47 protein-coding genes, 2 tRNA genes, 2 rRNA genes and 7 pseudogenes (1 of these 58 only partly in view) are annotated in these 54,899 nt (G+C 52.1%); 13 read left to right on the forward strand and 45 right to left on the reverse strand.

The features are described from left to right. Positions 1–78: pseudogene (locus J4614_RS12445) on the forward strand (ATP-binding protein); it begins 480 nt to the left of the window's first position. 39 nt (positions 79–117) lie between these two features. Here the strand turns inward: J4614_RS12445 and J4614_RS12450 are convergent. The 10 genes and pseudogenes from J4614_RS12450 to J4614_RS12495 all read right to left on the reverse strand — a co-directional run. Next, positions 118–304 (reverse strand): annotated as a pseudogene (locus J4614_RS12450) (transposase); the annotation flags it as partial. A gap of 80 nt (positions 305–384) precedes the next feature. Beyond that, a pseudogene (locus tag J4614_RS12455) lies at positions 385–504 on the reverse strand (hypothetical protein); the annotation flags it as partial. A 119-nt stretch (positions 505–623) separates the two neighbouring features. Continuing rightward, positions 624–1,571: a LysR family transcriptional regulator gene (locus tag J4614_RS12460; protein ID WP_000970302.1), complete on the reverse strand. Its 948-nt coding sequence runs from the start codon at positions 1,569–1,571 to the stop codon at positions 624–626. 493 nt (positions 1,572–2,064) lie between these two features. Beyond that, positions 2,065–2,305: pseudogene (locus tag J4614_RS12465) on the reverse strand (PerC family transcriptional regulator). 82 nt (positions 2,306–2,387) lie between these two features. Beyond that, the gene (locus tag J4614_RS12470; RefSeq protein WP_000119391.1) at positions 2,388–3,209 is read right to left on the reverse strand and encodes a polysaccharide deacetylase family protein; all 822 of its coding nucleotides are present in this window, start codon (positions 3,207–3,209) and stop codon (positions 2,388–2,390) included. Positions 3,210–3,618: 409 nt separating this feature from the next. Beyond that, positions 3,619–4,089 (reverse strand): AfaD family invasin, encoded by a 471-nt coding sequence (gene afaD, locus J4614_RS12475; protein WP_000266936.1) that lies wholly within the window; start codon positions 4,087–4,089, stop codon positions 3,619–3,621. Positions 4,090–4,110: 21 nt separating this feature from the next. Then, positions 4,111–6,621 (reverse strand): fimbrial biogenesis outer membrane usher protein, encoded by a 2,511-nt coding sequence (locus J4614_RS12480; protein WP_000669620.1) that lies wholly within the window; start codon positions 6,619–6,621, stop codon positions 4,111–4,113. A 23-nt stretch (positions 6,622–6,644) separates the two neighbouring features. Continuing rightward, positions 6,645–7,382: a pili assembly chaperone SafB gene (safB, locus tag J4614_RS12485; protein ID WP_001530955.1), complete on the reverse strand. Its 738-nt coding sequence runs from the start codon at positions 7,380–7,382 to the stop codon at positions 6,645–6,647. Positions 7,383–7,465: 83 nt separating this feature from the next. Then, on the reverse strand, positions 7,466–7,960 hold the full coding sequence (locus J4614_RS12490) for a Saf-pilin pilus formation protein SafA (RefSeq protein ID WP_000835846.1): 495 nt from the start codon (positions 7,958–7,960) through the stop codon (positions 7,466–7,468). A gap of 763 nt (positions 7,961–8,723) precedes the next feature. Further along, positions 8,724–9,425: pseudogene (locus tag J4614_RS12495) on the reverse strand (integrase core domain-containing protein). 52 nt (positions 9,426–9,477) lie between these two features. On the opposite strand from J4614_RS12495, the gene J4614_RS12500 reads away from it, so the two are divergent. After that, positions 9,478–9,792 carry a SymE family type I addiction module toxin gene (locus tag J4614_RS12500; protein WP_072103250.1) on the forward strand — a complete coding sequence of 105 codons (315 nt, stop codon included), beginning with the start codon at positions 9,478–9,480 and terminating at the stop codon, positions 9,790–9,792. Positions 9,793–9,858: 66 nt separating this feature from the next. Here J4614_RS12500 and J4614_RS12505 read toward each other — a convergent pair whose 3' ends face one another. After that, complete coding sequence (locus J4614_RS12505) at positions 9,859–10,137, reverse strand: hypothetical protein (protein WP_012664366.1); 279 nt, start codon at positions 10,135–10,137, stop codon at positions 9,859–9,861. A gap of 82 nt (positions 10,138–10,219) precedes the next feature. Further along, positions 10,220–10,393: an RHS repeat-associated core domain-containing protein gene (locus J4614_RS22145; RefSeq protein ID WP_077908336.1), complete on the reverse strand. Its 174-nt coding sequence runs from the start codon at positions 10,391–10,393 to the stop codon at positions 10,220–10,222. Positions 10,394–10,577: 184 nt separating this feature from the next. On the opposite strand from J4614_RS22145, the gene J4614_RS12515 reads away from it, so the two are divergent. Then, positions 10,578–10,814 carry a hypothetical protein gene (locus J4614_RS12515; RefSeq protein WP_058215052.1) on the forward strand — a complete coding sequence of 79 codons (237 nt, stop codon included), beginning with the start codon at positions 10,578–10,580 and terminating at the stop codon, positions 10,812–10,814. Between the two features lie 89 nt (positions 10,815–10,903). Here J4614_RS12515 and J4614_RS12520 read toward each other — a convergent pair whose 3' ends face one another. The 23 genes and pseudogenes from J4614_RS12520 to tssH form a co-directional block, all read right to left on the reverse strand. Beyond that, entirely contained in the window at positions 10,904–11,281 is a 378-nt protein-coding gene (locus J4614_RS12520) for an Imm8 family immunity protein (RefSeq protein ID WP_058215053.1), read from the reverse strand. A 732-nt stretch (positions 11,282–12,013) separates the two neighbouring features. Then, positions 12,014–12,379 carry a hypothetical protein gene (locus J4614_RS12525; protein WP_001231281.1) on the reverse strand — a complete coding sequence of 122 codons (366 nt, stop codon included), beginning with the start codon at positions 12,377–12,379 and terminating at the stop codon, positions 12,014–12,016. Then, positions 12,345–16,403, reverse strand: coding sequence for an RHS repeat-associated core domain-containing protein (locus tag J4614_RS12530; RefSeq protein WP_080177807.1), 4,059 nt, complete (start codon positions 16,401–16,403; stop codon positions 12,345–12,347). The genes J4614_RS12525 and J4614_RS12530 overlap by 35 nt, the downstream gene beginning before the upstream one ends. 18 nt (positions 16,404–16,421) lie before the next feature. Beyond that, positions 16,422–16,868 carry a DcrB-related protein gene (locus J4614_RS12535; protein WP_000375832.1) on the reverse strand — a complete coding sequence of 149 codons (447 nt, stop codon included), beginning with the start codon at positions 16,866–16,868 and terminating at the stop codon, positions 16,422–16,424. 23 nt (positions 16,869–16,891) lie between these two features. Continuing rightward, positions 16,892–19,084: a type VI secretion system Vgr family protein gene (locus J4614_RS12540; RefSeq protein ID WP_031564747.1), complete on the reverse strand. Its 2,193-nt coding sequence runs from the start codon at positions 19,082–19,084 to the stop codon at positions 16,892–16,894. A gap of 374 nt (positions 19,085–19,458) precedes the next feature. Next, positions 19,459–20,298: a hypothetical protein gene (locus J4614_RS12545; RefSeq protein WP_000654209.1), complete on the reverse strand. Its 840-nt coding sequence runs from the start codon at positions 20,296–20,298 to the stop codon at positions 19,459–19,461. Further along, a complete protein-coding gene (locus tag J4614_RS12550; RefSeq protein WP_061377247.1) occupies positions 20,295–21,077 on the reverse strand; it encodes a TagF domain-containing protein in 783 nt (260 codons plus the stop codon). The genes J4614_RS12545 and J4614_RS12550 overlap by 4 nt, the downstream gene beginning before the upstream one ends. Beyond that, positions 21,077–24,946, reverse strand: coding sequence for a type VI secretion system membrane subunit TssM (gene tssM / locus J4614_RS12555; RefSeq protein WP_080177806.1), 3,870 nt, complete (start codon positions 24,944–24,946; stop codon positions 21,077–21,079). The genes J4614_RS12550 and tssM overlap by 1 nt, the downstream gene beginning before the upstream one ends. Before the next feature lie 33 nt (positions 24,947–24,979). Beyond that, positions 24,980–25,388 (reverse strand): annotated as a pseudogene (locus tag J4614_RS12560) (Shiga toxin A subunit). 188 nt (positions 25,389–25,576) lie between these two features. After that, complete coding sequence (locus tag J4614_RS12565) at positions 25,577–26,350, reverse strand: Rap1a/Tai family immunity protein (protein ID WP_069721355.1); 774 nt, start codon at positions 26,348–26,350, stop codon at positions 25,577–25,579. 4 nt (positions 26,351–26,354) lie between these two features. Then, positions 26,355–27,659 (reverse strand): type VI secretion system protein TssL, long form, encoded by a 1,305-nt coding sequence (tssL, locus tag J4614_RS12570; RefSeq protein WP_000132483.1) that lies wholly within the window; start codon positions 27,657–27,659, stop codon positions 26,355–26,357. Further along, complete coding sequence (gene tssK, locus J4614_RS12575; RefSeq protein ID WP_000118735.1) at positions 27,656–28,999, reverse strand: type VI secretion system baseplate subunit TssK; 1,344 nt, start codon at positions 28,997–28,999, stop codon at positions 27,656–27,658. The genes tssL and tssK overlap by 4 nt, the downstream gene beginning before the upstream one ends. A 3-nt stretch (positions 29,000–29,002) precedes the next feature. Beyond that, a complete protein-coding gene (gene tssJ, locus J4614_RS12580) occupies positions 29,003–29,539 on the reverse strand; it encodes a type VI secretion system lipoprotein TssJ (protein ID WP_080177809.1) in 537 nt (178 codons plus the stop codon). A 66-nt stretch (positions 29,540–29,605) separates the two neighbouring features. Beyond that, positions 29,606–30,091 carry an Hcp family type VI secretion system effector gene (locus tag J4614_RS12585; protein ID WP_000119439.1) on the reverse strand — a complete coding sequence of 162 codons (486 nt, stop codon included), beginning with the start codon at positions 30,089–30,091 and terminating at the stop codon, positions 29,606–29,608. A gap of 142 nt (positions 30,092–30,233) precedes the next feature. Continuing rightward, positions 30,234–30,617, reverse strand: coding sequence for a type VI secretion system amidase immunity protein Tai4 (locus J4614_RS12590; RefSeq protein WP_000379083.1), 384 nt, complete (start codon positions 30,615–30,617; stop codon positions 30,234–30,236). Further along, positions 30,602–31,087 (reverse strand): type VI secretion system amidase effector protein Tae4, encoded by a 486-nt coding sequence (locus J4614_RS12595; protein ID WP_001081548.1) that lies wholly within the window; start codon positions 31,085–31,087, stop codon positions 30,602–30,604. Before J4614_RS12595 ends, J4614_RS12590 begins: the two co-directional genes overlap by 16 nt. A gap of 42 nt (positions 31,088–31,129) precedes the next feature. After that, positions 31,130–31,313 (reverse strand): annotated as a pseudogene (locus tag J4614_RS22150) (type VI secretion system lipoprotein TssJ); the annotation flags it as partial. Positions 31,314–31,380: 67 nt separating this feature from the next. After that, on the reverse strand, positions 31,381–31,866 hold the full coding sequence (locus J4614_RS12605) for an Hcp family type VI secretion system effector (protein ID WP_000312803.1): 486 nt from the start codon (positions 31,864–31,866) through the stop codon (positions 31,381–31,383). 253 nt (positions 31,867–32,119) lie between these two features. Then, complete coding sequence (locus tag J4614_RS22320; protein WP_001602342.1) at positions 32,120–32,566, reverse strand: STY0301 family protein; 447 nt, start codon at positions 32,564–32,566, stop codon at positions 32,120–32,122. A gap of 186 nt (positions 32,567–32,752) precedes the next feature. Then, complete coding sequence (gene tssC, locus J4614_RS12615; protein ID WP_000013884.1) at positions 32,753–34,261, reverse strand: type VI secretion system contractile sheath large subunit; 1,509 nt, start codon at positions 34,259–34,261, stop codon at positions 32,753–32,755. Positions 34,262–34,284: 23 nt separating this feature from the next. Continuing rightward, complete coding sequence (gene tssB, locus J4614_RS12620; RefSeq protein ID WP_000996815.1) at positions 34,285–34,827, reverse strand: type VI secretion system contractile sheath small subunit; 543 nt, start codon at positions 34,825–34,827, stop codon at positions 34,285–34,287. A gap of 61 nt (positions 34,828–34,888) precedes the next feature. Then, positions 34,889–35,179, reverse strand: coding sequence for a hypothetical protein (locus J4614_RS12625; RefSeq protein WP_079822013.1), 291 nt, complete (start codon positions 35,177–35,179; stop codon positions 34,889–34,891). 85 nt (positions 35,180–35,264) lie between these two features. Next, positions 35,265–37,928, reverse strand: a complete 2,664-nt coding sequence (gene tssH, locus J4614_RS12630) for a type VI secretion system ATPase TssH (RefSeq protein WP_079822014.1) — start codon at positions 37,926–37,928, stop codon at positions 35,265–35,267. A 367-nt stretch (positions 37,929–38,295) separates the two neighbouring features. Between tssH and tagK the strand changes: the two genes are divergently transcribed. Genes tagK through J4614_RS12660 form a run of 6 tightly spaced genes read left to right on the forward strand, consistent with a single transcriptional unit; the run spans position 38,296 to position 44,451 of the window. Next, positions 38,296–39,198 (forward strand): type VI secretion system-associated protein TagK, encoded by a 903-nt coding sequence (tagK, locus tag J4614_RS12635; RefSeq protein ID WP_000806675.1) that lies wholly within the window; start codon positions 38,296–38,298, stop codon positions 39,196–39,198. Continuing rightward, a complete protein-coding gene (locus J4614_RS12640; RefSeq protein WP_079822015.1) occupies positions 39,185–40,009 on the forward strand; it encodes a type VI secretion system accessory protein TagJ in 825 nt (274 codons plus the stop codon). Before tagK ends, J4614_RS12640 begins: the two co-directional genes overlap by 14 nt. Then, on the forward strand, positions 40,006–40,500 hold the full coding sequence (gene tssE / locus J4614_RS12645) for a type VI secretion system baseplate subunit TssE (protein WP_000108008.1): 495 nt from the start codon (positions 40,006–40,008) through the stop codon (positions 40,498–40,500). The genes J4614_RS12640 and tssE overlap by 4 nt, the downstream gene beginning before the upstream one ends. A 15-nt stretch (positions 40,501–40,515) precedes the next feature. Continuing rightward, on the forward strand, positions 40,516–42,399 hold the full coding sequence (gene tssF / locus J4614_RS12650; RefSeq protein WP_060633396.1) for a type VI secretion system baseplate subunit TssF: 1,884 nt from the start codon (positions 40,516–40,518) through the stop codon (positions 42,397–42,399). Next, entirely contained in the window at positions 42,396–43,391 is a 996-nt protein-coding gene (gene tssG, locus J4614_RS12655) for a type VI secretion system baseplate subunit TssG (protein ID WP_000145234.1), read from the forward strand. Before tssF ends, tssG begins: the two co-directional genes overlap by 4 nt. Positions 43,392–43,401: 10 nt before the next feature. Further along, positions 43,402–44,451 (forward strand): ImpA family type VI secretion system protein, encoded by a 1,050-nt coding sequence (locus tag J4614_RS12660; RefSeq protein ID WP_000367618.1) that lies wholly within the window; start codon positions 43,402–43,404, stop codon positions 44,449–44,451. Positions 44,452–44,770: 319 nt separating this feature from the next. Here the strand turns inward: J4614_RS12660 and J4614_RS12665 are convergent. Beyond that, positions 44,771–44,847 (reverse strand) — tRNA-Asp (locus J4614_RS12665). Between the two features lie 133 nt (positions 44,848–44,980). Next, positions 44,981–45,712: a DNA polymerase III subunit epsilon gene (gene dnaQ / locus J4614_RS12670; RefSeq protein ID WP_001562201.1), complete on the reverse strand. Its 732-nt coding sequence runs from the start codon at positions 45,710–45,712 to the stop codon at positions 44,981–44,983. A 63-nt stretch (positions 45,713–45,775) separates the two neighbouring features. Here dnaQ and rnhA point away from each other — a divergent pair, with 63 nt between their 5' ends. Then, on the forward strand, positions 45,776–46,243 hold the full coding sequence (gene rnhA / locus J4614_RS12675) for a ribonuclease HI (RefSeq protein WP_000917872.1): 468 nt from the start codon (positions 45,776–45,778) through the stop codon (positions 46,241–46,243). Here the strand turns inward: rnhA and J4614_RS12680 are convergent. Continuing rightward, positions 46,240–46,962: a class I SAM-dependent methyltransferase gene (locus tag J4614_RS12680; protein WP_000801238.1), complete on the reverse strand. Its 723-nt coding sequence runs from the start codon at positions 46,960–46,962 to the stop codon at positions 46,240–46,242. The genes rnhA and J4614_RS12680 overlap by 4 nt on opposite strands. A gap of 34 nt (positions 46,963–46,996) precedes the next feature. Between J4614_RS12680 and gloB the strand changes: the two genes are divergently transcribed. After that, on the forward strand, positions 46,997–47,752 hold the full coding sequence (gene gloB / locus J4614_RS12685) for a hydroxyacylglutathione hydrolase (protein WP_001052773.1): 756 nt from the start codon (positions 46,997–46,999) through the stop codon (positions 47,750–47,752). Between the two features lie 71 nt (positions 47,753–47,823). Beyond that, positions 47,824–49,191 carry a murein transglycosylase D gene (mltD, locus tag J4614_RS12690; RefSeq protein ID WP_000644706.1) on the forward strand — a complete coding sequence of 456 codons (1,368 nt, stop codon included), beginning with the start codon at positions 47,824–47,826 and terminating at the stop codon, positions 49,189–49,191. Positions 49,192–49,246: 55 nt separating this feature from the next. Here the strand turns inward: mltD and J4614_RS12695 are convergent, their stop codons facing one another. The 3 genes from J4614_RS12695 to J4614_RS12705 form a co-directional block, all read right to left on the reverse strand. Beyond that, on the reverse strand, positions 49,247–50,017 hold the full coding sequence (locus J4614_RS12695) for a class I SAM-dependent methyltransferase (protein ID WP_000207236.1): 771 nt from the start codon (positions 50,015–50,017) through the stop codon (positions 49,247–49,249). A 77-nt stretch (positions 50,018–50,094) separates the two neighbouring features. After that, positions 50,095–50,895, reverse strand: a complete 801-nt coding sequence (locus tag J4614_RS12700) for an endonuclease/exonuclease/phosphatase family protein (protein ID WP_001230970.1) — start codon at positions 50,893–50,895, stop codon at positions 50,095–50,097. Between the two features lie 131 nt (positions 50,896–51,026). Next, the gene (locus J4614_RS12705; RefSeq protein WP_208293190.1) at positions 51,027–52,202 is read right to left on the reverse strand and encodes an MFS transporter; all 1,176 of its coding nucleotides are present in this window, start codon (positions 52,200–52,202) and stop codon (positions 51,027–51,029) included. A 104-nt stretch (positions 52,203–52,306) separates the two neighbouring features. Here J4614_RS12705 and yafC point away from each other — a divergent pair, with 104 nt between their 5' ends. Then, positions 52,307–53,278 (forward strand): DNA-binding transcriptional regulator YafC, encoded by a 972-nt coding sequence (gene yafC / locus J4614_RS12710; protein ID WP_000648532.1) that lies wholly within the window; start codon positions 52,307–52,309, stop codon positions 53,276–53,278. On the opposite strand, the gene dkgB is transcribed toward yafC, so the two are convergent. The 4 genes from dkgB to J4614_RS12730 all read right to left on the reverse strand — a co-directional run. Further along, positions 53,244–54,047 (reverse strand): 2,5-didehydrogluconate reductase DkgB, encoded by an 804-nt coding sequence (gene dkgB, locus J4614_RS12715; protein WP_000154887.1) that lies wholly within the window; start codon positions 54,045–54,047, stop codon positions 53,244–53,246. The genes yafC and dkgB overlap by 35 nt on opposite strands. Before the next feature lie 164 nt (positions 54,048–54,211). Next, positions 54,212–54,288 (reverse strand) — tRNA-Asp (locus J4614_RS12720). 190 nt (positions 54,289–54,478) lie between these two features. Next, positions 54,479–54,594 (reverse strand): 5S ribosomal RNA (rrf, locus tag J4614_RS12725). Positions 54,595–54,796: 202 nt separating this feature from the next. After that, positions 54,797–54,899, reverse strand: a 23S ribosomal RNA gene (locus J4614_RS12730); the annotation flags it as partial.

Below are 54,899 nucleotides of genomic sequence, written 5' to 3' on the forward strand. Positions count from 1 at the left end.
CGCAAAGTCGGGGCGCTGACCAAAAGCGCAACGCCAATCAGTGAAGATGAAATGGCGGAAAGCGGACAGCAGAAGTGATCAAACAGCGGATATTAAAAATAGCGAAAAACGACCATAAATCCTGGCGTTGACATCCTCAAGATTTAATATCAGAAGCTTCCATGCCGCCGTATCCAGACTTCCAGTTGTCCCTGGTGGCTTCAGAAATACCGGCCTCCCGGTAGACATCTTTAACAGTCCGTCCGGATTCAACTGATCTAATCACAGCGATGATCTGGTGCGCAGTAATACGGGCATTACGCACAGCGATCTCCTGCGTTGGCAGATTGATTATGCCGGATGATCTCTAAATGTGAATGGCTCGATTATGCGGGATACTTACAGTGCAACCTGGCGCCATTTTTCAGTACACTGCAACGTTTCTGGTATGGGCTTAACTTCCGGCTGCCCAAAAACAGCCCCGTCCTGTTTCCGGGTATTATCATTTCCGTCAGTCGGCATCATGTTTTGTATTGGGCATCGTCAAAAGACGACTGGCTGACCAGTCGCATATCTCGATGCCTCAATTCAGTCATCATCATGTGGGTTTAAGCCAGGAACGTGTCAAAACCATTCCAAACGGGTTAATCATCATTCAGAAAATCAATTTGTGGGCGATTATTCCATTTATCTTCAATAAAAGACAGAAAGCGTTGAAATAAAGGAGAATAATACTGACGATGACGCCATACAAGATAAATGGGGAGATCTGGAACCCTCCATTCAGGAAGTATAATTTCAAGTTCATTATTTTTTAAGTATTTGGTGGCAAGCCAGGCCGGAGTCATGAGGTTGATACCCTTTCCTTCTAAAACCAAATTAAGAACACTCAAAAGATTATTGGAAGATAAATGAACATTAACAGCGCCACTAATAGTGTATGATTCATCTTGACGGAAAAGAGTAAGAGGTCCGGAAAGACCATGGTTGTGAAGACCCACAATAATGTGATTTTCCAAATCGCCAGGATGTGAGATCCTGCCATATTTTCTAATATATTTCGGACTCGCACAAAGAACCAACTTTAAAGGGCTTATCTTTCGATACACGAGATCCTCACTTTCGATTATGCCACTTTTAAAAACCAGCTCATCAAACTCCAGGGATTTACTAAAAAAATCGCTACGCTCTCGTGAATCCAGGTAGATTTTTGTATCCGGATAGCTAGCTGTAAATTCCCATATCCACTTATTGGCAAGAAACTCACAGACAATAGCCGGAGCCGAAAATTTTATACTCCCTCTGATAATTTTATCCGGATTTCGCAATTCATCCAGCAAGGACTGAAAGGAAGATGTTATCCTTTTCATGCTTGCATAGGCTGTCTGACCAGCTCCAGTCAGTTCTAAGTGATGTGAATCGCGCCGAAGTAAAGTAACCTCAATAGAATTCTCAAGGCGGCTAAGCGATTTACTGACAGCAGAAATGCTAATATCTAATTCCCGCGCAGCCCGGGAAAGATTCCCTACTTCCGCCACTTTAATAAATATCATCCAGTCTCGCATACCACGATTATTGATCAGTTCCATCATTATCTTCCGTTGATAAAAGAAATTCTTATATTAAAGGAGCTATCAACGACTTACTGATGCGTCATTGTGTGCCTCAATGTCCTTGATATCATCTTAATAAAAAATCTATTGGCTGCAAAATAGCATCTGAATCGATCATGATTTTGCATCCATCTCCGGTTACTAATTGAACCTGTTTACCACTCAGTGTAAATACCCTATCTCGGAAGTGATCGTCAAGGTTGTCGCCGAACCAGATACCAATAATAAAGTGGTTCATTGTCATGCGCCCGTTCTGCAAAGGCATTGTCCTTTTCTGTGACGCAGTCTGGAACGCATTAATTGTATCGTTCACCTAACAAAGTATCCCGTGGAAACAAGCAAAACATCGCCAGATTATTCTTACTTGAGTCCCCCCCACCCGGTTCGACATTATTTGTGAAAGTGGAGGAAACAGAACAGACGGTTTAAATAAGACGCTTACTCAAAACATAAACCTATGTGCAGGCTCCTCTCATTTCGTCACGTCGCTGATATCCAGCTTTACTGGTGCCAGGGGAAGATATCTGCGCAAGGCAATAATTCCGGCGCAACAACAACCACTCCCGCTGGGCCTCTGTACATTCAAAATCTCCCATGACCAAAAGCCAGCGGGTAGAAGCCCTGCGCCAGTGACCTGCTGCCTCCAGATTCTGCGCAACCGGGTCTATCACGGCCTCCGGTGTTATCTTATTTCTGCTCAAAATCAGCACCATCATTTGGGATATAGCCTACAACCCCTGCCCGCCGATGATGGGGGAGGATTCGGTATGCAGCACTTTCATCCAGGTCTCCGGCTCAGTCAGCTATCCGACGTGCCCCCTTATGCCGGGCCAGCAGCGAAGAAAATCCGGGCGTGGTGTGATAAAACAGACGACGTTTCAGCCAGCCCACATTCTTTCGCTCCTTTGTGTTGATACGACCAATACGCTGTGAACCGATGACTGGATTGTTCATACGCCTTTCTGTGGTATACAGGTATGTGAACCCCAGCTCTTCAGCCACATGAATATAGTCAGAACAATACCAGCCCTCAGGCCAGCACAGATGCTGACTGCAGTAACCCAGCATCTCCCTCATCCGCTTACGACTAAGAAGAATATCGACACGAAGCAAATCCGACGGATTACGGGACACAGGCTTCTGGTCCCAGCGTCGGTGGGTGTGCGTGTGCGAGTGAAACTCAACAAGGCCACTAAGGTGCATCTCCCGGACCTCTGACCAGCGCAGCATGACCTCATCAGCCCGGCCTTGTTTAACCAGCATCTGACACTCATCATGAGAGTACACCGGTTCGCCTGCAGGAATACGGACCGGTCCGTCACTGATCAAACTGGTCACAAGAAAGAGATGCGCATGCAGATTAAACTCCTGCAGCACCGGAAAAACCTGCAACCAGTTATCCAGCCAGCCGCCATCAAAGGTCAGCATGACGCTTTTACGAGGCAATCTTGCACCATGATAAAAAGCTTCCACCTCTGCAGCGGTAACGGTTTTCCAGCCAGATTCAGCCAGCCATTTCATCTGCGCCCGGAACGTACGGGGAGATAAGGTTATCTGTCCGGGTTTATCACTGACATGGTGATACATTAATACCGGTAAATGTCGTGCATAAGACATATGCTTTATTCCTTTATGTAAAAAATAAATTATTTTTACGCCTGAGGGGACAAGAAAAAGCCCCCTAAACATAAAATCTTAAATATCACATATGAATACCTGACAGATAAACAAACCTTATACCAGGGGCTTATAAAGCCCCGCTCACAAAAGAGTGAATCAAACAAACCCACAAAACAGAAAATAATAAAGGCATCAGTGTCCGTTAAATTATTTTACGAAACATAATATTCCTCTCCCTACAAAAAGAATGATGAATTTCAGATTTTAAAATCAATCAGCAATTGATTTTTCTGCAATGAAGATTGCTAACCATATTTGCCTTGAGTAAATTTTCAATACATCCTCGAGCCTGATATACAGTATTCGCCTTATTCACTGATACAGGAAGTATGAGTGGAACAGATGTCTACGTATTCTCCTGCGCCAATGCACAGGCCTTAAAATCCAGCGTCCAGGTGTCCGCAGGCACTTCCTGATTACCATCAACGACCACACTGAAACTGGCGTTATCTGCAGCGGTTCTTAAAATGGCGCCACGACCATTCACTGTATCTGGTTGCCACCCCTCACCCTCCAGGCGAACCTGAATGTGATGGCGAGGATCCTGTTGCCCGCTCAGCAGCAATACGGTAGGCGTGTTACCCGCCTTTTGCTCATCGCTCCATACCCGAAACCCGCTGTGACTGCCGTGATAAGTCACCCAGCCTTGCGCAAGCACCATCCCATCTGGCACGTGCCCAGCCCGAAAGTAAGTCCCTACACGTAGCGTTGTCTGAAGTTTTTCTGCGGCGTTCGCTATCGGCATCAAGCTACTGGCAGCGACCAGTAAGCTTACGCTATAGATAACCGTTTTCACTCGCTGTATTTTCATCCACATTATTCTCTCCTTCAGAATCGGCTATCTGCAGAGACCGCTCATTTGATACAAGCCCGCGATTCCCTTGTGGGCAGGTAGCTGGTAGTTAACCCGACATTGCTGTGCTCCCCATTTCACCGTCAGTTCGCCCTTATCCGCCAGACCAGTGAGATAAACCTGGCTATCAGTATCCACCAGAGCAGCACTGCCATCCTGCCCATTGACTGTAACCTGCGCCCCGAAAGGAATGGCGCTACCATCTTCCCGTTTCAGCGTCATCAGTGCCCTGGCCCCGATGCGAGTGTGAAACTTCGCTTCCACCACCGCCCCTTCGGTTGGCACCACGCGCACATCGGTTTGTGTGACCTCTGCGTCATCCGGTAGTCGCGACGGATCGAGGCTGACTGTATTCTCCTGATAGACGTTCAGGTTGCCCACTGTGGTGTCGCCACGAAAATCCGTCTTAACGCCAGGCCAGCCGCCAACTGGCACCCCCGAGGCCCCTGGCGCTTCAACCAGCGCCACTGAGCCTTGCAAAGGTTGCCCCAGCGTCACACCATGATGGTGGATAACTATACCTCCCGCGATATTGACTCCCATCTGGCTCATCGCCCGGCTGTAGCTATAGTCACCACCTAACAGGCCGTAAGCCCCATTCCATGCCAAGTGCAATGCGCTGTTATTACCACCACCTGGCGGGGCATCGGCACGGTAACTCTGACGCACCTCCCAATCCAGTTGCTGACTGAATGCCTCTCCGTTGACCCCCACTTGTTGCGTCTGACCACCGTGTGATGGTGAAGTCATCTGCCAACTGGCACTTACATTATTCCCCGTCCAGCGGCTTAATGGCATACTGAACCCCAGGCTGGTTATGTTCTCTTTACGGTGCGCGCCATTGCGCCACAGCGTTCTGTTTTGATTCCAGTTCAATGACAGCGAGCCCCCTCCGATAGAGGTTCCCCAACTCAGTCCGTAGCTGTCATCATGACCGGGGCGATTACGCCAGTCGGTACGGGAACCGGTTAAACTCAGATTGCCCAAATGCCTCCCCCATGACTGACTCAACATCAGGGTGGTACGCGAGCTCGGCTGCAAATTATCTCGCCACGACCATAGACGGTTGCCATCATGTCGATAACTGTCGAGCACATCGGATAAGGTGTTATAGCCCTGCGAGGCATACTGCCATCTCGTCAGAAAAAAATTTGTCCCCGTCGCAGTCAGCTGGTTGCTGTAACGCAGTCGCCAGGAGGCTCCTTGCTGTACCGCCTCCCCCTGACGCTGACTGTGTGTGTCGCTTCCATCGACAGATAAACTCCCCCATCGCCCGAGAGATCCCCCCAAACCAAGCAATGCAGCTTGATAGTGCGTTGCACTCTGTATACCGCCGTATGCAGTGAGATTCCACGGCAGACCATACATCAACGTAGCCTGCGCGATCTGCGCCTTATCCGTTGCAGAGTCTGACGATCGGTATCGGCCCGCCAACAGGCTGTACTTCAAATATCCCTGGTGCAGTGCTATCGCCGGGGTCTGATACGGCACCACAAACATTTGTGTACTGCCATCGGCCTCCCACACGGTGACATGCAGATCACCACTACTGTCTGTTACCGACAGATCCCGCAGTGCAAACGGTCCGGGCGCCACGGTGGTGTTGTAAATGGTGTAACCATTCTGTTTGACCTCCACCCGAGCCTGCGTGCGGGCAATCCCACGCACTACTGGAGCAAACTGCCGCTCACTGTAGGGCACCATGTTGTCATCCGATGCCAACATCACACCGGTAAATGGCACACTATCAAATATCTCCCCCTGCGAAGTCTTTTGCCCCAGAGTCAGACGACTTTTTAGTGGGTACAGTCCACGCTCAGCATAGGTATATGCTGCCTGCCACTTCCCCGACAGTTGACTACTCCGCTGCCAGCTGGTCGCATTGCGGACACGCCACGCACCTATATTGATTCCCGGTTGCAGTTGTACCCAGGAAGAGTTGTCACGCCTCTCCATATCCATTTTGTAATCCGTCTGCGTTGTCCTCGCACTGTAGTTCATCAGAAACGCCGGAATACCATCATCCCAGAGATCTTCAGGAGCGATCCCCTTAAATTCCGGACGCAACGCCAACTGCGGAATACTCAGTTGCAGTTGCTGATTATTGATATCCAGTACCGCTTTAGCCTGTGGAATGGCGGTCAGATCCGCACACTCATCTGGGGTCTTTGCTGCTTTCCACAACTGAGGGTAATCTTCCGTTTTTACGCCGTAGCGTGAAAGCTGACTGACCGTCAAACAAGGAGCCAGAAAAGGCGTTCCTTGCCCATCCTTTTCCAATTTGAACACCACATCACGGGTGTCGACACGTTTACCATTCACCATCACGTCCACTCGATAAGTCCCTGGCTGTTGTACCCCCTGGTTAAAGAGCGACATATCAACCCCTTTCGCTGCATCGCCCAACATTGATGCATCGAATGTGTAAGCGTGCGCATTTGCGCAATGAACCACTCCCGCGATGAACAGTAGCAAGGCAGGTTGTTTGAACTTCATTTTCTGCCGCTAAATCCTTGAATTTATTTAAAAACGTAGTGGAACGGATGACTTTCACCACCTAAGTCTGTAATAATTTTCCACTCGACATCACCACGAGTGCCACCTGGCATATTTAGTGTTTTGTCAGCAAAGGGGGGGATATACTCAAGCCCTGTAATGGGCTTTCCCCCTACTGTGACAGAGGCTAAATTCATGTAAAACGGGGTGGGGTTCTCTACCTTAAGTTTGTTGCCCGTCTCCACCCATCTTAAATTTCCTGCAACATCTTCCGGCGTCCCCTTCACGGCATCCGGGCGGAAAATCAGCTTGTCACAGGTGCTGATGGACAAATTGAGGTCAAGGGTCGCGCCCTTAGCCTGTGTATCCGACTGTTCATTTTCGGGTGGTAGCGCCTTTATACAGACCCACTGTAAAGTCTCGCGATCCGTTGGCATGTCACCACCAGTACGGATAATACGCAGTTGACTCTGCTGGTTCGCTTCTAAACGAAATAGAGGCGGCATCACCATAAAGGGGGCTGGCGAATTTTTGTCTTCTGCTTTGACTGAAGACTGAACCAAAATAGGGTAATTCTGCGGGTTGCTCACCGAGAGCGTCGCGCTTGGTGTACCAGCGTGATAAATCACACGTGTAGCTCCCAGCTTCACGCTGAATGATTTAGTGGCTGAATTTAATTGCTGCCTGGCGGCATATACTGAAACCATAGAATTAGAGGCGAACAAAGCTGCCGCCATTAAAACAAAATTAATTGTTTTCATATCAAAAATTGTAAAAGAAAAATGAAAAACTTGATGTGTATTACGCCTTAAACAAGGCGCAATACACTAATAGTTGTTTACTATTAAGGCTGATATCCCACTACGTCTACAGTCAGTGGGTACGTATCAGGTGAGATATCCTGACCCGCTACTGCAATAATATCAATTGGGACATTGGTATCAAAGGTGAGCCATTTTCTCCCATTCCACATTACCGGGACATGAGTTTTGTTTAGAGCATAATCTGAAAAGCGCACAATGATTGGGTTGCCACCATTTTTACCAGTTATTTTCCATTCACTGCCAGCATCGTTCATTAGCGTGCCAGAAATCCCCCTGACCCCGAACTCTTTAATAGAAGTAGAATCAACTGTAAGCTTCGCAATATCCATATCCTTAGCATTCTTCCCAGCCATTAAGCCTGGCATCTGATCAAACGATATGGTTAAATGTTCGGGAGCGGCAAAGCTAATATCCACTGATTTCTGTTGCTCTGTGTTCGGCAAAACTGAAGCATAACAACTAGCAGCCATCATGCTCAACGCACTTGCGATAATCAATTTTTTTATGCTTTTCATTTGAATAACCACCTTTTTTAAACCAAATTAAAATAATCCAGCACATCCAGAATACATAACGCCATACCAAATCTTACCGTATGGAAAAATCCGTGGCTGGTAATAACAGCTTGTACTTATTGGTATTTGTTACCAATTCAAATAAGTAATGTTATAAAAATCTATATATCAGAGCACCTCTTAATCTGAAAAAAATTGCGTTATTGCCAATATAAACAGTGTTGATGTTAACATCGTGTTGTCAGGGTGGAATAGAATACTAGTCAAAAAGCAATTATACCTTCCATTTACATTCAAGTGATAACATTACAATGACACCCACCACACTGGGTGTGGGAAACTTATCTTCGAAGAGAGGATAATTATCAGGCATCGTTGCAACATTGTTTATATTTAAACATACATCTCCTAACTCGACGGTAAGATTATTAGTTAACTTTTCCTCGCAGGGAAGATCTTTAGTGGAAAATCTTGTTTTCCGAAACGGAAAAGCAATTATAACGCTCCAACGAGAGTCTCAACACTAAGAGCTGACTGACACAGGCCAGACTGATTATACAGGCATGAAAAAGCTCTCCCCTTCCTTTCAGTTCTTGCTGGATTATGCAAACGTCGCACCACCTCCCCGTGAACATGGCACATTAATTTGAAGCAGCTCTCATCCGGTATCGTTTTTCAGTGCAGCGAAATTCATCGCAGGTGCCCCTGTAAATAGACCCGTTTTAGTTCCATGCATTTTTAAGATTCCGGCCAGATAATGTTGTTAGCGGTATTCCTTCGGTATCATATTGTTCCGCGATTCATGTGGACGTTCGCAGTTATATTCTGATAACCATTTATCCGTAATTTCCCGCACCTCATTCAGCGTTCTGAACAGATAAGAATTGAGTATTTCTGTACGGTATGTCCGGTTAAAGCGCGCGATGAAAACGTTTTTCTTCGGCTTACCCGGCTGGATAAACACCAGCTTTACTGCATGTTTCTTTGCTCATTCAGCCAGTGCCAGCGAGATAAATTCCGGTCCCTTATCCATACGCAGCATGGCCGGATAACCGCGGTTGCTGTAATCCTGTCGAGTACACGGACCACTCGCAGAGCTGGCAGATTCAGATCGATTTCAACCGACAACGCTTCACGATTACAGTCATCAACAACATTGAACGTGCGAAAACGACGCCCATAAACCAGCTCTGGTTCAGCGCTTCCGGCGTGACCAGTGGCGAGGGATTGCGTACCGGCAGCCGTTGTTTACCCTTACGGCGAAAATTCAGCTTGAGCAGACAGTAAATACGGTGGAGCCTTTTGTGATTCCACGCGTATCCCTGCCGCCGTATCCAGACTTCCAGTTGTCCCTGGTGGCTTCAGAAATACCGGCCTCCCGGTAGACATCTTTAACAGTCCGTCCGGATTCGACTGATCTAATCACAGCGATGATCTGGTGCGCAGTAATACGGGCTTTACGCACAGCGATCTCCTGCGTTGGCAGATTGATTATGCCGGATGATCTCTAAATGTGAATGGCTCGATTATGCGGGATACTTACATACTCACGCGTTGAGAGACTTTCAGTTCGTTTGTACGGTGAATGGATGCCGCAGGCGGGGTTTATTAACGGGATGCCCGTCAAGGTGCGGGTAATGAGGGATTGCATCGTGATTACGCCGCAGCATACCCGCGGACTCTTTGGCTGTATTGAAGGGATGGGTGTAACCCGCATTAATAAACGGAATGCAGAACAGTGGTTAAAAAAATTTCTGGGGGCGCTGAACAATACCGGAGATATTCCGGTGATTAAACGTAAAAGAACGGAACAGGAGTTAATGAGTAATTGATAATAAAAAGCCGGGAAAAGATAACCCCTCCGGCTTTTACACATTATTCATCCGGTTCCAGATGTTTTATTTCAATCCTTTTGGTTTTATTTCTGGATGTTTTTCATATAATGGATTCATTATTTTAATAAGCATTTCACCCATGATAAAACCAACCGCTTCTCGATATACCTTAAATTCATCCTCATCACAACGGGACTGAACAACAGCAACAGATTCATCAAGCTCCTTACCGAATCTCAACATTAAATCACTAATTAATATAGCTGTATCCTTATCGTTAACCATACTTATTCCTGTAGTAAAAACATCAATAGCCTTGATTTCCTTTACATTCGTTAACACAATTCCAGCAAGCAAATCCGTTACTTTTTGTAGGTAAAGGCATAAATGAGCATTCACTAATGCAATTATTTTCAACCATTTTTCATCTTAATAACGTGCCAGGATCACCTCTATCAGCGCCACAAGTAATAAGACCAAGAAGATCACTATCTGTAATAGGATTCAGCGGAGAATGATATCGACTCCATCCCCCTTTCAGCCCTATCGGGTCCTGACTGACGAACCAACCACACTCCGGTGCATAATATCTGAACAGATTTTAATGCAGCCCCGTCTCGTCGTCAAAATACTGCCCCGGCAGCCGGTTGCTCATCACTGGCCGGTGCTGGCCGGGGAGAGGGGGGCGCAGTGCCAGGCTGTCGCGCCCATACTCACTCACCCTGAGCTCCACAATCAGCCAGCATCCGGCTGATAATTAAGAATTTATTTAGTCAGAAAATATGAATGCCTCCGGCGCCAGCGTCCGCCACATCAACAGCGAAACCTGCATGACCACCTGTTACTCACAAATCCCCAGCGGCGACTGGCAGGAAGAAGCGGGATTTGAGACCGGGCACGGCGTCACCGTGAAGATTTCACAGGGGGGTACTGTGCTGATGGCGGACAGTAACGAGGTGCAGAAGCTGCGCGAACAACTTTATCAGGCTAAACAGGGGGTGAAGGATGTGCTGGTTTAGTGGACTAAACGGGGGTTAATAAAAAACCGGGAAGAGTTAATTTTTTTCCTGGCTTTATATTACTACTAATCTTTCACAAAATTAACTATCTATTTTTCGTAATGATAATCTTCATATTCCCATAAAAAATAGCGTTGTAATACAAGACAAGATTCGTCCCAATTTTCTCTTGTACATTTTTTTAGAATATTTTCGATTACTTTCCTAAGTAAATAATAATCAAAATAATCAATTACAATAACTCTGTTATCAGATATGAGAAAATTCTTTGATCGCTTTCTCAAGGCTTCTGGAGCGGCAACTTTCACATAGAAATAGTTGCTTCCTTTTTCACCATCATTCATCCCAAGGCATAAATCAACAGCCACATATGTATCTTCAAGAGAAGCAGGCTCCCACTCACTAAGTGGATCGAACATTGTTGAAGACATATCGTATAAAATAAGTTGTGGTTTATTTTTTTTCATGGCCGAAAATTCTCCACGTCTAAATGAACATTGGCAATAACATCACCATCCCCATTTTTGGTTTCAAAATTCACTTGCTTTCCAGTCTTCGACCATGGACGACCGTTAACACGATCAAATCCCCTTTTATCAGCAGGGAATCTGAATGTTCTCAAACCATCTTCTGGCACAAGTCCCTTACCACTGGATATAACCTATAATTAGGACCTACAAATGCTTCCCCTAATCTGAAAGCATCATTCTGTGATACAACGCCAGTAATTCCCCGATTACCACCTGCGGCGGTCTGATTTCTAATTCATTTAAGCTTATTCTTAAACTACTGGTTTGTTAACTTGCAGGTTAAACCAAGAGGATCGATCCAGCTTAATGGATTCGGTGCATAACTGTAGAGATTTAGCCCCCCGCCAGCCCTATCGGATCAAGTTACACAAAGCGTCCAGTTTATGGATCGTACTACCTAATTTAGGTCGTAATGAGTCAAAGGTTTTACATCGTAATTCATGCACTACCACCATAACGTGATAATTTTCATCTGCACAAAAGTACTATAAATCAACGGGTAATTTAAATATAGTCCAATTGATATACAGGTACATCCCTCATATCGGCGCGAACTGGGTACGGGACACAGTAAGCTATATCGGTCAAGAGACTGACTGACTCAGTGCAGCTTAACCGGGGGAGATCTTTCGGGTTTTAATCAGCTATTTGATACTATATCAAAAATATTTATTTTCGCATCGCAGAATTTAGCATTTCCAACATTTCCTCTTCTGTTTTATCATATGGCGGTTTCCATAAAGGAAAATTTTTCTCTATCCACTCATCATATTCTTCAGGAGTTAATCTGGCTTCTAACTCTTGATATAAGTATTTTCTTGTTCTGGATAGTTTATCTAATACACTGCATTGATTAAAGAATAGCAACAACGCTAATGCCATTTTGCCACTTTTATCAAACCCAGAGCCAATCTTATCTATTACAGTAACAATCTCTTCTAAAGATATCAAAACATCTTTTAGATTGTCTGTATTTTCTGAGTTATATTCTCTCATAGCTTTAGCATCTCTTATTAAATTCAGTTGTTTTCTCATCTAGTTCAATGTCACCTTTTATCTTATATTCCTCAACACCTAAGTCATTTTTCCTAAACTCCACTCGATTGGTATCTATATCAAAGTCAATATAATTTCTGGCGTGATTTTGTTTTATTTTAAATTTATCTGCCGCATCAGCCATACTTAATGGTTTCCCTTTTGCTCTAACAGCAAATACAGCATTTTGGTCACCTGCAAGTATCTTCATACTTTCTTTTATTGCCGCAAAACCTTGATTACTTGTGTAATGCCGTAAACGAATAACGTCAAGGCCAAGTGGATCGATCCATGTCAGTGGATTAGGGCAGTACGCATAAAGGTTTAACCCGCCCCTTAGCCCAATCGGATCCTGACTGACGAACCTGCCACACTCCGGTGCATAATATCTGAACAGATTGTAATGCAGCCCTGTCTCGTCGTCAAAATACTGCCCCGGCAGCCGCAGCGGCTGGTGAAAGTACGCCCCGCTGTTGCTGATGTCCGCCGCATTCTCTCCAAACCCCCTGATATATCCCGCCCACACCAGCGTTCCGTCCGCCGCCGTCACCTCCTGCGGCGTGCCCGTCACGTCCGTGTGGTAATACCACACCTGCCTGCTTTCTCCCTTTCCCGTAACGCTCGCCACCGGCGTGTACGGCTGTTCCGCATCGTACAGATAGGTCCGCCAGCCCTGCTGCTGCACGTTCTCCTGCAACAGCCTGAACCCCTCCCACACAAAGTCCGTCCGGCTCCGCGCCGTATGGCCCGTGTGCCGCCCGTACGTCGCCTTGCGGGTTCGCCTCCCCAGCGCATCGTAGCCGTAGTGCGTCTCCGTGTTGCCGCTGATGACCCGCGTCAGCTGCCCCTGCGCGTTCCACTCCAGTTGCTGGTCGCGCCGCGTGGTCAGCTCGCCCCACTCGTTATAACCGTAACGGTCACGACCACAGCCCGGCAGCCGGTTGTTCATCACCGGACCCTGCCCTTCGTTATCCAGCAGGTTGCCCGCCTTATCGTAATAATAACGGTCATGGTCATACATCTGACCTGAGCGCCCGGTCAGGTAACCGCTTCTGTCATAGCTGTACACCACGCTGCCACGCAGGCTGTCGTCAATCGTGCCCACCTCGCCGTGGTTGTTCCAGTAATAGTCCCTCGACGTCACGCAGCCCTGCTGCGCCGGGCGCTGGCCGGGAAGAACAGGGGCACTGCCGGGCGCCAGGCTGCGCTGCCAGCTCAGCAGACCGTCGTCGTCATAACCGCTGTACGTCGCAAGCTGCCCCTGCGTGCGCATTATCTGACGGTGCAGGCTGTCGCGCTCATACTCGCTCACCGTCAGGCCGTCCAGCGCCGTCTGTAACAGATGCCCGCTCCCGTAATACAGATGCGTCAGGTGCTGCCCGTCCGGCAGCGTGATGTCCGTCGGGTTGCCCAGCGCATCGCGCTGATAACGTATGCTGCCGTTCCCCGCGTGCTCCGCCGTCAGCCAGCCGCTGCGGTCATACTCAAAACGCACCGTGTCGGCCTGCATCCGGTGCTGCTGTTGCCCCGCCTCCGTGGGCGTGAGCGTCACTGCCGTTATCTGGTCCAGCCGGTTGTAGCTGAACGTCCGCTGGCCGTGTTCATTCTCCGTCCGTAACAGGCGGCCCAGCGCATCCCGCTGCTGCGTCTCCCGCCGCACCCCGCCCTGCGTGCCCGTGGTCTGTATCGCCGTCAGATAACCGCTGCCGTCCAGGATAAAAGTACGGCTCAGCCCGTCCGGGCGCACCTCACGCACCAGCCTGCCGTCCGCATCGTGACTGAACCGGTACTGCGCCCCGTTGCCGTTGGTCAGCACTGCCACCCGGCCTTCCGGCGTGTACTGCCAGCGCGTCTCGCGCTTCTCCTCATCCGTGTGCGCCGCCAGCAGACCGCGCGGCGTATACCGCCAGCTCTCCACGCTCCCCGTGATGCGCCGGTGGCTGCTCATCAGCCCCAGCGCATTCCAGGTATACCTGTCCTGCTGTTTCCCCGGTGAGTTCACCGTCTCCGGCAACCCAAGCCGGTTGTAGCTGATGCGTACCACCTTCCCTTCCGCGTCCGTCACCCGCGTCAGGTTGCCGTCCTCATCGTGGTCATATCCGGTGCTGCGCCCTGAACAGTCGGTGTACCGCGTCATCTGCCCCCGGCTGTCGAACGCCGTCACCACCGTGCCGCCCGCCGCATCCGTCCGGCTGCACATCTGCCCCTGTTCATCGTAAGCGTACTGCGTCACCCGCCCTTCCGGGTCCGTCTCCTGCACTGGCTGGCCGTGGGCGTTGTACTGCGTTTTCCAGACAGCGTCATCGTCCAGCGCCGTGCGCGTGATTTCGTCGAACTCGCCGTTCCACTGCGTCTGCGTCACCCGGCCTTCCGGATCTGTCGTCTTCACCACCCGGTTCTGGATGTCATATTCATACGCCACCGTGCGACCGCCGGGCAGCTCAATGTTGACAGGGAAGTGGTCTTCGTTGTACGTGAAGCGGTACATTCCACCGCCCGGCGTCCGGTGCGCGGTGATATACGTCTCCCTGTCGTACCACCACTGCCATGACTCCCCCTGCCTGCCGGTGACGGTGGTGGTGCCTGCGGCAAAATCATAGTCAAAGCGGTAATGTTCGCCGTCACTGGTGTCGTGCTCCGTCACGCGCGGCGCGCCGTCGAGTTCCTGCCAGCGGTAGCGGCAGGTGAACCCCGCCGCATTGCTGTGCGCCGTCATCAGCCCGTTTTCATAAGCAAACTGCCGCACCTGCGTTCCCGCCCGGTTCACCACGCCGGTCAGTTGACCGTTATCGTCATACCGGTACTCCACCAGATTGCCACGGGTGCCGCCCTGCACCAGTTCAATTCGCGACAGCCGCTCCCCTGCCGGGGTCTGTGTGCGGTGCAGTAACAGGTGATGCCCGCTGCTGGAGGCTATCCGTACCAGTCTGCCTCCTTCGTGCCCGAAGACAATGCGCTGGCGGTGCGGCGTCTCCATAAACAGCAGGTATGCCATGCCGTCACTGTCAAAATCACCAAATACGTAATAGCTGCGATCGGTGTAATGCAGCACGTAACGCCCGTCATGCAGGCGGCTGAGGTATAACTGTTCTTTCGGGTCAAATATCTGGTGGCCGGGCGTCAGCATCGTTTTCGGGTAACACAGTTCCCGCCCCTGTACGCCGGTCAGCGTGATGTGTTCATCGTCCTCGCGCAGGCTGGTTTCCCAGTTCAGCCGCCAGCCCCGTCCCAACAGTCCCACGGTTTCCAGGTGGCTGGCGTAAAAACGCGAGCAGGTGACCGGCAGGCGACCGGGCAGGGTGAAGTCCGTTTCCGGCAGCAGGATTTTCTGCCCGGTGGTCACATCCACCGGATTGCTGAACAGCCCGCTGATAGCCTCACCCACGGCCATCCCGGCAAGCTCCCCGCCGATAAACTTAGCGGCACATTTAGTGCCAAATTTCGTCCCCAGCTTTGCCGCCTGCCGCCACGCCCCGGCCAGCCCGCCGAGCAGACTCGCCACGACAAACAATACATCCACCACCTTGCGCAGCCAGTCCGGAATTTCAGAACTGATTTCCAGTACCGTCTGCGTACCGCCGCCCAGAAACACATTCGGCGAACCGTCTTCAATCACCGCGTCGCATTCGGTGTGGTCATCCTTACGGGCGGCGGGCTGGCTGTTAATGTAGATATTTTCCGACCCCTGGGCGATGCGTTTTTCTGCGATATGGTTATCGCATTTCACCGTACTCAGTACCGCGCGCGCCGCCGGGCGACTGTTGGTGCTGACATTCTCCGAACCGGTGAGGATTTTTCCTGCCGTGTGGTGGATGGAGCGCCCGATGGCCTCGCCCAGTTGCAATACCCCGGAGGCTATTTGATCGGCCATAAAACCCAGAATCAGCCCGGCAAGAAAACCGCAGCTAAAGAAGGCAAAGGCGGCAAGCGCGATAATGGCGATGCCGATGATAGCGCCGATAAGAAACCCGGCGAGCGCACTGGTGTGGTAGATAGGGTCATCCACACGGGCTGCTTCATACATGGTCACACCTCCGTGTGATTATTCGTTTTTATCCGGCTGAAAGCCTGCCAGCCAAGTGTTCCAGAGCAGGTCTGCTTTATCATCAAAAGGACGGGGACTGGTCAGGGTGAAGACCAGTACCTTGCCAGGGGTTGCAATAAACCCGGCCTGACGCTGGTACACTTCCGTTTTCCCGGATTTATGGGTGGCGGCAATTTGTTCCCCCATAAGGGCATCATTGCCCGTTCCTGCCTGTGCAGGCGCTCGCGACAATACCCGGTGCTGACCGAGATTTTTTTTCATCAGTGCAATCTGGCGGTCAATATAGGCGGGCAGGTCTTCATCAGGTTTTAGCGTATCGCGGGAAATATTCAGGCTGGGCGATGTTCGTTCATTGCCCTCCAGGATAAAAATATTAACGCTGCGATCCGTAAATGTTTCAGGCAGGACAAAACACCCTTCCTGTATGCGGTATGGTCGATCCATGAGAACTCCAGGTTTAATTCGGATCACTCAGAGGTGGGAAGGGGGGCAATATCATCGGCGGTTACGGCTGTGCCGCCATCCGGGTTCATATCAATACCTTTACCAATCAGTTGCATGACATCGCTGGTATGTAACATCAGTTGCTTGCCACAAAACTCAATGGAGCCGTCCTTATGTAAAACAAGCGCCGCATTGCCGCAGCGAAGCGTGAATTGATCGCCAACATCTAAACGATAAGTGGTGCCGATATTGATCGTCTGCGCCAGTTTTACGGAAAGGCCGTCATTCTTCGTTACCGTGGTGTTTCTGTCCTCACCAATACTGTTGGTTTCATTTTTAATAATGGTTTTAGTGCGATCCACCATTACCGTATGTGTTTCATTATTCTTCACCGTGGTGTTGAGATCTTTTTCCGCGTGGAACTTCACTTCCTCCGCGCCGGTTTTATCATCAAAACGCAGCATGTTGCCGTTCGTTGGCCCGCCATACAGCGAGTGGCTGAAGATCCCGCTCTGCGACGCCATTCCCGGCAGTCCCCACGGCGGCATGGTGTCCTGGTTGTAGGTACGCCCCACGATGATCGGCAGATCCGGATCGCCGTTTTTGAAATCCACCAGCACTTCCTGGCCGATACGCGGGATCTGGATCATCCCGAAGCCTTTGCCCGCCCATGGGTAGCTGACGCGTATCCAGCAGGAGCTGTTTTCATCCATTTTGCCGTAGCGATCCCAGCCAAACTGTACCTTTACCCGCCCGTACTGATCCGTCCAGATTTCCTGGCCCGACGGGCCGGTGACAATGGCGCTCTGCGGTCCTTTGGTGTGGGGTTTGCTGATGGTTCGCTGCGGGCGGTACACCTCGCGGGTGGGGTGCAGTTCAAAACGGGTGGAGAAGGTAAAGTGCTGGTCCTGCCCGCTGTGCTGCGCGTTGTCCTGCACAAACAGCGTAGTCTGCGCCAACAGATATTCCTGGTTGAGTTCTGCCGTAGGGTGATTCATCAACGCAAAGGTGTAGCCAGTCATCAGCGTACGGATATTCCCGGCACCGTGAACCCGGCTGCCAGGGCTGCGCTGCGCTTCCATACGAATGCGCGTCAGCATTTCGCCTTCGCCCTTGTCGAAATAATCGCCCGGCCATTCGTAGTGTTCGTAACTGGCATGGCCGGTTTCACGCGGGTTTGCCACTGTGTTCGCCAGCCGCGAGCGCGGTTTTTTAAAGTCAAAATCATCCAGTACCCACTGCCCGGTACGCAGACTTTCATTGGCTATAATGGTGTGGATAAATGCTTTATCCAGCTTTAACCCTTTTTGATGCCATTCTACCTCCGGTGAATCCGGGCAGGCGTGATGTGTACTGATGGCATCCGCCAGCACCAGCGTGTGGCTGTCCTCGCTGTGCTCAAACCACCAGTAGATGCCCCACTCCTGCATCAGTCGCTGAAGAAAATCAAAATCAGTTTCACCGTACTGTACCTGCCAGGTGCGTACCGGGTAGCTTTCCACCAGTCGCTTTTCCACCGGATACGGATACTCAGCCAGCACTTCATCGAGAATGTCCACCACGGTTTTATTCTGGAATGCCTTGTAGTCGCTGGTGTGGGTCAGCAGTTTTACCCACGGCTCCATACGCAGCTCATAGGTAACAGAACGCCCTTCATGGCCCACCACCCGCGCCGCCGTGACCAGCCCGCTGATATGCCGTTTGCCGCCGCCATCCAGTTCGATGTTGACGCACAAATCTTTGCCCACCATGGCTTTAAGCGGCAGGTTGGCTGCGGGGGAGACATAGCCCAGATTCAGGGTGTCGGGCGTTTTTAGCTGTACGATGTAGGTAAACAAGCTACCGAGAGCTTCCGAGCCGTTCAGACTGGAAAACAGCAGCATCTGCGGTGGAACTGCGCTGCCGCTGACCGTCACGTTATGTGCGCCCGGCCCGCTGGTTGCACCAGAAATTAGTGCCGATATCACATCCTGCGCCGCGCCCGCCGCTGCCGCAGCCTGTGCCGCCGCAGCCACCGCTGCTTTCACCAACCCCGACGGTTCAGGCAGGTCGCCCATCAGAGATCCCAGCGCCTGTTCCACTGCCGCTTCTGCGGCTCCCGCCACGCTTCCGGCAACCGAACCTGCTGTAGTTCCACTGTTTTCACCTGTTATCGGCGGCGTGGTTGTCGTCAGCCCCCCCATACCGGATTTATTATTTGTGGATACAAAACTCATGGTATTTGCTCCTTTAATACTAAATTTAAGCGCAGTATTTGGCAGTCGGAAATAACATTCCACTGGCACAAACATATTTTAAAAAGCACAAAAAAGCGCTTACGTTTCAAAAAAAATGCAATGCTTATCTTATTTTTTTGAAAGCCAGCAAAATAAGTGGCATACAAATTAAAAAACCCACAACTGAAACAATGAACACATAATTATGATCCGATAAGAGTTGTCTGGCAAACCAGACACACTGGGACGAACTAAAATCCCCTCCCATGCTCATCGTTTCCGAGTAGTTCACTGCAAATATAATATTAAAATAAAAAACAACAATATAATAAATGGCAGAGATAAATAAAATAATCCCCCAGCGTATCCAGAATTTATTTGTCATTGTATGAACTCCCCAGAGAACCGCCAGATGTACCACCAGAATATGGCGACGAGGTACCTGATGAAGCAGAACTTTTTGCTCCCACCCCCATCAGTACAGCGCTCAATCCCTGTGCTGCTCCACTTTTATCACCAATATTAGGATATTGTTGCCTGAATTCACTGGTCATATTCATTACTGACATTGATGAAAAATCAGAACTTTTCTCAATAAGGTATTGTTGTAATGAGAAAGGGATCGTGAAATCTATCTCTGTGTCAACTGTTAACTGTGGCGAAGCAGATACCCCAAATGATGACTGTATAGAAGGTAATATATATTTTGTCTCAAATATTTTCGAACCAGAATATTTAATCCCCTCAACGGAGTGTGTCGTACAATTATTTCCGGTTACATCATAAATATCAATTGTACGCCCCCGCAACTTTACCCTGTCCGTCATTGATTTTGTAGGAACAGGTGGTTTTGCTGCATTCCACAATTTTTCAAAAAATTCACGAACCAATATCGGATTAGCATCATTTATTTCAAACACATGTGCTTCCATCTGATATAGCTCATAACGATAATAAGATCGGGCATCTTCATCTTCAAAGAAGTTTAAAATACCATCTCCGACAGTCGCACTAGAGCCAGTCCTTCCATACCGCCCGTAAGTGTACAAATAAACAGAATTATCCATATGTACAGAGACAAAAGCATGACCCGCACCTGTGGTTTCAACCCACAAAAATACACCGTTTAACAACAAATTATCTTCTGGCTTACAGGTTGCAGCGAAACTATTTTGTTCTTGCGTGTTCAGTGCTGTCTGCCATAAGTCTTTCACTCTTCCCTCCTGTTATTCTCCGCCAGTCGCAGCGCATCCACATACCGCCCTTCACTGTTCTGCTGCCAGAACCAGCCTTGCCCCGGTGTTGCCTGCCCCAGCGTCTTACCTGGCCAGCCCGGCCACGGCAGATAACGCACGCCCGGCAGTTCTACTACCGGTGCTTCATCCGGCAGCCCGGTAAGTTCCCGGCTGCGCTGCGATGTACGTCGTAACCCACGCAGCCACTGCGCCCACCACGGCCCCGGCTGCCACATCGCCCATAGCTGGTCCACCTGCTCCGTCAGCCGCCCGCGCCGCATCGTGTCCGGCGTGATATGCTGCGCCGCCAGCCTCGCCAGCCAGTACAGCCAGCCCTGCGTCTCCTGCAAACTCTCGTCCAGCCACTCCCGACCACAGCGCTGGTAAATCACCAGCGGCCACGGGCGTCCCACGCTATCCCGTGACGCCATCAGCACTCCGGTCAGCCAGTCAGTCGTCCCCCCCATCGGCAAAAATCCCGGCGACATCACAAAGCTCCACGGCAGCGGATGGTGTTCCGGCGCGGGCATATCATGTTCGCCACGCGGCGACAGGTGCATCCAGCCGTCACGCTCTTCATCGGTCGTCTGGCCTTCAGGCAACACGATATGCCGCCCGCTGCCCACCCACGTCTGGCGGTTCAGCCAGTCCTGCCATATTCGTCCCTCTTCAGCGCCCACCCGCCAGCGCACATAGTCGCGCTGGTCCGGCAGCCTGCCGAACATCGCCGGGGCTGATACCACCGCTGGCCGGCGCATTACAGCGCCCTCGCCGGGCAACTGAAGTTCTGCAACAGCTCCCGGCTGACCGGGTTAAAATCCCGCCCGGCGGTGATTTCCAGCACCACCCGACGACCGTCAAAATCATATTCCACCAGTTGCCGCCCCCGCACCGCCGTTTCCTGTACCATTCCGGCGTCCAGCAGATGAAACAGCGCCCACGGCCCGCCGGTCAGTAGCGTTGAGGTGTCCTGGCGAATACGCGGGCTGGCGGTGATTTCCGCCATCGAGCCGTTGCGCGGTCCCGGCCACGTCACTTTCAGGGGCCGGTCCGGACCATGGGCGTAGCGCAGCACCTGGCCGTCGATATCAATCACCAGTTCCGTGATGGCCGGGTCCATATCCACCACGCTAATCTGCATCGACCAGGAAAATTTTTTCCCGCCCTCGCTGTTAAAAAATACGCTGCGGATCTGCTTCGCCTGCTGAAACGGCGTTAAATCCGGCCCCTGCAACGTCATGTTGCCTTCGGTCGGTTTGTAGCGCCACGGGTCGCTGGCGGTGTCCGCCAGCGGAGCCAGTTGTTTGCTCCAGAAAGCATCCAGTACGCCACCGCTGGCGAAGATGCGGTTAAAGTCCTCGGCGCTGACCTCCTGCGGACTGTCGGCGAACGGATAGCGCCCGTCGATGGCGTCACGGCAGTCGTCGCCCATCATCGCCTCCATCTGAGTGTTCAGCACATCGCCGGTCCCGGCGTTGATTTTTCGCGTTCCCTGCTTCGTCAGATCCAGCAGGATGTTTTTCAGCGGCGCGGGCAGTTTCGCCGCCTCCAGTTGCAACTTGTCTGCGGCAGTAATGCGCGCTGGCAACGTCCCCGCTGCCAGCGCGCTATCAGCAATGGTCAGTTGGGTGTAATACTCGTTGAGCATGGTCAGCAGCGAAGCGATCTGCATCGTCCCACTGCCGCTCTGTCCGCCGTCCGTCCGCCCGGCAATGACCTCGCGCAGCGCGGCGAAACGGTCATCCACCAGCGTTTTTTCCAGCCGTTCTTCCGGGTGAATATCCTGGAACAGTTTTGCCGTCTGTACCACTTTCCCCGCGTTACCGGATGCGCGCTGCGCCAGTTGTTTCTGTCTGGCCTGCGGGTCCGGCGGCGGCACCAGCGTGGTCTGCTCCACCACCGCTTTTCCCAGCCGCATCAGCGGTGAGTCCGGCGACGCCAGGGTGCGCAGCACCTGTAAATCATAGGCCAGGCCGGAACTGCCCTCTTCCCCGGCACTGTTGATACTATGGATACTGTCCAGAAAATCCTGCCAGCGGCGGGCATATTCCGTCAGGTACAAACGGCGGACTTCGCGGGCGACAGACTGCTCCTGCCCCGGTATCTGGCTGCGCAGGCTGTCAGTCAGCTTTTTTGGCGTACTCTCCCGGCCCATCACCCAGCCATCGTTCGCCGTCGCCGCCGCCACAAATTCCGGTAATCGTTTGTCGAACAGCTCCCGGTATCCTTCACGGGTAAAAATACCCGGCACGCCCCGATCCAGCGGCGCGCCGTTGCTACGCACAAACACCGTTCCCGCATCCGCGCCGACGGCGCGTACCAGCGTGAACTCCTGCGGCGCTTCGCTCTCCATTGCCGCCAGCGCCCGCGCGTAGATACGCTCGGTACTGGTGTGACCGTCGAGGAATGCCCGCGCCTGGCGGATCAGCGCCTCATCTTTCTCATACGGTGAATGCACCACCCGGCTGCCGTCAAACAGCGCTTCGATATGCGTCAGCACGGCGGCGCGCCCGCCGAACCCGGCCACGCTGTCGCTGTTCCCCAGATCGTTAATCACCCACGACTGGATCTCCGCCGCGTTGTATTTATCTTCGTGATCTTTATCCAGATTCAGTAGCAGATAGATGCGCAGGGCATCGTAGGCCGCTTTACTGTCCTGACGGGCAATGGCGTCCGCCAGCACATACTCCATCCGTTTCACCAGCGGCGGCAGCAGCAGTTGATCCAGCAGACGGTTGTACAGCGACGCCACGCTGTCGGTTACCGGCGGTACGCTGTACAGGCCGTAGCGCCAGGTCAGCGGCGGCGCGTCCGGGTCCAGTTCCGGCCAGGCGGACAGTTCCCTTGCGCTGTCCAGCAGTGCCGGGACGGGAGCCATCGCCGGTTTACCGGTGTAGGCTTTCACTTCACCATCCAGCCGGGTCGCGCGGGCGCTGATTTCATTCAGATAGTCGCCGTTGGTCTGCTGGCTGGTCTGCATCCCCTGCCACAGCAGGAATGCCAGCACCAGTACCAGCAGGTGCCCGCCGAGGCGCAGCAGGCGGTAACGCCAGGCCCACTGGAGGTTTGGCTCCACCAGGTGCGCTTCACGGAAAATAAACTGCGTCAGCAGGTCATGCAGAAAGTAGCTGCGATTGCCGTCCGGCAGAGCGTGTGGGAGAGAGGTGGAGGATTCGCCACGGGCGGTTTTTATCGCCCGGACAAAGCGCTGCCAGATACTCAACTGGTCGGCCACGGCGTCGGCCTGCGCCTGCGCGGCACTGGTGAAAAACACCCCGCGCAGCGTGTTATTCAGTTGCGTGGCATCGAATTTTGAATCGAGGAAGATCTGTTCAATAGCCTCCAGCAACGGCTCGCCGAGGGCGGCGAACTCACGCGGGAAGGTATACAGCCGCTGGCGGCTTTTAAGGTCGTACTCTTCCTGTAACCGGGTATCCAGTCCCTGATCCAGCCGCAGCGTCAGGCGCGCCAGCTCCTGTGCGCAGGCGGCATGCAGCGCCTGCGGGTCGCCCGCTTTTCGCCTGCGGCTGTACGGCAACGTGAAGCCCCAGATTTGTGCGCGAAGATGGCTGGTCAGCGTGCGAAAATACTCGCTGAAACCCGGCAACAAATCCATTTTGGTGACCACCAGATAGACCGGAAAGCGAATCCCCAGGGTCTCGCGCAGTTCTGCCAGTCGCGCCCGCAGAGCGGCGCAGGCCGCCAGGCGTTCCGCCGGTGACTGTGCGGTTAAATCCGCCACGTTTAGCGTCAGGATCACGCCGTTAAGCGGCGCGCCGGGGCGATGTTTACGCAGCAGACCGAGAAAGCCCTGCCACTCTCCGGCGTTACGCTGCGCGGCGCTCGCTTCACCACCGTCATCGTGGCGGGCGTAGCGTCCGGCGGTATCAATCAACACCGCTTCATTGGTAAACCACCAGTCGCAGTGTAGCGTGCCGCCACCCGGCACTGTCAGGATACGCGAGGTCTGCTCCATTTGCTCCGCCAGCGGGAACTGCAATCCGGTGTTCAGCAGGGCCGTGGTTTTGCCGTCGCCGGGACTGCCGACCACCATGAACCACGGCAGCTCATACAGAAAGCGTTTTCCCTCGAAGATTTTACGCCAGCCAGGCATATCCACCCGCAACTGCCGCAGCTGCCGGATGGCCTGCGTGACAATATGGTTGACGGTGCGCAGGTCGGCTTTGATCTCGCCTGCCACCGGTACCTCTTCCCCGCGAGGATGCAGGAAGCGACGCAGCAGTTGTTCATCCATACGCAGCGCACGCCACAGCCGGTACAGGCCGTACAGCGCGTACATCAGCAGGATGAAACCAATCAGGGTCAGGCGGACCCACAGCGGCGCAAACGGATGGACATCGCCCAGGGCCAGCAGCGGTGTGACGAAGCCAATCGCCAGGCACAGGACACTGATGCCGATGATACTCATCGACCAGTTGACCAGCCACAGTACCAGCAGCATCAGCAACAGGGCAATGGTCACTACCCGGCTACCCACGGAGGCCAGCGGGCGCAGGGTATCAAATGACACCAGCGGCCCGACAAACCAGACCAGTAGCGCCAGAACCAGAACGCCCACAACTGCCAGCGCGCGCCGGGAAAAAAGCAGACTAAGAAATTTTTGCATTATATTTCGACTCGCCACCCAATAATCAATATTTTAAAATTCCCTGGATAAAGTAATATAACCATTAAATCTTACAGAACACTCATCAGCATTCATGAAGCTGGATGCAATGAAAATATCTTTTTCTTTATCTTTGTTAATATAGGTATATTTTGCCACGATAGATTTAACCTGATTTTCATAGTAACTATCGGAATAGGATTTTTTATCTAATATTGCCACTTTATTTTTGGCCTTATCTTTTTCATAATCCATCCTGGCCAGAGATTCTGCATAGACCTTAGATACACTTTGTTTTATCCTTTATAATAGTAGCGACATCTATATTCAGGTCATTTTTTATGGCATCAAATAACGATGACTCCATTGATGCTCCAACCGTAGCACACCCATAATCCTGCGCATAAGAAATGGCAGGAATACCCACCAACAGACAGACCATCACCTTAAACATATCAATCCTTTACCACCAAGACTTTATCTGAACTGGCAGCGATAACATTATCACAGGGTATACCTGTCATACTTCAGGCTGCATGTGTGTTGGCTTTCCTCGCTCACCCCAGTCACGAACTAATGTACGTTCCTGGGGATTCACTCCCTTGCCGCCTTGATGCAACTTGAATGATTTTATATATTACAGGGATACTCTATTAATTTATTTATGATAAGTTCAGCCGCGCGAGAATTCAGTTCCTCATTGGTTTTATTTTTAAGAGAAACATAGACAATTTCATTTAATGTTAGCGTCTTAAATAAATCGTATCCACACCATAGTTTTTTCTCCGTTGCATCCTCCACGCCAAGCAGATAGATACCCGCTCTGAGTTTATCCAGTTGATTACCAGATACCCAAAATTTAAAAAAGTCATTACCTGAAAGATTAAGCGCATCCGGCGTCAGGGATAACACAGGAGATGACCGGGAAGCAATTTTTACGGAGGGTTCAGTCCCCTGACAGGGGAAATTTTTAACTAATGCTTCCTCTATCAGCACCGAAGCTCTTGCATCAGGCTTTTTCACAGAGTACCGATCAAGCCAGGCCAGCACAGTATGGTTTATTGTTATACTGTCAACCTGACCATATCCACACCACGTCTTACCTTCTGTGGCATCCGCTACCCCCAACACATACATCAGTGTATTATCTTTTTCCTGTACGTTATCACTGGCATAAAATCCCAGAAAATCCCGTATACTGAGGTTGACATTATCGGGGGAAATTAATCCTGCGTTAATCAGGGACCCGGCAAAAACGCCACCGGGTAATAAACAACATAAAATGATCAAAAAAACACGGATAGATCGTTTTATGTGATATGTCGCTGAGATCCGATAATAATCCCCCGTCACGCCACATATTGCCGAATGATGAGACACATCATAGGTCGATTTTTTTATCATTCATTCACTCCACTACCAGAATTTCCACCCGACGGTTTTTCGCCCGCCCGGCTTTACTGCCGTTATCCGCCACCGGTACCGTATCGCCCTTGCCGACGATATGTACCCGTCCGGCAGGTACGCCGCCGGAGGTCAGCAACGCCGCAACTTCCGCCGCCCGTTTTTCCGACAGCACCAGGTTGGATGGGAATTCAGCCGAATGAATGGGCTGGCTGTCAGTGTGACCCGTTACAGTGACTGCGCCGCCCACGCGGGCGATTTCCCGCGCCGCTTTGTTAATCACTGGCCGGATTGCGTCACTCACCGTTTTTTGTCCCGGTACAAACATGGCGTCGCCACGGAAGACCACCCTACTGTGCTGGTCATCTTCGTCCACGGTCAGCAGGCCACGGGCGATTTCGTTTGCCAGCAGGATTTTCAGCCGCAGCTTATGAACCGGCACGGGCGGCGGCGGCAGTTTTATACCAATCGCATCAATATGCTGTTGTACGGTGACGGTCTGCACATCCATCCGGTGGCTGTAAAGGCCAAACAGCGTCAGCATCGCCAACAGGGCTATCCCGGCGCTCAGCCAGACCGGCACCCGGCGCATCCGCCGCAGTCGTCCGCTTATCGCCCCCTGAAAGTCAGGCGAGAGCGCGGGCATAACCGGATCGCGACGCTGTGAAAGCTGTGTCAGCAGTTGCTGGCGAATATTGTCCAGTTGCTTACGCCCGTCTGGCTGCACGCTGTAGCGGCCTTCAAATCCCAACCCCAGCAGGTGGTAGATAACCTCCAGTACGTTGCCATGTTCCTGGAAGCTGGCCGCCAGACGCCCGATGATCTGGAAAAGTTTTATCCCGCCTTCGCTTTCACCATGAAATGTTACCAGCAGGCTTTTTCCGGCCCAGACGCCGCGCCGTCCCCAGGTTGTGTTATTGGCGGCTTCATCAAGCGCCGTACACAGGCAGTAACGTACCGCCAGTACGTGCTCGCGCCGCAGGTTCGCCTGATCGCATAATGTCTGGTACAGATGCATCTCGCGTACCAGCAGATTACGGTAAGGCTCTACCAGGGCCGCATCCAGTTTAGCGGGCATGGCTGCGAGAGCGCACAATAAAGGCCGGGCAGCGGCGAGCAACGGGTTAGCCGCCGCGCTGATTTCAGCCAGCCGGAGTTTGCTGTCCGGACCGTCTTCAACGATGACATTGAGTTCCGTGCGCTGGCTGGTGTGTACCGGCGTTTCATATTCACTGTCCTTATGTTCCGGCGTGGTGGACAAAAAGGACATCATGTCCGCCGCTGGCGGCGTCAGGGTACTGTCTGTCATTTATCGCGCACTCCCCACAGTTCTGTCTCCAGCCCCGGAAATTCCCCGGCGGTGTGCATGGCCATCCCGCCGTAACGGGCAATGTGTTCCCACAATGCTCCCTCGCGGCGGATGTCGTAATAGATGTATCCGGCCTGAAACGGGATTTGGCGCGGTGGTACAGGCAAAACCTGCAAAGCCAGCCCCGGCAGATGCGAGCGGATCAGTTCCGGCAGGCGATCGGATGGCCCGATTTTGGTCTGGGCGGCAAAATGTTGCAGTAGCACATCGGTCGGCATTGAAGCCTTTATCGCCAGTACCAGCGTGCTGAAATCGGCAAGATCGGAAGGGGCTACCACCGCATTCAGGATGCCGTAAGTCCCCTCTTTCAGCTCGATGCGCTGCGCGCCCCGGATCAGTACCGCGTTCAGCAGGAACTGCACCTCATCGACCAGTGATTTCAACCCGGCATAGGGCGTCAGGTGTTTGTACTCTTTGTATTCAGCGGGCCGTCGCGTTTGTGGACGCACATAGGTGGAGAGTTCCCCGGCCAGTTCGGACAGGTAGCGATACAACACTTCCGGGGCCAGCGGGGTTTTCGCCAGGTGAATCAACAGCGGCTCAAAGCGATTGAGAATTTGCAGCAGCAGGTAATCGGAGACCTCTGCTGCTTCATGGCCGTGGCTGTCGCTGCCGGTCAGCCGTTCCGCCAGCGAATCGGCCCGCATCCGGATGAGATCGTTGATCCACGACAGCCAGGTACACATCAGTGAACTGGCCTGATAATTAATGATGGGCGGGATCAGGTCGTGGTCGATATCTATCCGCCCGTCAGGGTTCAACCCGGTGATGCGGGTCAACGGCAGGCCAATCCAGGCGCCCGTCACCGCCTTTTCCGGCAGCAGCCGCAGGCGCAGATGACTGAGCTGTAATAACTGCGCGCCACGTCCCAGCGAGTTGGCGTCGCGGATGTCGTGTTCGTGTACCGAGAAACGCGCCAGTGATTCCGGGTTATTGTCAAACGTAGTTTCTTCGCTGTTCGGCGCGCGTACCGGTACCGCCAGACAAATCTGCTGGTTCAGGTGCTCCGGCAGGATGGTCAGCGGCGGCGGCAGCGGGGTATGGTCCGGTGCGTTAAACGGCGTACCGTCAGGAAAAATCCCTGATGCCTCTTTCAGTATCAGTTTACCGATGTTCAGCGCTTCGCCATCAATATTGTAGTGGCTGAATCCCCAGAAAAAGGGGGTCAGCGGCAGGCTGCGGTAATGCATGACGTGTTCCAGATAACGCTCTTGCTGCTGAAACATCTGCGGCAGTAAAAATTGTCCTTCACTCCAGACTACGCGGTCATTCCAGCTCATAATTCATTTATCCCGTTCCGTAATTACAATAGCGCTTTGTTCCAGTTCCGCATCCAACTGCACTTTTCCTTTCCCCGGTACGAAGTTGCTGTACCAGGCTTTTTCCGGGGCTTCCGGGATTTTGTAGGTTACCCGCCAGACCGATTTGGCCAGGTTACGGTATCCGGCCAGTACGCCGATTGCCGTGGTCTGCGCATTCAGCGGGCGACGCAGTTTTTTCTCTTCGCCGGGACGCAAAATAAAGCTGTCGCGACGCACTAAATCGTCGGTAAGGACGGATTTGTCGTTGTCATGGAGCGACCAGTAATCAGCTGTCGTGAAAGCGGCGTCATTTTTTAGTTCATAAACACGTATCTCAATGGGCGCGGCCTTCTTCTGATTGTCAGGATTCACCTTATCAGAGGCTTTCACGCTCAGGTCGAGTCGCTGTGATTCGAGGTCAGGTAACGCATCGCTACTGCCGCATCCGGAAAGCAGGAGCAGTGCAAAAGGCATAGCTACCGCACATAACCGCCGAGTGGGGTTACGCCATTTATTCACTGTAAATTCCTTTAAAATCAAAACAATAAATCCGGCCAGATATAAATCTGGCCGGAAAAACAACCGTTAAATTTCTTTGTTGGCCTTGAAGTCGTAGCCTGCGGTGATGGTGCCGCCGCTGCCGCCCTGCTGGTTCTGCACCACGTATTCCTGTTTCACGGTGCTGAAGGAGAGCTCAATTGATTCGCGAGACGCAATTTCCCCTCCCTGGCTTCCGCTGGGCGATACCATTGCAATAATCAGATCTGTGAAGGTGTACTTGAGGTACTCCAGCGGATTGCCGCCAGCCTTACGCATAACCAGAATGGCCTGCGGAATGTGCTTGCCGGAAGAGCAGTATTTGAACAGGTTCGGGCTGGCGCGATCGATGTAATGTTCAAATGAAAGATGAGTAACAGATACTTTACCGGAACCGAGACCGCTACCGGCGTGCATGGTGGATTCCTGATGGATATTCCAGCGCCAGCTCAGTACTTCAATTTCATTTTTGTGTTTGTCATCCATCGACTCACCGTCGATGCCGTCAATTTTCAGAAAAATATCATAAGACATATCTACTATCCTTTTAACTACCTAAATAAAGCCCTGATTTATCTGCTTTATTAGGTGAACAGATTAACTATTACTGTACAGCTCTCTATTACCCATAAATTCATCAGAGCAAGAGAACATATGCTTTTAATATCTTTGAATTTTACTTCTCGACACGCCTTTCAATTAATTCATTTAACTCACTGTCGTGGATAAAATCTATGCACTTCATGGTATTAAAATCTGATGATATCGAGCCATTATATTTCAACCCTGAATATTTTTTCGCAATCTCATCAATTTCATGATAAATCTCCACAGATTGTTTACCATATTCAAGGTAAGCACTGGCCGTAGCTCTGGCATCGTTTTTAACGACATCATCTTTGTATACTAATGCCAGACAATGACTCAGCGCCCAATTTTTTAAGAGTTCCGACTGTGAATATTGTGTGGTCAATGCTTCTTGTGCAAAAGATGGCTGCCATACCAGCATTCCACTTATGCTGAAAGTAACTAATATTAACCATTTCATGGCAGTATCCACAGAGTCCCAACTTCAGGAACAAATGGTCCATTATCTGGGTCATTTAATAAGTGGCACTGATCTGAACAGATACTGCCATTCCATAATGTAACGTGTCCTCTGGCATTGCTCCAGCCATGCCCTTTTACTACGATAATTCCTTTCTTCCCTATAAAGTCACTCTGTTTCGGATTATTAACAATAAGATCAGGCTTGCCCATATTATGAGTAAGATGATCAATCATATCATTCACGCGATAAATATAGAATTTATTATCGGCACCACTAACCTTTGCATACGGGGAGTTACGGGCTATTGGGAATCCTGTCGCATTCAAAACATAGCTCATTCGAATAGGACAGGCATTTTGAAAATAACCACCAGTTATATTTTTCCCAACGTTTCCACCAATAATGCTACCCACATCAGCGACGGAATGATTCACCTTCCTAAAAGCCAGCCACGCTTCATTGAATGAAGGTCTGTTCATTTTGCTTACCCTCTAAAAATTCTGTGTAGCTCATTAATTCTCAACACGTATCTTCATGGACGCCGCTTTCTTCTGATTGTCAGAATTCACCTTGTAAAACGCTTTCACGCTCAGGCCAGGCCGCTGCGATTAGGGGTCAGGTAGCGGCCGCATCCGGAAAGCAGGAGCAGTGCAAAAGGCATAGCTACCGCACATAACCACCGAGTGGGTTACGCCATTTATTCACTGTAAATTCCTTTAAAATCAAAACAATAAAACCAGCCAGACATAACATCTGGCCGGAAAAACAGCCGTTAAATTTCTTTGTTCGCCTTGAAGTCGTAACCTGCGGTGATAGTGCCGCCGCTGCCGCCCTGCTGGTTCTGCACCACGTATTCCTGCTTCACGGTGCTGAAAGAAAGCTCTACCGTTTCACGGGAGGCGATTTCACCATTGTGGCTGCCGCTCGGGGAAACCACGGCGACAATCAGGTCGGTGAAGGTATACTTGAGGTACTCCAGCGGATTGCCGCCAGCCTTACGCATAACCAGAATGGCCTGCGGAATGTGCTTGCCGGAGGCGCAGTATTTGAACAGGTTCGGGCTGGCGCGGTCGATATAGTGATCAAAATCCAGGTTGGTGACGGAGACCTTACCGGAGCCGAGGCCGCTACCGGCGTGCATGGTGGATTCCTGATGGATATTCCAGCGCCAGCTCAGTACTTCAATTTCATTTTTGTGTTTGTCATCCATTGACTCGCCATCAATGCCGTCAATTTTCAAAAAAATGTCATAAGCCATTTTTATATCCTTATTAAGTTTTACTTAAAATAAACCTGATTTTATCTATATCTTTTTGTTTATAGATAAATCATTGCCGTACAGAATCCTTCTCCAATAACTTCAGGAGAACAGAGGACTGTATATTTTTCCGGTACCGATAATGTATTTAGTTATTTTATGAATTTGCATTATTTAATGCATATAAATAATGCTTCATAACTTCCGATAATAAAAACCATAACCTGTACTGAAATTTTCACGTCTCAAATCGCTAATTACAGATAAAAGATACAGACTGGTCTTCTGGCGATCCCTCAAAATTACGAGTCTTACAGCGAGTAGAAGAAGCAGGTATTGGTTGCGTCAACCATATCTGTTCATGACCATAAATACACGAAACCCAATAGCGATCGGTTTCTTTATCGCTAACACGTTCTGTTTCCCATACAGACCAATTTTCACCGTTTACTTTTTTAGTCTCTGGTTTGAGATCCATCAGGTTTTCAGGTTTACCCTGCGTTACCCCAATACTACTTAACCATAAACGCGACATATATCGGGGAGAAAGCTGCCACGCCGCTGGGACATCAGACTTCAGGCTCACAGCAGAAGACTGAGTATCAATAACAGCCGGGCAACTGACTTCCCAGGCTACAGCATATTGTGAAAAGAGCAGAACAATACCAGGTAACAGATGAAAAGTTGGGCTTATGGTCATAATATGTATTTCCTACTCAATGATATAAAAAGCTTCGGCATTGTTACTGGCATTCGGATATGTGTCATCATTACGTACCCACCTTTACGAGACCGTGGGCGAGACGAAATTCTTTTCTTCATATCCCTCTTTATATTCTCTATCTTCTCTGACTTCACTCGCTTAAACATTCACAAAATAAATGCATCAGGCATTGCCCTGCTTCACTGACGGCAGTTTTGTCACCAGGCGCAGCGATCCCGTCAGCCCTTCAAGCTGGAAATGCGGACGCAGGAAGAATTTCGCGTCGTAATAACCTGGATTGCCTTCCACCTCTTCCACCACTACTTCAGCGGCAGCCAGCGGACGACGGGCTTTAGTTTCTTGCGAGGAGTTAACCGGATCGGCGTCGACGTAATTCATAATCCATTCATTTAGCCAGCGCTGCATATCCTCGCGCTCTTTAAAGGAACCGATTTTGTCGCGGACGATACATTTGAGGAAGTGCGCGAAGCGCGAGCAGGCGAACAGGTACGGCAGACGGGCAGACAGGTTAGCGTTGGCCGTCGCGTCCGGATCGTAGTATTCCTGTGGTTTTTGCAGCGACTGTGCACCGATAAAGGCGGCATAGTCTGAGTTTTTACGGTGGATCAACGGGATAAAACCGTTTTTCGCCAGTTCAGCCTCGCGGCGGTCAGAGATGGCGATTTCGGTCGGGCATTTCATGTCCACGCCGCCATCGTCAGTCGGGAAGGTATGGCAGGGAAGATTTTCCACCGCACCGCCTGATTCCACACCGCGAATCAACGTACACCAGCCGTAGTGTTTGAAGGAGCGGTTGATGTTTACGCCCATCGCGTAGGCCGCGTTGCTCCAGACGTATTTGGTATGGTCAGAACCATCCGCATCTTCTTCAAAATCAAACTCGTCCACCGGGTTGGTTTTTGCGCCATACGGCAGGCGGGCAAGAAAACGCGGCATCGTCAGGCCAATATAACGGGAGTCTTCGCTAGCCCGCAGCGAGTTCCACGGCGCATATTCCAGGTTCTGGGTGACGATTTTGGTCAGGTCGCGGGGATTCGCCAGCTCCTGCCAGGAGTCCATTTGCAGTACCGAGGGGGAAGCCCCGGCAATAAACGGCGCATGGGCCGACGCGGCGACTTTGGCGATAGAGCCAAGCAGATCCACATCGGGCGGTGTATGGTCGAAGTAGTAATCCGCAATGATACAGCCATAAGGTTCGCCACCTAACTGGCCGTATTCGGCTTCATACAGTTTCTTGAACATCGGGCTTTGATCCCAGGCGATGCCCTTGTAACGCTTCATGTTGCGCCGCAATTCATCTTTTGACAGATTCATGAAGCGGATTTTCAGCTTTTCGTCGGTCTCGGTGTTGTAAACCAGATGCTCCATACCGCGCCAGGAGGATTCCAGCTTCTGCCAGTCGGGATGTTGCAGAATCAGTTTGATCTGTTCGGTCAGTTTAAAGTCGATCTGCGCAATAATAGCGCTGATGCTTTTATAAGCGTCATCGCTGACGGTGATCGTGTTCGCCAGCGCCTGTTGCGCCAGCGTCTGCACCGCGGCTTCCACGGCTTTTGCCGCCTGGGTAGTCTTGGGTCGGAAGGCCTGATTCAGCAACGCATCAAATTCACCGGATGCGGAGACGGTATCCTGAGCAACCGCGTCGGTTGCCTGCATATTACTGTTTGCCATGAAAATTCCTTAAAAATTCGACGTTATTCCGCTGATTCATTATCCGCTGACACACCTTGCTGGGTAGCGGCCGGTTTCGGCGCATTCGCCAGCGTTTTCAGCAGGGTCGGGTCCTGCAACAGTTTATTGACCAGATTTTCCGCCCCGGCCTTGCCATCCATGTAGGTCTGGAGGTTCGCCAGTTGAGTGCGGGCTTCCAGTAACTGGTTCAGGGCGTCCACCTTGCGGGCAATCTGTGCCGGCGAAAAGTCGTCCATATTTTCCAGCGTGATATCGACCATCAACTGACCTTCACCCGTCAGCGTATTCGGCACAGCGAACGCCACGCGCGGCGCAATGGCTTTCATGCGCTCATTGAAGTTATCAATATCAATATCGAGGAATTTGCGATCCGTCACTGGCGGCAGTTCTTCCCGCGGTTTCCCGGCCAGATCGGCCAGCACCGCCATCACGAACGGCAGCTCGATTTTTTTCTCGGAACCGTAAATCTCTACGTCATATTCAATCTGCACGCGCGGCGCGCGGTTGCGCGCGATGAATTTCTGCGCGCTATTGTTGATAGCCATACTCTTTCATTTCCTTATCAATCTACCGACGACCGCCCGGACAGCGGTGCAACGGCACAGTTTAAAAATCATACTCAGAGAGTTTTTTTATAATCTCTTTGTTTTCTTTGTACTTTTCCCGTAACCCAGGAAGTGCTTTTTTCGCCGGAGCGCACCAGGTATTAATGCCCTTTTCTATGACTTTTTTATCCTCTTCCGGTAAAGAACTGTCCCATTCGCCGGCCAGATGCTGGCACATCTCTGCATTGCTCAGAAAATGCTGCACATCCTGTGGTAAAGGCGGTTCGCCATGAACACTGAAAGCGAACATCATTAGCAAAGGAGTCAATAACGCCGGGTAACGTAATGTCATATTTAATGCCCATCAATTGACCAGTGGGGTTTATCTGTATTTCCGCCGACAAACTTAGTCACGCCATAAACCCACTGCGCACCACTTAACTCTTTTGGCATATTCCCTCCTGCGAGGTTGTCTCAAAAACAATCTGCTCATCACCATTAACGCCGATATCAATCTGCCTGATAGCGGCTTTTTCCGTCATGGCCTGCAACCAGTAGCGCGACAGTCGTGGCAGAATGTGCTGCTCGATGTAGCCAATCAGCAACCGCGCGCCCGTTTCATGCATTGGACAGCACGCCACAATATGTGCGACCAGTTCCTCGCTATACGTCAGCATCACGCCGTGCTGTTCACCCATCCGCGCCACCAGTCGGTCAAGGTGCAGACGGGCAATCACGCCACGCGACGTTTCGTCCAGCGGCAGGTAAGGGATCACCGTCACGCGGCCCAGAAATGCCGCCGGGAAATGCTTGCGTAATTCCGGCATTAGCGCCTCTTTAAGCCCCGTAGCATCGGGCATTAAAGCCGGATCTTCACACATCTGGCTGATGAGGTCGGAACCCACGTTGGTGGTGAGTAGTAGCGTGGTGTTTTTGAAATCGACATGTGTACCCTCACCGTCCTCCATCCCGCCCTTGTCAAACACCTGATAGAAGAGTTCATGGACGTCATGGTGCGCTTTTTCGATCTCGTCGAGCAGCACTACGCTCCAGGGGTGGCGACGCACCGCTTCCGTCAGCACACCACCCTCGCCATAGCCCACATAGCCGGGCGGCGCGCCTTTCAGCGTGGAAACTGTGTGAGCCTCCTGGAACTCGCTCATATTGATGGTTACCAGGTTTTGCTCACCGCCGTAGATAGCCTCCGCCAGCGCCAGCGCGGTTTCGGTTTTACCGACACCGGACGGCCCGGCCAGCATAAACACGCCCACCGGTTTGCGTGGATCGCCCAGTCCCGCCCTGGCGGTCTGAATACGTTCACCAATCTGCGCCAGCGCGCCGTCTTGCCCGGTAACGCGTTGCGCCAGTCGGGCAGGCAGTTCCAGCACCTGGCTGGCCTCATCTTTCACCATGCGCCCGGCAGGAATACCGGTCCAGTCGGCGACAATCGCCGCGACCACCGCCGCGCTGACTTCCGGGAACACCACCGGCGCGTCGCCCTGCCACTCCCTTAGCGCCGTTTCGGCCTGTTGCAGCGTGGTTTTGTCATCAGCATCAGACTCTGCGAGACGCAGTTTCTGCAACGTATGTACCAGTTCCAGCTCCCGCTGCCAGCGGGATTCGGATGCAGTCAGTTCATCGTTGAGCGAGAAAATTCGCGCCGTCAGCACATCGCGCCGCTCATCTGACTGAATCCCCATTTTTTCCTGCTTCTGCAACAGCGACCGTTCCATTTCCGCCGCTTTTAGCTGCTGGCGCAGGAACTGTACGCTGGCAGGCGGCGTGTGCAGCGTCAGCGCCACGCGGGCCGCGGCGGTATCCAGCAGGCTGATGGCCTTATCCGGCAACTGCCGGGCGGGAATATAGCGGTGAGAAAGCTGTACCGCCGCACGTACCGCCTCATCCAGAATCAGTACGTTATGGTGTTTTTCCAGCGTATCCACCAGACCACGCACCATTTCCATTGCGGGGATTTCTTCCGGTTCGGCAATCTGCAACACCTGAAAACGCCGGGTCAGTGCCGGATCTTTCTCAATATGGCGCTTGTATTCGCTCCAGGTGGTGGCGCCGATAGTCCGCAGGGTGCCGCGCGCCAGCGCCGGTTTCAGCAGGTTAGCGGCATCGCCCGTGCCGGATGCGCCGCCCGCGCCCACCAGAGTGTGAACTTCATCAACAAACAGAATAACCGGCTGCGGCGAGCGCCCGGCCTCTTCCAGTAACCCTTTCAGACGCGATTCAAACTCGCCTTTCATGCTGGCTCCGGCCAACAGAGCGCCAACGTCCAGCGCCAGCAGCCGTGCTTCCCGCAGCGCGGGCGGCACTTCCCCCTGCGCAATCGCCAGGGCAAAACCTTCGACGACCGCCGTTTTCCCGACGCCCGCCTCACCAGTCAGTAGTGGATTATTCTGGCGACGGCGCAGCAGAATATCCGTCATGGTGCGGATTTCATGCTCACGCCCCGTCACCGGGTCGATTTTGCCGTCGCGCGCCTGTGCCGTCATGTCCTGACAGTATTTTGCCAGCGCGGATTTACCGTCCTGCCCGCCGTTGGGAATCGCCTGACTGCTTTCACCGGGAATGGCTGATGCCAGGCCGGAGCCGTCGTAAGGGCGCTCCTGCGCTTCCGGCGATGTTTCGATCAACGAGGGCAGTATTTCAGTCAGTTCATCAACCGGAAGCGTGGCCAGCGGCGCGCAGATACTGCTCAGTACCCGACGCAGTTCTGGCGTGGTCAACAAGGCCAGCAGCAACCAGCCGCTGCGAATTTTGTTATCGCCGTAACGGACGCTCGCCAGCATCCAGGCCTTTTCAACGCTGAGATCGATATGGTGAGAAAAATCACTAATGGCGCTGGCCCCGGCGGGCAGCATATCCAGTTGCCGGAGTAACGCTTTCTCCACATCAGAAAGAGGGATCTGGTAATGCCGAAGAACGTGGAGAATATCGTTATCGGGCTGCTGTGTTAACTGGTGCAGCCAGTGAGTCAGCTCAACCCAGGGATTAGAGCGTAGTTTGCAAAATGCCGTTGCCGATTCCAGCGACCGGAATAGTGGGCCGGCCAGTTTTCCATACAACGCACTGCGTGAAACAGGAGTTTCCATGTGTTATGCCTTGTGACATAAAAATTCATAAAAATAATGCATCAATGCATATAAATATATAAACAATTCTTTATTGATAGCATCGAAAAAATATCGAAACAAAACAATGATACAGATCAGGGACTAATTAGCAACTAAGCCGTTAATATTAAATAATCAATGAACAGCAAGATAAAAATCGAAATTGCAGAATTAAAAGAAATAATATTTCAAAAAAGACATCTATGCATACAACAATTCATTCACGACGAAAATAATAAAAAGGGTGTCATCAATAATGACTCCCTATGAATTTAGTTAAAATTATTTATGAATTAAAACTCCCTAAACGTTTCCTCCAGAAAAATAAATACATTTAAGGGACATAATGAAACAAGACATGTGGGAATTACGGAAAATACAGTCGCAGGGTATAACGGATAACGCACAGTATCCCGCAGGGACATACATCGTATTTACTGCCGCCGCCCCCTACATTCCGCTTTTTGAGCAACATGGGAAAGACGATATCGCGCTCAGTCTTGTTCGCCACGAAGAGGCGTGGTGGATTGTTAATCACTCTGATGAACTGTGCTGTGCCGTCAATGAGCAGGTGATGGAACCTCATCACCGTATGCGGCTGAATGATGGAGATACGATTGAATGGGGTCTGTCATCCTGGTGCCTTGCCCGCACCAATGATGAGTCCCGTCCCGATGTTTCGTTTCCTCAGTTGGTTCAGTCATCTGAATCCGTTGCTGAGTACCTGGATCTGGACTGGTTTAAACAACAACAGCTCAATCCGCAGAACCCGTTCGATATTATTCCCGTCCGGGAAACCGCGCCCTCTTACACCGGCCATGAAGCGGATAGCACGCTACACCAGCTTTACCAGGAATATCAGCAGGCATTGCGGCCCTCCGGGCAGGAAAAGCCCCTCCGTGATAAACCGTTTCCCCGAAATGAAGACGCTGTCACCCAGGATTTGACGTCGTTATACGATAAAAAGGGCGACACCGACACGTTACAGGATATGGTGGCAGGCGCGCCCGGTATTGATGCCATTCTGGATACGCTGGACACGACCGGTGAGGGTGAAATGCACTGGCTGGCGATGGAATCAATGCCCGATATCCTACAACTGCTCTCGCCGGAACTGGGGGGGAAAACCGCACATAGCGAGATACTGCCCGATCTGACCCGCCGCGAGCATCGTATTATTGGCATCGATAGCCACTACCGAATCACTCCGACACAGAAAAATGGAAATACCGCCTATGAAAAAAACTGACACGCTTCCTGCTACCCTGTCCGCGCTGCTACAGGAATACTCTATTGCGGAGGGGATTCAGATGGCGGAGCAGAAGGTTCGGGAAAATCCGGCGAAGGCGCTCTGCCGCCACAGCCTGTTTCAGTTGCTGTGTGTGGCCGGAGACTGGTCGCGGGCGCTACACCAGCTTCAGCTATGTGCCAGGATGGAGGCCAATTATACCCAGGAGGCCCGGCTGTACCGGGAGCTGGTTCGCTGCGAAATGTTCCGCCACACCGTTTTTCAGGGTGAACAACGACCCGGTTTTCTTCTGCCGCAGCCCGTTTGGGTGGAGTCACTGCTGGCGGCACTCGCCTGTCATGACGATACCGGTGAGGTTGATAAACACCGTAATACCGCACTGGAAGCCATAACAGACACGGGCGGGCAGTGGAACGGCGGCGCATTTGACTGGGCGAGCGACAGCGATTCCCGCCTTGGCCCGGTACTTGAGCTGGTCACTGGCGGCGTGTATATCTGGCTGCCGTTTTCGCAAATACGCTCGCTGGAATCGCCGCAACCGGCACGCCTGACCGATCTGCTGTGGAAACCCGTTAATATCACCCTGGTGAATGGCGATACGCACGGCGCCTGGCTCTTTACCCGTTACAGCGGTTCGGAAAGTGCATCTGACGCCCTGCGTCTGTGCCGGGAAACCGCCTGGCAGGACGGCCCCGGCGAAACCACCGTGCGGGCGCTGGGGCAGAAAGTGTGGCTGACCAGCCACGGCGATATCAGCCTGCTGGACATGGCCCATTGTACCTTTCATGCTCAGGAAAACGATGGCGCATGAGCACGTCTCGTTTTACACCCGCTAACCACCTGCTGCCCACCCTATTTGATCGGCTGTGTGACAATGCTCCGTATCAGAAAATTGACCGGGATATCAGCGTCACGCCGGTACAACTGAAGGAGATCATTCGTCGGGATCTCTCCTTTTTGCTCAATACCATTAGCCACGAGGGTGACATCGACGCCCGGCGCTATCCGCAGGCGGCGGCGTCAGTGCTCAACTATGGCCTGCCGCCGCTGGCGGGCAGCTTTATGTATGAGCATAAGTGGGACGATATCAGCGAGGCGATCCGGCGCGCCATTATTCGTTTCGAACCCCGGCTGAACGCCGCCACACTCAGGGTCACGCCATTGCTCGATAAAACCCGGCAGGGTAGCTATAACACGCTACAGTTTGAAATTCGCGGACAAATTCTGACGCAGCCGTATCCCACGGAGTTTATGGTACGCAGCGCGCTGGATATGGAACTGAGCCGCATTACGTTCTTTTAATACAGGGCATTATTCATGGATCCACGGCTACTGGAGTATTACAACCGCGAACTGAGCTACCTGCGGGAGACCGGTGCTGAGTTCGCCACCCTCCATCCCAAAATTGCCGCCCGACTGGGGATGCAGGGAAGCGATATTGCCGACCCGTATGTGGAACGCATGATCGAGGCGTTCAGCTTTCTGAGCGCCCGTACTCAGCTAAAAATTGACGCCGAGTTTCCCCGCTTCACACAGCGGTTACTGGAAGTCGTCAGCCCCAATTACGTCACCCCCACGCCATCGATGGCAGTGGTAAAGCTGTATCCCGATACGCAGGAAGGCGACCTGGCGAAAGGGGTCACCGTGCCGCGCGATACCGCGTTCGTTTCCCCTATCCCGGAAGGCGAAAATACCGCCTGCCAGTTTCGCAGCAGCCAGGACGTCACGCTGTGGCCGCTGTCCATCGAGGAGGTACGCCTGACCGCCGCGCCACCGGATATGCCCGCCCTGCACCGCTATCTGCCGCCTAATATTCATGTCGCCGGGGCATTGCGCATCACCCTGCGAACCTTCGGGGAACTGACTTTCAGCGAGCTGGCCGGTCCGGCACGGCTGCCCTTTTACCTCTGCGGCGAAGAACGCATTGCGTCACACCTGTTTGAGCTGCTGCATACCAGCGCCGTCGCCACACTGGCCGGTGAACCCGGTCACTTTGACGGCGAACTGAATGTGAATCTTCAACACCCGGTGGCGCACGAAGGGCTGGAGCCAGGGCAGGGGCTGCTGCCGCTCGCCTGGAACGTGTTTCACGGCCATAATCTGCTGCATGAATTTTTCGCCTGTCCGGAACGGTTTTACTTCTTCACCCCGACCGGATTGTCTGCCGGGTTACAAAAGGTGCAGGGCAATGTGGCGGAAATTGTCATACTGCTTAATCGCCTGCCGCCGGACTGGCTGATTCATCAGACGGACGCTGCACAGTTCAGCCTGTTCTGTACGCCGGTGATCAACCTGTTTCCCCGCACCACCACCCGGATTGAAGTCACTCACAGCGTGACGGAACAGCATCTGGTAGTGGATCGTACCCGTCCGCTGGATTACGAGGTGTTTTCTGTTCAGGAAGTCGAAGGCCTGGAAGCGGAAACCACACGGAAGATGATTTTTCGTCCGCTGTATCACACCCGTAATAATGACGAAGGCAACCACGGGCGTTATTTTTCACTGCGTCGTGAACCGCGCCGCTCGTCAGAAAATGCCCGCCGCTATGGCACCCGAACCCCCTATACCGGCTCGGAAATCTTCCTGTCGCTGGTTGATCAGCATGAAGCGCCCTACCCGGAAAATCTGCGCCATATCACCGTCACGGCAATGGTGACTAACCGCGATCTGCCCTGTCTTATTCCACGTAATGGCCGGGATGATCTGACCGTAGATGCGGCGATCCCGGTGGCGGGCGTGGGTCTTATCAGACCGCCGCGCCCGCCGCAGCCGCCGCTGGCTGAACGCGAAATGGCCTGGCGGCTGATCCGGCAGTTGTCGTTTAATTATCTGCCGCTGGCCGATCTGGATCACCGCACCGGCGGCCAGGCGCTGCGCGATCTGCTGAATCTGTTTATTCCGGCTCACGACAGCCCGCAGTCGCGCCAGGTGCGCAGCCTGATTGGCTGCAAAACCACCCCAGTAACCCGCCGCCTGCCCGGCTCCGGTCTGTTGGTCTATGGCCGGGGCGTCAGTTGCGAACTGACCGTGGACGAAGAAGGATTTTCCGGTATCAGTCCTTACCTGTTCGGTCTGGTGCTGGAACACTATATTGCCCGCCATGTTTCCATTAATACCTTCTCACAGATGACGCTGCACTCGATGCAACGCGGGCATGTCATGACCTGGCCGGTAAGAACCGGGCAACGGGGGAGCGTATGACCGGCGCTCTCGACCAGGCGCAGAAAACCCCATGGCGTTACGGATTCCTGAACCTGATGCGGCGCGTGGATGCCCAGCTCTGTGATACTCCGGCAGGCAGTATCTGGCAGCCACGGATGGAAAAATTCCGTCTGGGACAGACGCCGACGATGACCTTTGCGCCACGGGAAATCGCCCAGGTCAGCTGGCTGGATGGACGCCTGCACCTGAGCCTGTACAGCCTCGGACTGTGGGGGCCAAACGGCCCGTTGCCGCTGCACTATACCGAGCTGGCGCTAAATCGCTCAGAGAGCCGTCACGATCCGACGCTGGTTCATTTTTCCAATATTTTTCACCACCGCTGGCTGACGCAGTTCTGGCAGGCATGGCGCAGCGGCCAGTCCGCTGGTGGCGGGCTGGACAAACCGGAACACGACCGTTTTGCGTTTTATATCGCCAGTCTCAGCGGGCAGGATCTACGGGAAAGCGCCGAAAGCCCGCTGTCAGATCATGTTCGCCTGGCAGCCTCCGCTCATCTGGTACGCGAATCGCGCAATCCTGACGGGCTGGCCGCCACGCTGGCGCACTATTTCAGCGTACCTTTTGCGGTGAAAGAGTTCGCCCTGCACTGGATAACGGTGGCGAACGATGAAATCACCCGTCTGGGCACGCCCGCGCAGTCTTCGGTGCTGGGCAACGGGGCGCTTATCGGCCAGGCCGTACCGGATATGCAGTACAAATTCCGGCTAATTATCGGCCCGCTCACGCTGGAGGATTACCTGCGTTTTCTGCCCGGCGGCAACAATTTGCCCGTGCTGACAGAACTGGTGCGTACGTTCATCGGTTTTGAACATTGCTGGGAGATTGAACTGCAGTTAAAGCCTCATGCCGCACCGCCTGCGGTGATCGGCGGCGCGCAGCAGCTTGGCTGGACGGCCTGGGCAGGTAAAGCCATGCATGACCGTCCGGTGACCGGCATGATTTTTGAACCTGAACACGGCTTAACCCACTGAGAGTAATGATATGGACATGTCCCTGACTAAACCGGTAAGCGCGGAACAACCCTGCGGCCCCGATCCGGAGTACGATCCGGAGTACCTGCTGCTGTTCAGCCGCGCCGCCCCCCAGGCGGAGGCGCAATATGGTGATTTTGTCAGTACGCCGGAAGCCGTGAACTGGCCGGAAATTGAGCGTGATGCGCGCCGTCTGCTCACGCGCAGTAAGGATATCCGGGTGTTGATCCTGCTGCTGCGCAGTCGCATCCAGCAGGCTGGCGCACAGGGACTGGCGGAAATGCTCACACAACTGGCAGAACTGAGCGTAATCTGGTCTGATGCACTCCATCCACAGCTGCTTACCGGCGAAGGCGCATCCGCAGAATCTATTGAAGATGCGGCGCTGGCGCGCAGTAATGCCCTGGCGGCGCTGCTGGATCACGAAGGCGTGATGGCAGACATTCGCGGTATCACGCTGTCAAACAGTGCCGCCCTGCGCCTGCAGGTACGGGATGTCGAGCGCGCGTTATCCGCTCCCCGCCCGGCTGATGCGCTGGCCCCCGAATCCGTCCGCCAGCAACTGGCCGACCTCGAAGCCCGTGGGGCATTACCGCTGGCGGCGTTTCGCGAAGCGCAGGAAAGCGCAGAACGCCTGCAAGTGTGGGCGCGTGAGACATTAGGCGATCTGGCTCCAGATTTTTCACGCCTGCGGCAGTTGTTGGCGCTGCTGCCTGACGTGGTACAGACAACCACGCCGGAAATCCCTCCGTCGCCAGCGCCAGACCCCGCAGGCACGGTTATGGTTAATGCCGTTCCGGCACGGGCAGAGGATGTGCCGCCTGTCAACACGCCCCCCGGTATATCCCTCCCACACAATGCTGAACCGGGGCCAATTCGCGATCGTAATGATGCGCTGGAACGCCTGCGGTGCATTCGTCGCTGGTTTGAGAGCAGTGAACCCAGCAGCCCGACCATCCCACTGTTACGCCAGGCTGAAAGACTGGTGGGAAAACGGTTCTCGGAGGTGATCAATGAAATCCCGGTGGAGTTGCTGGAGAAGTGGGATGCCCTGGAATGATGATACGCATGTCTGGCGGTTGTCCGTGATTATCTGAGTGACATCAACATTACGCAGTCTGCTTCTGCGCTGAACATGTCCCGATCCCGGTTAAGCACCGCCATGAGGCCGCGCCTTAAATGTCAGTGGGACAAAATAACCATAACAGTGAAAGAAGTGGCGGTAATATCCTGTTCGTCATCCAGGCGTAGGCCCATTTGCGTCAGATTCCACGATAGACGGAGGAACTTCTTGAAGACGAAAAAAAACCGTATCCCTTTTACAGCGATACGGTTTTTTTACTTCACAGGATGTATAAAAACATCCTGAGATTTGTATCTGGCGGAACGGACGGGACTCGAACCCGCGACCCCCTGCGTGACAGGCAGGTATTCTAACCAACTGAACTACCGCTCCGTTATGTTCCCGCTGGGAACGAGGCGAATATTACGGTTTGCGGTGTCGCCCGTCAACGCTTTTTCTCACCTTTTGAATCAGTTGCTGCAAAAATCGCCCGAAGGATGATTTTTATAGCCTAAAAAGGAATAAATTACGCCCGCCAAAGGCAACTTCCGCCCTTTTTCTGCACCAGATCAAGCCGCGATTCATGCGCAGCCAGCTCTTCATCAGAGGCAAAAACGACCCGTAACCGGCTGGCCTGGCGAACGATTCGCTGAATGGTCTCTTCACCTTGCTGCCGTTGCGTCTCTCCTTCCATCGCAAACGTCATGGACGTTTGCCCGCCCGTCATCGCCAGATACACTTCAGCAAGGATCTGGGCATCGAGCAATGCGCCGTGCAAAGTACGTTTGCTATTATCTATCTCATAACGCGAACACAGCGCATCAAGGCTGTTACGCTTGCCGGGGAACATTTTCCGCGCCAACGCCAGGCTGTCGGTAACTTTGCAGAAAGTATTGGTTTTAGGAATATCGCGTTTAAGCAGACCAAACTCATAATCCATAAAGCCGATATCGAACGATGCGTTATGGATGACCAGCTCCGCGCCGCGGATATAATCGAGAAACTCATCGACCACATCAGCAAAAACCGGCTTATCCAGCAGGAACTCATCGGCGATGCCGTGTACGCCAAACGCTTCCGGATCCACCAGCCGATCCGGCTTCAGGTAAACGTGGAAGTTATTACCGGTCAGACGACGGTTTATCACCTCAACCGCACCGATCTCAATAATCTTGTGACCTTCATAGTGCGCGCCTATCTGGTTCATACCGGTGGTTTCGGTATCGAGGACAATCTGTCGTGTAATTGCAGTGCTCATATCGGTCATTTATGTCAGACTTGCGTTTTGTTATCGATTTCAATTACAGGAAGTCTACCAGAGATGCTTAAACAGGTAGAAATTTTCACCGATGGCTCTTGCCTGGGGAATCCAGGGCCTGGTGGTTATGGCGCTATCTTACGCTATCGCGGTCATGAAAAAACGTTTAGTGAAGGTTACACGCTGACCACCAATAACCGTATGGAACTGATGGCGGCGATCGTCGCGCTTGAAGCGTTAAAAGAACATTGCGAAGTGACATTGAGCACCGACAGCCAATATGTGCGGCAAGGAATTACCCAATGGATTCATAACTGGAAGAAACGCGGCTGGAAAACAGCGGAAAAGAAACCCGTAAAAAATGTCGATCTCTGGAAACGTCTCGATGCTGCGTTAGGTCAGCATCAGATCAAATGGGTATGGGTCAAAGGCCATGCAGGCCATCCCGAAAACGAGCGTTGTGATGAACTGGCGCGCGCCGCGGCAATGAATCCCACGCAGGAAGATAGTGGCTACCAGGCGGAAGCTTAGCCATCCGGTTTGCGATATTGCCGGGTGGCGCCAACGGTCTGGCGGATAGGGGTTTTACTTTTATTATGTCGCAGCGGATTAAGCGTAAGCGGGATGGTCCGCTTACGGGCCACAATAAGCTGTAAACAGCCCAGCGCCGGGATATGCGTATTTAATAGCCGCCCTCCCTGCTTTTTCCAGGGTAAGACATGAAAACGGCTATAATGTAGCACTTCAAAATTGAGTAAAGACAGCCAGTCCAGTTGCCGCATAAGGGTAAACATCCGACTATTATAGGGCGGTGTTTTACGTAAAACGGGTACCAGTTTACGTAACCCCATCAAACTCAGCGGGTTAAATCCACTGATGACCAGCCAACCGTCATCAATCAATACGCGGTCGGCTTCCCGCAATAAACGGTGCGGGTCGGTACACCACGGCAAAGTATGCGCCAGCAGACAAACATCGACGGATTTATCTGCAAAAGGAAGGTGTAGCGGATCGGCCAGAACCTGCATCGGCGACCCCTGCGACGAAACATTCACCTGATGGGAGACCGCGCACGCTTCGGAATTGATTTCTGCGCTTAAATTACCGATTTTAAGCAAATGGAAACCATACATTTTTGCAAACCACGGATTTAGCTGCTGTTCCAGCGCCTCACGGTAGTAATTGCCCCAGGGCAACTCACCCCAACATCCGGGCGCAACGACAGTTTGAGAGAGCCTTGCCGGTTTCATCGCAACCTTCCGCTAATTATTTGAGAGGTAATATATGAATCTTAACAGTATTCCCGCGTTTCAGGACAATTACATCTGGGTGCTGACCAATGATGAAGGCCGCTGTGTGATTGTTGATCCCGGCGAAGCGGCACCCGTCTTAAAGGCCATTGCTGAACATAAGTGGATGCCGGAGGCGATTTTTCTGACGCATCACCATCACGACCATGTTGGCGGAGTCAAGGAGCTGTTGCAACACTTCCCGCAAATGACGGTTTATGGACCGGCGGAAACGCAAGACAAGGGAGCAACCCATCTTGTTGGCGATGGCGATACTATTCGCGTTTTAGGCGAGAAATTTACTCTTTTTGCCACGCCGGGCCACACGTTAGGACACGTCTGTTACTTTAGCCACCCTTACTTATTCTGCGGCGACACGCTGTTTTCTGGTGGCTGTGGTCGACTGTTTGAAGGCACGCCATCACAGATGTATCAGTCACTTATGAAAATTAACTCTCTGCCTGACGACACGCTCATTTGCTGTGCTCACGAATACACTTTAGCTAACATTAAGTTCGCATTGAGCATACTTCCGCACGATTCGTTCATAAATGAATATTATCGTAAAGTTAAAGAGTTACGTGTAAAAAAACAAATGACATTACCCGTTATTCTTAAAAATGAGCGTAAGATTAATCTTTTTTTAAGAACTGAAGATATTGATTTAATTAACGAAATAAACAAAGAAACAATATTGCAACAACCAGAAGCGCGTTTTGCATGGTTAAGGTCAAAGAAAGACACGTTCTGATAATTCTTACTTGTCATTCGCTAACTTCGCCGTTATGATCGGTCGTCTTTTAAGCAACTATTGACACACACATGAAGGCAAAAGCGATATTACTCGCCTCTGTCCTGCTTGTGGGGTGCCAGACGTCTCAGAACACTGGCAACGTCCAACAGCACGCACAGAGCCTTTCTGCAGCTGGTCAAGGGGAAGCAGGAAAGTTTACGAGTCAGGCACGATGGATGGACGACGGAACGTCTATCGCGCCAGATCAGGACTTGTGGGCTTTCATTGGCGACGAGCTAAAGATGGGAATTCCGGAAAACAGCCGGATTCGCGAACAGAAACAGAAGTATTTACGCAATAAGAGCTATCTCCACGATGTAACTTTACGGGCAGAGCCGTATATGTACTGGATAGCGGGGCAGGTTAAGAAACGTAACATGCCTATGGAGCTGGTACTACTACCCATAGTGGAGAGCGCTTTTGATCCTCACGCAACGTCTGGCGCCAATGCCGCAGGCATCTGGCAGATCATACCGAGCACAGGGCGCAATTATGGTTTAAAGCAGACCCGTAATTATGACGCGCGTCGCGATGTTGTAGCCTCTACGACCGCCGCGTTAGACATGATGCAGCGTCTGAACAAAATGTTTGACGGCGACTGGCTGTTAACCGTTGCAGCGTATAACAGCGGCGAAGGCCGTGTTATGCGGGCAATTAAAGCAAACAAAGCGCGTGGAAAACCGACGGATTTCTGGTCGCTTTCTTTGCCCAGAGAAACAAAACTCTACGTACCTAAGATGCTGGCATTGAGTGAAATTCTCAAAAACAGCAAACGCTACGGCGTACGTCTGCCAACAACAGATGAAAGCCGAGCGCTGGCACGAGTTCGTTTAAACAGTCCAGTTGAAATGGCCCAGGTTGCGGATATGGCGGGCATGTCTATCAGCAAGCTGAAGACGTTTAATGCCGGTGTAAAAGGGTCTACCTTAGGCGTAAGCGGTCCGCAATATGTTATGGTGCCCAAAAAGCATGCCGAGCAGTTGCGTGAGTCGCTGGCTTCCGGTGAGATTGACGCCGTTCAGTCCCAACTGATCGCCGACAATACGCCGTTGAATAGCCGTAGCTATAAGGTGCGCTCTGGCGATACGCTTTCCGGTATTGCTTCGCGGCTTGGCGTAAGCACGAAGGACTTGCAGCAGTGGAACAATCTGCGTGGTTCGCGCCTGAAAATCGGGCAAAGCCTGACCGTAGGTGCTGGCAGCAGCGCGCAACGACTGGCAAACAATAGCGATAGCATTACCTATCGTGTCCGTAAAGGCGATTCGCTTTCCAGTATCGCCAGACGTCACGGGGTGAATATCAAAGATGTAATGCGCTGGAACCATGATACGGATAATCTACAACCGGGCGATCAGCTTACGTTGTTTGTGAAGGACAATAGCACGCCAGACTCCTGATATTGTCCGACGAAAAAGCCAAAAGGCGCCGCTTCCCCCGGCGCCTTTTAAATTGCTATACCGCTTTATGCGCTTCCAGCATGATAGTATCGCTGCTAAACGAGCCGTCATCCTGCAACTCAAAATAACGCTTCACCTCTACCGGGGCACTCGCCTGATATAATCGAATCGCTTCAACCAACGGCGCTGGCGTACGCATCCGCGTTACCCATGAGCGAAACTCCAGCGATAAACGATCGGTTATCACGGTATTCGTTACCAGCATCGCGTTATTGACCATCGCCAGCCATTCGCCACTGGAATAGTTACGGACATGCGACGTGTCGCGTAACGCCTCCACCGTTTGCAGCCAGATATCGCGTACAGGATGTCCAGGCGACATGACATCCATGATAATCAGCACGCCGCCGGGTTTTAATACACGATAAACCTCACGCAATGCCTGACCAACGTCGTGCCAGTGATGCGCGGAATAGCGGCTAATCACCACCTCAAACGATGCATCTTCAAAGGGCAGTTTTTCGGCATAGCCTTGCCGGAGAGTAATATTACTTAAATGTCTTTCTTCCGCCGCTCCAGCGACAACCTCAAGCATGCTGGCGGATAAATCGTATGCCACGACCGAGTTGGCATGTTGCGCAGCGACAAAACTCGCGTGTCCAGCCCCACATCCCATATCCAGTACGTTCGCGTGGGAAAAATCAGACAACCTTTGCGCCAGCCGCGCTAAGTCACGACCCGATGCGTGAACGGCGCTATGTAAATAGGCGTTCGCCTGTGAACCAAACTGCTTTTCAACATTGTCATGGTGGGAATGCGTTGTCATGGTAGTGCCCTTCTGTTATGAGAAAAATAGAGGGCAGCACCCGAAGAGGCCTGCCCCACGGCAGACCTGACGCACCTTTATTGCTCAGGTTTGCCGGGACTGAATTCAACGAGTAGCGGATTGTGATCGGAAGCGCGCGTCACCAGTACGGAGGCTTCATTCACGTTTAACCCACGATAAAAAACAAAATCCAGCGGTCGTCCAAACGCACGACGGCGCTGATCGTCAGTGAAACGCACCTGGCGCAGCGACATCTCACGTGCAAAGCGGTACAACGCATTCATACGTGGGCGGCTCCAGGCATTAAAATCACCCGCCATAATGACAGGGCCGCTATGGTGCGCAATCTGGTCGCCGATCGGAAGTAACTGCTTACTGTATACGTCCACGCCCAGACTAAAATTTACCGCATGAACATTTACTACCATTAATAAACGGGTATCCGGCAAGGGATATACCGTCACCAGGGCTGATTTCGCCAAACGTAAAATCGGTTCTCTTTCCCGTAAAGGGCAGCAGTAAACAGGATGGGCGGCAGACAGCGTCATGACGCCAGACGGATGCTGAGGTAATACAAAAGCGGGAACCTGGTCGGCGGCAAGATAGTTAGCGGTGGCAAACTGTACCAGTTCAGGCGTCGTCTGTGCCTCCTGCAACAGGACCAGATGCGCATCTTTGCCGTAGTTCTTCAGCACCGATAACCATTCGGCTCGCTGCTGCTTGAATATATTCCACACGAGGATACGGATCCGCTCTTCACTGCTTAGCGGTTCCCCGGCGGGCAATGCCTGGCCGATGCTCGCAAACGACCCGGGCGGCAAAATCCGCTCGGCGGGCTGTCCGGCAACATAGCGCATCGCATAGGTGTTTTTTCGCACTTTTGACTTTCAAACCTCTGTAACGTCAACCAGTCCTCAACCGGACTGGTTCTTCTGTTATAGGGATTTTAGCACTCACTTTCAACGAACAATTGCAGTTTGTTTTGTAAGTAGGCGCTTACATCAATAATTTACTCCAGAGCAATGCGTACAGGTTTATCAAGACGTCCGCTGACACCCATCAGCAGGAAAGCCACCAGAACAATGAGGGCGCCAATCCACGGCGTCTGCGCCAAACCGTAATGCGCCACCGTTTGCCCGCCAATCACGGAGCCCAGCGCAATACCAATGTTAAACGCCGCAATGTTCAGACCTGACGCCACATCTACCGCATTAGGCGTGAATTGTTCCGCTTTCTGTACCACGTAGACCTGCAACCCCGGTACGTTACCGAAGGCAAAGATCCCCATCACCAGAATGGTAGCCAGCGCGGCATACTGTGTGGAGGCCGTCACCTGGAAGACCATCAGCAGAACAAACAGCGCGGCGAAAATGAATTTCAGCGCCGGCACGGCACCATGCTTATCCGCCAGTTTACCGCCCCAGATATTGCCGATAGCCACAGATACGCCATACCCCAGTAGGATCCAGCTTACCGCTGCCGGGGAGAATCCCGCCAGATCCTGCATCATCGGCGCCAGAAAGGTGAATGCCGTGAATACCCCGCCGTAGCCCAGCGCCGTAACAGCGTAAATCAGCAACAGACGAGGATGAGTCAGTACTTTCACCTGGTCACGAATGCTGGCGGCCGCCCGACCGGGGATATTGGCCGGGATCAACAATTGACTACTCATCAGCGCAATCACGCCTAACAGTGATACCGCAAGGAAGGTCTCACGCCAGCCAAAATGCTGACCGATAAATGTGCCCAGCGGAACGCCTGTGACCAGCGCTACCGTTAAACCACCAAACATAATAGCGATCGCAGAAGCCGCTTTCTCTTTTGGCACCAGACTTGTCGCGATGGTAGATCCAATCGAGAAGAACACGCCGTGCGCCAGGCCCGTCAGCAGACGGGCGACGATTAATGTCATATAGCCCGGCGCCTGCCACGCCAGCAAATTCCCCGCCGTAAACAAGACCATCAGCGCGACCAGTAACTGTTTACGCGGCAGACGTCCGGTCAGAGCGGTCAGCACCGGCGCGCCAATAGCCACACCCAGCGCATAGATTGAAACCAGCATTCCGGCGGAAGGTAACGAGGCAGCCAGTTGTTGTGCAATGGTCGGCACCAGGCCGACAATCACAAACTCAGTCGTACCGATAGCGAAGGCACTTATTGTCAGTGCAAATAAAGCGAGAGGCATAAATAACTCCATAACATCAGTAATCAGATGACACGCAGTATGCCTGGATGTTTTAATGACAAAAACATCCAAAATATCAATTTAATTTTGCTTCAGGAGCAAAAATGAAAGCCACCTCCGAAGAACTTGCAATTTTTGTCGCAGTCGTGGAAAGCGGCAGCTTCAGCCGGGCGGCAGAGCAGCTTGGACAGGCCAATTCCGCTGTCAGCCGGGCAGTTAAAAAGCTGGAGATGAAGCTCGGCGTCAGTCTGCTTAATCGTACGACACGACAGCTGAGCCTGACTGAAGAAGGAGAGCGATATTTCAGGCGCGTGCAGCAGATACTGCAAGAAATGGCCGCCGCAGAAACGGAAATCATGGAGTCGCGTAATACCCCGCGCGGCTTACTGCGTATCGATGCGGCAACGCCGGTAATGCTGCATTTCCTGATGCCGCTGATTAAACCTTTTCGTGAACGGTATCCGGAAATAACGTTGTCTCTTGTCTCCTCAGAAACGTTCATCAATCTTATTGAACGAAAAGTGGATGTTGCGATACGCGCAGGCACGTTGACAGATTCAAGTCTGCGCGCACGCCCGTTATTTACCAGTTATCGTAAGATTATCGCTTCACCGGATTATATTGCCCGTTTTGGCAAGCCAGAGACCGTTGAAGAGTTAAAACGGCATCTGTGCCTGGGGTTCTCAGAACCTGTTTCGCTCAATACCTGGCCGATTGCCTGCAGAGATGGGCAGCTCCATGAAGTCGAATGTGGGATTTCTTCCAACAGCGGGGAAACGTTAAAACAGCTTTGCCTGAACGGTAACGGCATTGCATGTCTTTCAGATTATATGATTGATAAAGAGATCGCGCGGGGAGAATTGGTGGAACTGCTGGCCGATAAACGTCTGCCGGTAGAAATGCCTTTCAGCGCCGTTTACTACAGCGATCGCGCCGTCAGCACACGCATTCGGGCATTTATCGACTTTTTGAGCGAATATATAAGAACAGCCCCCGTAGGAGCTGTGAAAGAGGGGGTAAAGGGTACAAAGGGTCAGGCAATTAATCCCACTCAGGGGCCAGACCTTCCGGACTAACCAGGCGGTCGTTGCAATCCAGTGCCGCGATCGCATTTTTATCTTCGGCATCCAGATGCAGTTCCAGTGCCAACAGGTTGCTTGCCAGGTTTTCACGCCTGGTGGATGAAGGGATCACGGAGTAACCTTCACCCATTGCCCATGCCAGAATAACCTGCGCCGGCGTCGCATTATGTTTAGCCGCAATGCGCGCAATCACTTCATCTTTCAGCGCTTTGCCGTATGCCAGCGTCATATAAGAGGTGATGTGGATACCGTGCGCTTTCGCCCAGTCAACCACCTTACGATTCTGCAGATACGGAGATAGCTCAATCTGGTTGGTGGCGATATTGTCTACGCCCACCGCGGCAATAGCCTTTTCCATCAACGGAATGGTGAAGTTTGAAATGCCAATTTCGCGAGTCAGCCCTTGTTTTTTAGCTTCAAGCAATGCCTGCATAAATTCTTCGACAGACACGGCATCACCCGGAGATGGCCAGTGGATCAGCGTCAGATCGACATAATCGGTACGCAGTTTTTTCAGGCTCTCTTTCAGGCTTGGGATCAGCTTGTCTTTGCTAAGGTTTTCAATCCAGATCTTAGTGGTGATGTACAGCTCATTACGCGGTACGCCGCTCTCAGCAATCGCCTGTCCAACAGCAACTTCATTATCATAGATTTGCGCAGTGTCGACAGCACGGTAGCCCAGTTCAAGCGCCGTTTTCACAGAAGCGATAACCACGTCGTCTTTCAGGCGAAAAGTACCTAAACCGAATGCAGGGATAGTCATAGAATTCCTCTTTTTAATCACTATGTTCGTTAACTGAGGGAATTATGACCTTCAGCGCTTTGTAGAAAAAGAGCGAGAAATGCAGAGGATTTTTGCGAATTGAGCAATAATTAAATCGCAGGCAAAGAAAAAGCCCTGAGCTAATGCTCAGGGCTCTTAATAAGTGGCGGAACGGACGGGACTCGAACCCGCGACCCCCTGCGTGACAGGCAGGTATTCTAACCAACTGAACTACCGCTCCACCGAATTCTTTTACAACCACCGGTTTATGACCGGCTTACTGCTTAATTTGATGCCTGGCAGTTTATGAATCACTTCGTGATTCACCCTTCGGGCCGTTGCTTCGCAACGTTCAAAAGCTTTCGCTTTTGTCCTACTCTCTGTCGAGTAGTGAACTGCCCCGAAAGTTAATGCCATACTTCTAATTTGATGCCTGGCAGTTCCCTACTCTCGCATGGGGAGACCCCACACTACCATCGGCGCTACGGCGTTTCACTTCTGAGTTCGGCATGGGGTCAGGTGGGACCACCGCGCTACGGCCGCCAAGCAAATTCTTTTGTGCTCAGTACGCAATTCTTTATCGCATCAGCGGCGTTGCCTGCGCTCGTAAAGTCAGTCACATACTTCTGTATGCTCCTTCCTTTCCTTCGCTTGCCGCCTTGCTGCTGCGCAAATTATTGCGTACTCAACTCTGAATCAGTGCTGAAAATCGTTCGTCTTCTCAACCGCCAAAACATCTTCGGCGTTGTAAGGTTAAGCCTCACGGTTCATTAGTACCGGTTAGCTCAACGCATCGCTGCGCTTACACACCCGGCCTATCAACGTCGTCGTCTTCAACGTTCCTTCAGGAGA

This window comes from Salmonella sp. 32031103-2018-00083-FB-01-SM-01, from assembly GCF_017571995.1.
GTDB classification, from domain to species: Bacteria; Pseudomonadota; Gammaproteobacteria; order Enterobacterales; family Enterobacteriaceae; genus Salmonella; species Salmonella enterica.

Bases quoted from the DNA above. Each gene is read 5' to 3' on its own strand.
- J4614_RS12460 (WP_000970302.1), bottom strand. From the start codon at position 1,571: ATGATGGAACTGATCAATAATCGTGGTATGCGAGACTGGATGATATTT.
- J4614_RS12470 (WP_000119391.1), bottom strand. From the start codon at position 3,209: ATGTCTTATGCACGACATTTACCGGTATTAATGTATCACCATGTCAGT.
- afaD (WP_000266936.1), bottom strand. From the start codon at position 4,089: ATGTGGATGAAAATACAGCGAGTGAAAACGGTTATCTATAGCGTAAGC.
- J4614_RS12480 (WP_000669620.1), bottom strand. From the start codon at position 6,621: ATGAAGTTCAAACAACCTGCCTTGCTACTGTTCATCGCGGGAGTGGTT.
- safB (WP_001530955.1), bottom strand. From the start codon at position 7,382: ATGAAAACAATTAATTTTGTTTTAATGGCGGCAGCTTTGTTCGCCTCT.
- J4614_RS12490 (WP_000835846.1), bottom strand. From the start codon at position 7,960: ATGAAAAGCATAAAAAAATTGATTATCGCAAGTGCGTTGAGCATGATG.
- J4614_RS12500 (WP_072103250.1), top strand. From the start codon at position 9,478: ATGGCTCGATTATGCGGGATACTTACATACTCACGCGTTGAGAGACTT.
- J4614_RS12515 (WP_058215052.1), top strand. From the start codon at position 10,578: ATGAATGCCTCCGGCGCCAGCGTCCGCCACATCAACAGCGAAACCTGC.
- J4614_RS12520 (WP_058215053.1), bottom strand. From the start codon at position 11,281: ATGAAAAAAAATAAACCACAACTTATTTTATACGATATGTCTTCAACA.
- J4614_RS12525 (WP_001231281.1), bottom strand. From the start codon at position 12,379: ATGAGAAAACAACTGAATTTAATAAGAGATGCTAAAGCTATGAGAGAA.
- J4614_RS12530 (WP_080177807.1), bottom strand. From the start codon at position 16,403: ATGTATGAAGCAGCCCGTGTGGATGACCCTATCTACCACACCAGTGCG.
- J4614_RS12535 (WP_000375832.1), bottom strand. From the start codon at position 16,868: ATGGATCGACCATACCGCATACAGGAAGGGTGTTTTGTCCTGCCTGAA.
- J4614_RS12540 (WP_031564747.1), bottom strand. From the start codon at position 19,084: ATGAGTTTTGTATCCACAAATAATAAATCCGGTATGGGGGGGCTGACG.
- J4614_RS12550 (WP_061377247.1), bottom strand. From the start codon at position 21,077: ATGCGCCGGCCAGCGGTGGTATCAGCCCCGGCGATGTTCGGCAGGCTG.
- tssM (WP_080177806.1), bottom strand. From the start codon at position 24,946: ATGCAAAAATTTCTTAGTCTGCTTTTTTCCCGGCGCGCGCTGGCAGTT.
- J4614_RS12565 (WP_069721355.1), bottom strand. From the start codon at position 26,350: ATGATAAAAAAATCGACCTATGATGTGTCTCATCATTCGGCAATATGT.
- tssL (WP_000132483.1), bottom strand. From the start codon at position 27,659: ATGACAGACAGTACCCTGACGCCGCCAGCGGCGGACATGATGTCCTTT.
- tssK (WP_000118735.1), bottom strand. From the start codon at position 28,999: ATGAGCTGGAATGACCGCGTAGTCTGGAGTGAAGGACAATTTTTACTG.
- J4614_RS12585 (WP_000119439.1), bottom strand. From the start codon at position 30,091: ATGTCTTATGATATTTTTCTGAAAATTGACGGCATCGACGGTGAGTCG.
- J4614_RS12595 (WP_001081548.1), bottom strand. From the start codon at position 31,087: ATGAACAGACCTTCATTCAATGAAGCGTGGCTGGCTTTTAGGAAGGTG.
- J4614_RS12605 (WP_000312803.1), bottom strand. From the start codon at position 31,866: ATGGCTTATGACATTTTTTTGAAAATTGACGGCATTGATGGCGAGTCA.
- J4614_RS22320 (WP_001602342.1), bottom strand. From the start codon at position 32,566: ATGACCATAAGCCCAACTTTTCATCTGTTACCTGGTATTGTTCTGCTC.
- tssC (WP_000013884.1), bottom strand. From the start codon at position 34,261: ATGGCAAACAGTAATATGCAGGCAACCGACGCGGTTGCTCAGGATACC.
- tssB (WP_000996815.1), bottom strand. From the start codon at position 34,827: ATGGCTATCAACAATAGCGCGCAGAAATTCATCGCGCGCAACCGCGCG.
- J4614_RS12625 (WP_079822013.1), bottom strand. From the start codon at position 35,179: ATGACATTACGTTACCCGGCGTTATTGACTCCTTTGCTAATGATGTTC.
- tssH (WP_079822014.1), bottom strand. From the start codon at position 37,928: ATGGAAACTCCTGTTTCACGCAGTGCGTTGTATGGAAAACTGGCCGGC.
- tagK (WP_000806675.1), top strand. From the start codon at position 38,296: ATGAAACAAGACATGTGGGAATTACGGAAAATACAGTCGCAGGGTATA.
- J4614_RS12640 (WP_079822015.1), top strand. From the start codon at position 39,185: ATGAAAAAAACTGACACGCTTCCTGCTACCCTGTCCGCGCTGCTACAG.
- tssE (WP_000108008.1), top strand. From the start codon at position 40,006: ATGAGCACGTCTCGTTTTACACCCGCTAACCACCTGCTGCCCACCCTA.
- tssF (WP_060633396.1), top strand. From the start codon at position 40,516: ATGGATCCACGGCTACTGGAGTATTACAACCGCGAACTGAGCTACCTG.
- tssG (WP_000145234.1), top strand. From the start codon at position 42,396: ATGACCGGCGCTCTCGACCAGGCGCAGAAAACCCCATGGCGTTACGGA.
- J4614_RS12660 (WP_000367618.1), top strand. From the start codon at position 43,402: ATGGACATGTCCCTGACTAAACCGGTAAGCGCGGAACAACCCTGCGGC.
- dnaQ (WP_001562201.1), bottom strand. From the start codon at position 45,712: ATGAGCACTGCAATTACACGACAGATTGTCCTCGATACCGAAACCACC.
- rnhA (WP_000917872.1), top strand. From the start codon at position 45,776: ATGCTTAAACAGGTAGAAATTTTCACCGATGGCTCTTGCCTGGGGAAT.
- J4614_RS12680 (WP_000801238.1), bottom strand. From the start codon at position 46,962: ATGAAACCGGCAAGGCTCTCTCAAACTGTCGTTGCGCCCGGATGTTGG.
- gloB (WP_001052773.1), top strand. From the start codon at position 46,997: ATGAATCTTAACAGTATTCCCGCGTTTCAGGACAATTACATCTGGGTG.
- mltD (WP_000644706.1), top strand. From the start codon at position 47,824: ATGAAGGCAAAAGCGATATTACTCGCCTCTGTCCTGCTTGTGGGGTGC.
- J4614_RS12695 (WP_000207236.1), bottom strand. From the start codon at position 50,017: ATGACAACGCATTCCCACCATGACAATGTTGAAAAGCAGTTTGGTTCA.
- J4614_RS12705 (WP_208293190.1), bottom strand. From the start codon at position 52,202: ATGCCTCTCGCTTTATTTGCACTGACAATAAGTGCCTTCGCTATCGGT.
- yafC (WP_000648532.1), top strand. From the start codon at position 52,307: ATGAAAGCCACCTCCGAAGAACTTGCAATTTTTGTCGCAGTCGTGGAA.
- dkgB (WP_000154887.1), bottom strand. From the start codon at position 54,047: ATGACTATCCCTGCATTCGGTTTAGGTACTTTTCGCCTGAAAGACGAC.